Raw genomic sequence first — 53,651 nt, forward strand, 5'->3', positions numbered from 1 at the left:
GCCCTGCGCGTCGCCGAACGCCTCGAAAGCGGCATGATCGGCCTCAACACCGGCCTCGTCTCCAACCCCGCAGCCCCCTTCGGCGGCATCAAGCAATCCGGCCTCGGCCGCGAAGGCGGCACCGTCGGCATCGACGAGTTCCTCGAATACAAGTACATCGCCGTACCGGTGGCATAGCGACGCTGCTGAGCGCCTCCATATCGCTGTATTCATGGATCTATCTGAGGAACCCATTGATGTCTGCTTTCGTCCATGTCCCTGCCGTGAAGATCACCGGCGATCTCGAGCCGATCGGCCGGCGCCCTGGTGCGGACTCCGGCGACCCGCAGCTGGGCCGTCTCCGCTTCGACACCGATGAGACGGTCCGGGCGGGTGTCTGGGAGTCGCAGCCCGGCGGCTGGCCCGTCGAGGAGCGCGAGGACACCGAGACCTGCTACATCCTCAGCGGCCGCGCGGTCATCACCGACGCCGTGACGGGCGAGACCTTCGAGATCTCCGGCGGCGATGTCATCGTCCAGCCCAAGGGCTGGTCCGGCCGCTGGGACGTCAAGGAGACCATCCGCAAGGTGTACAGCATCGGCCTGTGACGGCCCGGCGGCATGAATGCCGGTCGGTCGAGGGCCCTCCCGGCCGGATCGACGATGTCACCGGGGCCCTCGGGGCGGTCCCGGTGCTCCGGCCCCGGACGACGTCTCGACGCCCGGTCCACCCGACACCCAGATCAGACGAGGCCCATGAGACTTCACAACGTCAACGCCGTGATCACCGGAGCGACGAGCGGGATCGGTCAGGCAGTCGCCTCCCATTTCCGCCGCGAGGGCGCCAAACTCCTGCTCACGGGACGGCGATCCCGGCTGCCCGAGGAACATCCCGACGAGGTCTACCTCCCCGGAGACCTCAACGACGAGACGTTCGTCTCGGAGCTCGCCGACCGCGCAGCCGACCATCTGGGAGAGGTGGGGGTCGTCGTCCTCTGCCACGGGCACCAGGCGTCCAGCCCCCTTCAGGAGATGAGCTGTGACGACGCGCGCGAGGTGCTGCACAGCAACCTCCTGAGCGCGTTCCTGGTCATGAAGCACCTGAAGCCGCTGGCACCGGAGTCAGGGGCGTCGATGGTGTGCGTCAGCTCGCGTCTCGGCATGGTCGGCATGCCGAACCAGACCCTGTACTCCGCCGCCAAGGGCGGACTCATCGCGCTGGCGCGGGGCGCCGCCGTCGAATGGGCGGACAGCGGCACCCGCGTCAACGTGGTGGCACCAGGTCTGACCGTGACGCCCGTCATCGAGGCATCGTTCCAGCGGCGGCCCGATCCCGCTGCCTACCGGCGTACCAGGGAGGACTCCATCCCGATCGGCCGGCTCGCCACACCCGAAGAGATCGCGGACGCGGTCCTGTTCCTCGCCTGCCCGGAGTCGTCGTACATCACCGGCGCGGTCCTGCCCGTGGACGGCGGCTACACGGCGTTCTGAGCCGAGCGACGGCTTGCCCCAAGCGGTCGGCCACGGCCTGCTGCCCATGCGCGTAATCCCTACCGCCAGGACAGCACCCAGGTCAGCCGTCGTGCAGCTCAGGCCCAGGATGTCACCGGCACGAACGAACTGTCCTGCCGGAACCGGTCCGTTCCGTCGGAGCGGTCCACCCGGAGCTCGTAGGCGTAGTGACGCAGGTAGCGGCCCGGGTAGTTGTACGACTCGAAGCGGACGGAGCCCGAGGCCGTTCCGGCGCGGAGGACGAACGTGGCGTCCTTGGCGAAGGTGCTCGTGCCGTCGTTCGGGTCGAAGCGGGCGCGGAAGTCCCAGTGGCGCAGGTAGGCACCGGTCGCGTCACGGAAGGAGTAGCCGTTGCCGTCGGCGAGGCCGGCGACGACCGTGAAGGTGGCGGACCGCTTCTCGGCGGTGGTGCTGGAGGTGCTGACCACGGGAAGGTTGAGCAGCGACGACTGCTGCTGCCAGTAGCGGCTCGGGTAGTTGACCGAGCGGAAGGAGCGTGTGCCGTTCCGGGCCAGGGCGGGGCCGCCCGCGGCCGTCTCCTTGACGACCGTGAAGTGCCGTGCCGTTCCGGAGATCGCGGGCAGTGCGGCCGGGGCCGACCAGGTGGCGAAGGTGTCGTAGCTGTCGCTGTAGTAGTAGTTCCCGTCGCCGTAGCCGTCGAAGAACATCCGCCAGCCGCCGTTGTCGAGCTGCACCAGGGCCGGGCCCTCGCGGTAGCTGCCCCAGCCCGCCCAGTCACCCGTCCGGCGGATGGTGTACGGGCCGGTGAGGTTAGAGGCGGTGGCGTACTCGATGTACTTGGTCGTCTCGTTCTTCGGGAAGGCGTGGTAGGTCGAGCCGATCCGCACGATGAACGTGTCGATGTGGTTGGCGCCGATGCCGGAGAGGGCGACGGGTGAACTCCAACTGGTGAGTGCCGAGTTGGTGGCCCGCAACAGGTACGGGGTGAAGATCCACTCGTTGTTGGCGGTGGAGCACGACACGATGATGCTCACACTGCCGTCGCCGTCGACGAACCACTCGGGGGCCCAGGCGCGGGAGAGGCCAGCGATCGGCACGGTGTAGTCGTAGAGGAAGGTCCAGTTGGCCCGGTCGGAGCTGCGGGCGAATCCGATGGTCGTGCTGGGGTCCTGCCAGGTGTGCGTGGTGTAGGTCAGGTAGTAGAAGCCGTCGGTGTGTCTGATGACGCTCGCGTCGCGGATCCGGTTCGCGGGCGGGGTGTAGGCGGAGGAGCGCAGCAGCCGGAAGTCTGTGGCGTCGTCCGACTGGTAGACGTCGACCGTACCGTCGTCGCTGTTGAGGAACGGCATGATGGTGTAGCGGGTGGCCGAGCCGTTCGGGGGTGCGGCGGCCAGGGCGCTGCCGAGCAGTCCGGGGGATTCGCCGAGCAGGACCGCCGAGGCGGGCAGGGCGGCCAGGGTGCGCAGCAGCGTACGGCGGGACGGGGCAGCGGGGTGTGGGGTCACGGGTGGCTCTCCCTTGAGCACCGAGGTTCGATATATCGAACTGAGTTCGGCAAATCGATCAGACGTGGGGGATCAGAAGGTAAGGGCGAGCCGCAGGGCGGTCAATGGTTTGAACCGGTGCCGACGCGCCCAGTGAGGAGAAAGCGGCCGGTGGGTGAACATCCACTCCCGTCGTCGGCATTACACCATCGGCCGCCGGACGTTACCGTTCGGTAGAGGAGCCGCTTCCGGAGGTGTCCGTATGACGCTCGACCGTTGCGAAGGCCTGGCGGAGACCGCCCGTGCGCTGGCCGAAGGTGAGGTGACGGCGCGGGCGCTGGTCGAGCGGACGCTGGCGCGCATCGAGGCGACGCAGGGGAGCCTGAACGCCTTCCGTGTCGTCCGGGCCGAGGCCGCGCTCGCGGAAGCCGACGCCGCGGACCGGGAACTGGCCTCGAAAGACCCCCGGAAACCGCTGCTGGGCGTGCCCGTCGCGGTGAAGGACGACATGGACGTGGCCGGTGAGCCGACCGCGTTCGGCTGCTGCGGCGAGTTCCCGCCGGTCGCCGAGGACGGCGAGGCGGTGCGGCGGCTGCGCGCCGCCGGAGCCGTGATCATCGGCAAGACCAACACGTGCGAGTTCGGGCAGTGGCCCTTCACCGAGGGGCCCGCCTTCGGCGCCACCCGCAACCCCTGGAGCACGGACCACACGCCCGGCGGTTCCTCGGGCGGGTCGGCCGCCGCGGTCGCCGCCGGTCTGGTACCCGCCGCGCTCGGCTCGGACGGCGCCGGCTCGGTGCGGATCCCGGCCGCCTGGACCCACCTGGTCGGCATCAAGCCGCAGCGCGGCCGCGTCTCGACCTGGCCGCGCGGCGAGTCCTTCCAGGGCATCACCGTCAACGGCACCCTGGCCCGCACGGTCGCCGACGCGGCCCTGCTGCTGGACGCGGCCAGCGGCAACCACCCACAGGACCCGCACCGGCCGCCGGCCCTCGACGTGTCCCGGGCCGTCGGCCGCGATCCGGGCCGGCTGCGCATCGCACTCTCCCTCAAGCCGCCGTTCACGGCGGTGCCCGCCCGGCTCCTGCCCGAGGTGCGGACCCGGGTGGTCGAGCTGGCCGAGCGGCTCGCCGCGTCGGGGCACGTCGTCGAGGAGGCGGACCCGCCGTACGGGCAGATCGGGCTGACCTTCGTGCCGCGTGCCACGGCCGGCATCGCCGAGCGCGTGGGCGAGGCGCCCTTCCCGGCGTTGCTGGACCGGCGCACCTTGGGCGCGGCCCGGTTGGGACGGCTGCTCGGCGGCGCCCCGCTGCGGGCGGCCCGGCGCGCGGAGAGCGTGCTGCACCGGCGTATCGGCGCCTTCTTCACCTCGTACGACGTCGTCCTCGCGCCGACGACCGCCGCTCCCCCGCCCCGCATCGGGGCCCTGCTCGAACTCAGCGGGTTCGCCACCGACCGGGCGATGATCGCCGCGTGTCCGTACGCCTGGCCGTGGAACGTGCTGGGCTGGCCGGGGGTCAACGTGCCCGCCGGTTTCACGCCGGACGGGCTGCCGGTCGGCGCGCAGTTGCTGGGACCGGCGAACAGCGAGCCGCTCCTCGTGCAGGTGGCCGCGCAGTTGGAGGCGGAGCTGCGCTGGTCGGAGAAGTGGCCGTCGCCGCCGGTCACGCCACGTTCCGCTGCCGCGTGAGCGACCGTAGGCTGTCCTCATGGCGGACGCGTCGATGGTCGGGCTCATGGGGCGGGTCACCGGAACGATCGGGCCCGGGCTGGTCGGTGAGGTGATCGTCCGGGTGCGCGGCGGCGCCGAGCACTTCCTCGCCCACCCGGCTTCCGCGGCGGACCGCATCGAGACGGGCACGGTCGTGATGGTGGTCGAGTACCTGCCCCCGAGGACCGTCTACGTCGCGGCTGCGTACGACAGTTGAGCCCGCCGCGACGCAGGTGAGAGCCGTGCGCGTCAAGCTTCGGCCAAGGATGCGCCGGTGTCTGTACCCGGGCTCCGCCGAGGAGCACACTCCCCTTCGTTCGGTGCCGAGAGGGCACCATGCAGAGGGGGCGAATGCCGATGATCGTCGGCGTCGTTGCGGGGGTGGCGGTTGCCGCCGTCCTCGTTCTGATCGGTCTGTTCAAGCTCATGTGGCGGGTCGCCGAACCCAATGAGGCACTCATCATCTCGGGGTCCAAGCACCGCACCGAAGGCATCGAGGAGGGCATGGGCTTCCGTATCGTCACCGGGCGCGGCACGCTGGTGCTGCCCGGTGTGCAGGCGGTGCGCAAGCTGTCGCTCGACCTGAACGAGACCGAGTTGCACGTGGACTGTGTGACGCACCAGGGAATTCCGCTGAAGGTGCGCGGCGTGGTCATCTTCAAGGTGGGTGACGACTTCGTGTCGATCGCGAACGCGGCCCGCCGGTTCCTGGACCAGCAGAAGCTGATGTCGGAGCGGGTGCACAACGTCTTCGCGGGTCATCTGCGGTCCATCGTGGGCGGTTTGACGGTCGAGGACATGATCCGGGACCGGGAGAAGCTCACCGGGCAGACACGGGCCGCGTGCGGTACCGAGATGGAGAAGCTGGGCCTGATCGTGGACTCGCTGCAGATCCACGAGATCGAGGACCCGACCGGTTACATCCAGAACCTCGCCATGCCGCACGCGGCGGCCGTGCAGCGCGACGCGCGCATCGCGCAGGCGGAGGCGAACCGCCTGGCCACCGAGGCCGAGCAGCAGTCGTTCGCCCGGATGGCGGAAGCGACCCGGGACAGCGAGATCCTGCAGGCCGGCTACCAGGCGGAGCGCGACAAGGCGGCCGCCAAGGCCCGGCAGGCGGGGCCGCTCGCCGAGGCCGGTGCCCGGCAGGAGGTCGTCGTCCAGGAGACGCGGGTGGCGGAGCTGGAGGCGCACCGGCGCGAGCAGCAACTCCAGGCGGACGTCCGCAAACCCGCCGACGCGGCGGCCTACGAGACGCGCACCCTGGCCGAGGCCGACCGTGACGCGCGCATCTCGTCGGCCCAGGCGCAGGCGAAGGAGACGGAACTGGCGGCGGCCGCCGAGGCGACCCGGGTGAAGACGGCCGCGGGCGCCGACGCGGAGGCGACCAAGGCGCGCGGCGAGGCGGCCGCGCAGGCGACCCGGGCCACCGGTGAGGCCGAGGCGGCGGCGGCCCGGGCCAGGGGGCTGGCCGAGGCCGAGGCGGCCCGGGCGAAGGGACTCGCGGAGGCGGAGGCCATCAAGGCCCGTGCCGCCGCCCTGGCGGAGAACCAGGAGGCCGTCGTCGCCCAGCAACTCGCCGAGAACTGGCCGGAGATCGTGAAGGCCGGCGCGTCCGCGTTCGGCAACGTCGACAACATGGTGCTGCTGAACGGCGCCGACGGCATGGCGGACCTGTTCGCCAAGGCGCTCACCATGGGCGGCACGGGCCTGGGCCTGGCCCGTCAGCTGCTCGCGTCGATGGACCGCACCGGGCAGGCGCCGCAGGACGCCTCCGCCCTCAACGGGCACGCCCAGAAGGTGCCGATGGACGACAAGTGAACCCGGGCGGCGTGCTCGCCAAGGCAGCCTCTAAGGTGCCCCCGTGAGCACGCCTACCGATGAGAACGTCCCCGGCCGTCACGGCCCCTCCGCCACCGTCCAGGCCGACCCGCGCGAGGTGGGCCGGGTACGGACGGAGTACTCCCCCGCGCACGACGGCGACCCCGACCCCGGGGAGATCGTCTGGACGTGGGTGCCCTACGAGGAGAACGACGGCCGCGGCAAGGACCGCCCGGTGCTGGTGGTCGCGCGCGAGGCCGCCGGTACCTTCCTGGCCGTGCAGTTGTCCAGCAAGGAGCACGACGGCGACCGGGAGTGGGTGGGAATCGGCAGCGGGCCGTGGGACCGGTCGGGCCGCTTCTCTTGGGTCTCCGTGGAGCGGGTGCTGCGCCTGCACGAGGACGGCATGCGCCGAGAGGCCTGCGCCCTTGACCGCATGCGGTTCAACCGGGTCAGGCGCCGGCTGCAGGAGCGCTACGGCTGGAGCTGAACGCCTCCTCGAAGGCGCCGAGGACCGCACGGTCCCGTGTGCGGTCCAGGATCCCGAACACCACGTGCTCGAAGGTCTGCGCGAACCGGCCGCCGGGCCCCAGCAGCGTCCGGAACGCCCGCGCCACCTGGGCGGGGTCGTTGCGGAACACCCCGCAGCCCCAGGCGCCAAGGACCAGCCGGGGGTAGCCGTGGGCGGCGGCCGTCTCCAGGACGCGTTCGGCCCGGACCGCGAGGACCCGCGGCAGCTCGTGGGCCCGTTCGGGCGCCGTGCGGAGCACCACACCCGCGTTGGGTGCGGGCGAGGTCAGGAAACCCGCGGTGTACGGCTCGGTCAGCAGGTTGCCCCGGTCGTCACGGAAGACGGGCACGGCCGGTGAGTGGATGACACGGTCCGTGTAGAACGGGTCGCGGTGGGTCCGGTGATGGTCGTAGAAGGCCCGGACGCCGACCAGGCAGGCGTACAGCGCGGAGGCCCGGCACAGGGCCTCCTCCTGGGCCTGGGCGCCGTTCAGGTAGCCGCCGCCGGGGTTCCGGGCGGAGGCGAAGTTCAGCACGGCCACGTGGCCGCCCAGCCGGTGGGCCGCCTCCAGGCTGCTCTCGCCCGTGACCCCGATGAGGGTCGTCCGCCCGGCCGTCACCCGATCGGCGGGTACCGGCACGGGTTGCGGCCCGTACAGGCGCGTCTCCTCGCGTGCCACCCGCAGCTCCGCCGCGATCGAGACCTCGCGCCCGTCCGGCGCGCGGTAGGCCCCGGCCGCGACGATCTGCTCGGTCTCCCGCGCGATACCGCGCAGACGCGCGCTCACGACGCGACCCCCGTACACGTCGTGACCGCGCACCGCGCGGTTCGTCTTGTCGTGCTCACGCAGGCATCGTGCGTGATGTCCGTTCCCCGGGGCAACAGGGTTTTCGCCGTGGGAGAACGCCGGGGAAAGTCCCTGGAAACTCCGGGTCGCGCCGCACGACCACCCGGGAACGCCCCGCTTCGCCCCCTTGTGCGGAGCGCCATGAACGTCTTGGGTGGGACGGTGATCCCGGCCCGGGCCGCCGAAGAGCCCGGACCGGTGGCATGGTGGAATCTCAGGAGGATCCCGACATGTCCGATTCGGTAGGTGGCTGTACCCGGCCACGCACCTCACTGTCCGAAGCCGAGGTCGAGGCTCTCGTCCGCGGCATCTGTTTCAAGACCGGCCCGCCACGCCGCCTCGGCGTCGAGGTGGAATGGCTCGTCCACGAGCTGCGCGCACCGCAGCTCCCCGTCGCACCCGAACGGCTCCGAGCGGCCTACGCCGCACTGCGTACCGTTCCTCTGAAGTCGGCGCTCACCGTGGAACCCGGCGGCCAGCTGGAGCTGAGCTCGCTCCCCGCCGCCTCGCTGACGGAAGTCATCGATACCGTCTCCGCCGACCTCGACGCCGTCCGCGCGGTGCTGCGCGACGACGGCCTCGCCCTCGTCGGCCTCGGCCACGATCCCTGGCACGAACCCCGCCGGTTCCTGCGCGAACCGCGCTACGACGCCATGGAGGCGTGCCTGGACCGCACAGGCCCCGCCGGCCGCTCCATGATGTGCGCCTCCGCCTCCGTGCAGGTGTGCCTGGACGCCGGCCACGAGGAGCCCGGGCCGCTCGGCCTGGTGCGCCGCTGGTGGCTGGCCCACCATCTGGGCGCGGTCCTGGTGGCCGCGTTCGCCAACTCCCCGCTCGCCGGCAACCGGCCGACCGGCTGGCTGTCGACCCGGCAGCTGATGTGGACCCGGATCGGCGCAGGCCGGGCGGGCGGGCCGCGGCTGGACACCGACCCGCGAGGCGCCTGGGCCCGGCACGTGCTGGACTCCCCCGTGATGTGCGTACGGCGGGATCGCGGCCCCTGGGACGTCCCCGAGGGGCTCACCTTCCGGGACTGGATCCGTACCGGCGCGCCCCGGCCGCCCACCCGGGAGGATCTCGACTACCACGTCACGACGCTCTTCCCACCGGTCAGGCCGCGCGGCCATCTCGAACTGCGCATGATCGACGCGCAGCCGGGAGACGACGGCTGGATCGTGCCGCTGGCCGTGACGGCGGCGCTGTTCGACGACCCGGAGGCCGCCGAGACCGCCTACCGGGCCGTGAAGCCGCTGACCGAGCGGACACTGGGGCTGCCCGCGCCGCACAATCCGCTGTGGCTGGACGCGGCCCGCGGCGGTCTGGCCGACGCGGAGCTGCGCGAGGTGGCCGTCACGTGCTTCACGACCGCACTGGACGCCCTGCCCCGGCTCGGCGCCGGCCCCGAGGTCATCGAGGCCGTCACGGCCTATCTGGACCGCTACGTCGTCCTGGGCCGCTGCCCCGCCGACGACCTGCTCGACCGACAGCGTGGCGCGGACGGCCGCGCCCACGGGAAGGATTTCCGCCCATGACCGACGCCGAATCCGCTGTCGACGCCGGGACCGTCGACCCCGAGGTGCTCCGTGAGCGGGCGGTCGCCTCACTGATCGTGGCCCGCGACCGCACCACCCTGCTGACGAGCTGCGTGGAGGATCCCGATCTGACCGCGCAGCACTCGCCGCTGATGTCGCCGCTGGTGTGGGACCTCGCGCACATCGGCAACCAGGAGGAGCAGTGGCTGCTGCGGGCCGTCGCGGGGCACGAGGCGATACGCCCCGAGATAGACGGCCTCTACGACGCCTTCGAGCACCCGCGCGCCGAGCGGCCGAAGCTGCCCCTGCTCTCCCCGGCCGAGGCCCGCGCCTACGCGGCCGACGTGCGGGGAAGGGCCCTGGACGTGCTGGAGCGGCACGCGTTCCACGGGACGCGGCTGACGGAGGCCGGCTTCGCCTTCGGGATGATCGCGCAGCACGAACAGCAGCACGACGAGACCATGCTGATCACCCATCAGCTCCGCACCGGCCCGCCGGCCCTGACGGCACCCAATCCGGAGCCGGCGCCGCTGTTCACCGGTCCGTCCGAAGTCCTCGTCCCCGGTGGCCCGTTCACCATGGGAACCTCCGGCGAGCCATGGGCTCTGGACAACGAACGTCCCGCACACCGGCGCGAGGTGGCGCCCTTCCGCATCGACACCACGCCGGTGACGAACGGCGCCTACCAGGCGTTCATCGAGGACGGCGGCTACGACAACCCCCGGTGGTGGACGGCCGACGGCTGGGCGCACATCCGCGAGTACGGGATCCACGCGCCGCTGTTCTGGCGGCGGGACGGAAAGCAGTTCCTCAGGCGCCGGTTCGGCGTCACCGAGGTCGTACCGGCGGACGAGCCCGTGGTGCACGTGTCCTGGTACGAGGCCGACGCCTACGCCCGCTGGGCGGGACGCCGGCTGCCCACGGAGGCCGAGTGGGAGAAGGCCGCCCGGCACGACCCGGCCGCCGACCGCTCGATGCGCTACCCGTGGGGCGACGCCGACCCGGGGCCCGAGCACGCCAACCTCGGCCAGCGGCACCTGCGTCCGGCGCCCGCCGGGAGCTACCCCGCGGGTGAGTCGCCGCTCGGCGTACGGCAGTTGATCGGCGACGTGTGGGAGTGGACGGCGAGCGACTTCCTGCCCTACCCGGGGTTCAGGGCGTTCCCGTACAAGGAGTACTCGGAGGTCTTCTTCGGGCCCGAGTACAAGGTGCTGCGCGGCGGTTCGTTCGCCGTGGACGCGGTGGCCTGCCGGGGCACCTTCCGCAACTGGGACTACCCGATCCGGCGGCAGATCTTCTCCGGGTTCCGCACGGCCCGGTCGGAGGACGTCTGATGTGCCGTCATGTGGCGTACGTGGGGCCGCCGGAGGTACTGGGCCGGCTCCTGGTGAAGCCCCCGCACGGGCTGTACCGGCAGTCCTGGGCGCCCCGGCACCAGAGGTACGGGACGGTCAACGCCGACGGTTTCGGCGTGGGCTGGTACGCCGAGGGCGATCCGGTGCCGGCCCGCTACCGCCGGGCCGGGCCGATCTGGGCGGACCTGTCGTTCGCCGATCTCGCCCGGGTCGTACGGTCCACAGCGCTGCTCGCCGCGGTGCGGGACGCGACCCTGTCCGGCGCGGACGCGGAGGCCGCCGCGGCCCCCTTTGCCGCGGGGGCCTGGCTGTTCAGCCACAACGGGGCGGTGAAGGGGTGGCCCGGCTCGCTGGCCGCGGTGTCCCGGACGCTGCCGCACGAGGAGCTGCTGTCCCTGGAGGCCCGCAACGACTCGGCGCTCGTGTGGGCGCTGGTGCTGGCCCGGTTGCGAGGCGGCGACGAGGAGGGCCAGGCGTTGGCCGACACGGTCCTGGAGGTCGCCGCCGCGGCCCCCGGCTCCCGGCTCAACCTCCTCCTCACCGACGGCGACACCATCACCGCGACCGCCTGGGGCGACGCCCTGTGGTACCTCGCCCGGCCCGGCGGCGGCACCGTCGTGGCCTCCGAGCCCTATGACGACGATCCGCACTGGCAGGAGGTCCCCGACCGCACCCTGCTCGTGGCGAGCCGCACCGACGTGCTGCTCACGCCGCTGAAGGACCCGGCCGACGCCTCCGTGCCCGCACTCGCGAAGGAGCCCCGTACGTGAGCCCGTTCCGTCTCACCCGCACCCTGCCCGAGGACGCCACGGACGCCGCGCTGCGCGCCGATGTCCTCCGGGGTCTGACCGGCCGCCCCAAGTCACTGCCGCCGAAGTGGTTCTACGACGCGCACGGCAGCGACCTGTTCGAGAAGATCACGGAACTGGAGGAGTACTACCCGACGCGCGCGGAGCGGGAGATCCTCCTCGCGCGTTCCGGCGACATCGCCGCGGCGACCCGGGCGCGCACCCTGGTCGAGCTCGGCTCCGGATCGTCGGAGAAGACCCGGCATCTGCTCGACGCCCTCACGGACCTGCACACCTACGTCCCCGTCGACGTCAGCGAGAGCGCCCTCGCCCAGGCCGGACAGGCGCTCGCCGCCGAGCGGCCGGGCCTGGACGTGCACGCGCTGATCGCCGACTTCACCGCGGAACTGACCCTGCCGGACACGCCGGGGCCCCGGCTGGTGGCGTTCCTCGGCGGCACGATCGGCAATCTGCTGCCCGCCGAACGCGCCGCGTTCCTGGCGTCCGTACGCGCCCTGTTCGCCCCGGGCGACGCCCTGCTGCTGGGCACGGACCTGGTCAAGGACGAGGAGGTGCTGGTGAGGGCGTACGACGACGGGGCCGGGGTGACGGCCGCGTTCAACAAGAACGTCCTGACCGTGATCAACCGTGAGCTGGGCGGCGACTTCGAGCCCGCCGCGTTCGACCATGTCGCGTTGTGGGACGCCGGGCACGAGTGGATCGAGATGCGGCTGCGCTCCCGCAGGGCGCAGACGGTGAAGGTGCCGGCGCTCGACCTCGCCGTCGATTTCGCGGCCGGTGAGGAGATGCGGACCGAGGTGTCGGCGAAGTTCCGGCAGGAGGGCGTGCGCGCCGAACTGTCGATGGCGGGCCTGGACCTGACGCACTGGTGGACGGACGGCCCGGGCCGGTTCGCCCTGTCGCTGAGCGTGGCGCGCTGAACCGGTGAGCCCGGGGCGGCGGCGACGGCCGGAGACGATGTCTCGCGCTTCGCCGCCGCCTGGGGCACGGTGGAATGACGCGTGACACTCCCGTCACTGGAACGTCATGGAAGAGGAGCAGCGGCATGTCGAACCACACCTACCGGGTCACGGAGATCGTCGGCACCTCACCGGACGGCGTCGACCAGGCCATCCGCAACGGCATCGACCGGGCCTCACAGACGCTGCGCAATCTGGACTGGTTCGAGGTGACGCAGGTCCGCGGCCAGCTCGAGGACGGGCAGATCGCGCACTGGCAGGTGGGCCTGAAGGTGGGCTTCCGACTGGACGAGTCCGAGTAGACGGGGGCGTGGGCTGCCCGGCGGGCAGTATCAGGTGCGCCCCTCGCGCTCCTGTGCCGCCTTCATCTCGGCGGACCGGGTCACCCAGTCGGCCCGTACGACGGTGAAGCCCGCGCGCCGGGCGTCCGCGCAGACCAGTTCGTCGTCGTCGACGAGGACACGGACCTCGCGGGTGCGGGCGAGCCGCCGCAGGATCTCCAGCTTGGTGAACCGGGCGGGCCGCCGGTCGGCGTCCCGCCGCATGTACACGCGCCCCTCGGGCAGCCCTTGGGCGGCGAGCCAGTCGAGCGTGTCGCGCCGGCAGCGTTCGGGCCGCCCGGTGAGGTAGAGGATCTCGCAGTCCCGCGCGTGTTCCTGGACCAGCGCGACACCCTCCGGGACGGGCGGATCCTGCGGCGCCGCCGAGAAGAAGCCGTCCCAGTCCTTCGGCCTGCGTTCCAGGAACCCCTGCCGGTGCGTGGTGTCGGCGAGGGTGTTGTCCAGGTCGAACACGGCCAGCGGGGCCTTGCTGCGGTCGTCACTCACGCGCCCAGCCTAAGTGGTCCTCGGGTGGCGGTGGCCGGCACCGGGACGCATATTGCTAATGGGATCCATTTTCATGTAGCGTCTCGGTGCCCGACCACCGAGGAGGAGTCCCATGGCCGTCCCCAAGCGGAAGATGTCCCGCAGCAACACCCGTCACCGCCGCGCCCAGTGGAAGGCGGCCACGCCGACGCTGGTCCCCGTCACCGTGGACGGCGTCCGTCACCTCGTACCGCAGAACCTCGTGAAGGCCTACGAACGCGGCCTGCTACGCCCCGACGGCTGAGCACGCCCTCTCCGCCCAGAAGTGCGCCCGGGCCCGGCGCAGCCAGGCCTCGACCGGCGCCTCGTCGGGCACGTCCGGCAGCACCGTGGGGCCCTCGTCGAAGGCGGCCTCGTAGTGCCGGAGCAGGGGCAGGGCGGCGGCGGGATCGGCGGCGACGCGTTCGCCGAAGGCGTGGTACTCGTCCGGATTCTCGACGCGGATCGTCAACCGCCCGGTGGTGTACAGCTCCAGGCCCTGCCCGCACAGCCGTTTGAGATGCCGGGCGTGCTTCGCCGTGCGCTTACGGGTGTCGGCGGAGAACGAACCGTCACCACGCGCCTCCAGCCGCCGGAACTGCTGCGTGGCGTAACCGAGATAGGCGTCCCGGACCCGCTTGGCGCTCAGGAACGCCGAACGGATGCCGATGAGTTCGTCGCCGAGCGGGGTGCGCACCTCGTACAGATCGTCCGGGAGCCACACCAGCTCCATCGCGGTCGGGTTGCCGCCGAGGGCCAGCCGGCACCACTTGGCGGCCTCGTGCAGCGTTCGGTCCGGGGCCGTGCTGACGTGGGACTCCTTCGGCCGGCGCAGACCGTGCAGTTCTTCGGTCGGCGCGGCGAACAGGCCGAGGCGGTCGATGTCCGAGCCCGGGCGGGCCAGGCCGTAGGCGGTCGATCCGACAATGCCGGAGAGCAGGATGTTGGGGACGGTCACGGTCGGCCGCCTTTCGCTACGAGGTACCGGAACATTGTCTCGACGTGCCCGGACACGGTCACCCGGTTTTCCGGTGGCGGTCCACGCGGGACGGCGGAATACCGGCGGGGCCGCCCGGCGTAGAACCTGGTATGGATCCTGTGCGCCTGTCCGTCCTCGACCGCTCCCGCACCCGCGAGGGGCACACCCACCCGGAGGCGCTGCGCGACACCGTGCGGCTGGCGCAGGAGCTGGAGCGGCTCGGCTACCACCGCGTCTGGGTCTCCGAGCACCACGGCGTGCCCGGGGTGGCCGGCTCCGCGCCGACCGTGCTGGCCGCGGCCGTCGCGGGCGCGACCCGGACGATCCGGGTCGGCACCGGCGGGGTGATGCTGCCCAACCACCGGCCGCTGGTCGTGGCCGAGCAGTTCGGCGTGCTGGAGTCGCTGTTCCCCGGGCGGATCGACATGGGCCTCGGCCGGTCCGTCGGCTTCACGGACGGAGTGCGCAGGGCCCTGGGCCGTGACAAGGGCGACGCCGACGACTTCGAGGCCCAGCTCGCGGAGCTGCTCGGCTGGTTCCGGGGCACCTCCCCCACCGGGGTCCACGCCCGGCCCGCGGAGGGCCTGAGCGTGCCGCCGTTCGTCCTGGCCATGGGCGAGGGCGCCGGCATCGCAGCGCGCGCGGGTCTGCCCATGGTCATCGGCGACCTGCGGAACCGGGACAAGATGCGGCGCGGCATCGACGACTACCGCGACCACTTCCGCCCCTCCGTCTGGGCGGCGGAGCCCTACGTCGTCGTCTCGGGCACGATCGCCGTGGCCGGCACGCCCGAGGAGGCCCGTCGGCTGCTCGTCCCCGAGGCCTGGTCCATGGCGCACTCCCGCACCCACGGCACCTTCCCGCCGCTGCCGCCCGCCGAGCGCGTGGAAGCGCTCACGATGGCCGCCAAGGAGCGCGGCTTCTACGAGTCCGGCCTGACCGGCCAGATCGCCGGCACCGAGGAACAGGTGGCGCACGAGCTGGAAACGGTGCTGAAGGAGACGGGCGCCCAGGAGGTACTCGTCACGACCAGCACGTACGACCGTGAGGCCCTGCTGGACTCCTACCGGCGGCTGGCCGCGATCACCTCCGGTTAGATCCGGTTAGAGTCGTCTCCCATGCACGACCGCGACCCCCATGACCCGTACGTCCGTGTCCGCGGAGCCCGCGAGCACAACCTCCGGGGCGTCGACGTCGACATCCCCCGGGACGTGCTGGCCGTGTTCACCGGCGTGTCCGGCTCGGGCAAGTCGTCGCTGGCGTTCGGCACCGTCTACGCGGAGGCGCAGCGGCGCTACTTCGAGTCGGTGGCGCCCTACGCGCGGCGGCTGATCCACCAGGTCGGCGCGCCGAAGGTCGGGGAGATCACGGGTCTGCCCCCGGCGGTCTCGCTCCAGCAGCGCCGGGCGGCGCCCACCTCGCGCTCCTCCGTCGGCACCGTCACCAACCTCTCCAACTCCCTGCGCATGCTGTTCTCCCGGGCCGGCACCTACCCGCCCGGCGCCGAGCGGCTCGACTCCGACGCCTTCTCCCCCAACACGGCGGTGGGGGCCTGCCCGGAGTGCCACGGGCTGGGGCAGGTGCACCGTACGAGCGAGGAGCTCATGGTCCCCGACCCGTCGCTGTCGATCCGCGACGGGGCGATCGCGGCGTGGCCGGGTGCCTGGCAGGGCAAGAACCTGCGGGACATCCTCGACGCGCTCGGCCACGACGTGGACCGGCCGTGGCGGGAGCTGCCGGCGGACGAGCGGGAGTGGATCCTGTTCACGGACGAGCAGCCGGTCGTCACGGTGCACCCCGTGCGGGACGCCGACCGCATCCAGCGGCCGTACCAGGGCACGTACATGAGCGCCCACCGGTACGTGATGAAGACGTTCTCGGACTCCAAGAGCCCGACCCTGCGGGCCAAGGCCGAGCGGTTCCTCACCAGTGCGCCCTGCCCGGCGTGCCGCGGCAGCCGGCTGCGCCCCGAGGCCCTGGCGGTGACGTTCGGCGGCCGGACCATCGCCGAGGTGGCGGCGCTGCCGCTGGTGGAGCTGGCCGCCGGTCTCGACGCGAGCTCGGAGGCCGCCCGGGTGCTCACCGACGACCTGAGGTCCCGTATCGCGCCGGTCGTCGAGCTGGGTCTCGGTTACCTCAGCCTCGACCGGCCGACTCCCACCCTCTCCGCGGGCGAACTCCAGCGCCTGCGCCTCGCCACCCAGCTGCGCTCCGGCCTCTTCGGCGTCGTCTACGTCCTCGACGAGCCGTCGGCCGGACTGTACCCGGCGGACACCGAGGCGCTGCTCACGGTGCTGGCCCGGCTGAAGGCGTCCGGGAACTCGGTGTTCGTGGTGGAGCACCACCTGGACGTCGTGCGCGCCGCCGACTGGCTGGTCGACGTGGGTCCGGACGCGGGTGAGCACGGCGGGCGGGTGCTGCACAGCGGCCCGGTGGCCGGACTGGCGGGTGTGGAGGAGTCGGCGACGGCCCGTTACCTGTTCGGCGGCTCCCCCGCCCCGGCCCGGGAGGGGCGCGCGGCGACCGGATGGCTGAAGACCGGCCCGATCACCCGGCACAACCTGCGCGGCGTGACGGCGGAGTTCCCGCTCGGCGTGTTCACGGCGGTCACCGGGGTGTCGGGATCCGGCAAGTCCACGCTCATCGGCGAGATCACCGAGGACTCGGCGGGTGTCGGCCGGCTGGTCTCGGTCGACCAGAAGCCGATCGGCCGCACCCCGCGTTCCAACCTCGCCACGTACACCGGCCTCTTCGACGTCGTACGCAAGGTGTTCGCGGCCACCGAGGGCGCGCGCGAACGCGGTTTCGGTGTCGGGCGGTTCTCCTTCAACGTGGCGGGCGGGCGCTGCGAGACGTGCCAGGGCGAGGGGTTCGTCAGCGTCGAGCTGCTGTTCCTGCCGAGTACGTACGCGCCCTGCCCGGACTGCGGCGGGGCCCGTTACAACCCTGAGACGCTGGAGGTGACGTACCGGGGGCGGACCATCGCGCAGGTGCTGGATCTGACGGTGGAGAGCGCGGCGGAGTTCTTCGCGGACACCCCGGCCGTGGCCCGCAGCCTCGGCACCCTGCTCGACGTCGGTCTGGGCTATCTCCGCCTCGGCCAGCCCGCGACCGAACTCTCCGGCGGCGAGGCCCAGCGCATCAAGCTGGCGAGCGAACTGCAGCGCGGCCGGCGCGGCCACACGCTGTACCTCCTCGACGAGCCCACGACCGGGCTGCACCCGGCGGACGTGGACGTCCTGATGCGTCAGTTGCACGGCCTCGTCGACGCCGGGCACACGGTGGTCGTCGTCGAACACGACATGTCCGTCGTCGCGGGCGCGGACTGGGTGATCGACCTCGGCCCGGGCGGCGGCGACGAGGGGGGCCGCATCGTGGCGGCAGGGCCGCCCGCGGACGTCGCCCGCTCGGCGGACAGCCGGACGGCACCGTATCTGGCGCGCGCGCTGTCCGGAGGCCGCTGAGGTCCGGCAGCGCGCACCCGCGCCGGGCCCCGCTGACATCTGACGCCGCGCACCCACCCCAGGGCCCCGGCATCCGGCGCCGCGCACCCACCCCGGGCCCCGCTGACATCCCGAAGCCCCTACGCCACCAGCACCGTGTGCGTCCAGGCCGGCGCGGATGTCTCCTGCGACTGTGCCGAGCGGGCGAGAGTGCGGCGGTCGGGGCTGCTGCCCGGCGGGAGGGCGTCGCGCACCTCGACCTCCGCGATCAGGCCGCGGGACGTCGTCACCCGCCACAGGGAGGCCAGCAGCGTGTCCTCGCCGACGTACGCGGGCGCCGTGGAGGCCCTGCCGTCACCGAGCCGGTAGCCGAGACGGACCGGCTGGACCGGCACCCCGGCGTCCAGGGCGGCCTGGAAGACGGCGCGGCGGAACGTGCCCTGGGCGCGGCCGCACCAGGTGCTGCCCTCGGGGAAGGCCGCGACCGCGGTGCCCTCGCGCAGGGCCGCGGCGATCCGGGCGACGGTGTCCGGCAGGGCCCGCAGCCGGTCCCGGTCGATGAACAGGGTTCCGCCGCGCGCGGCCAGCGCACCGGCGACGGGCCAGCGCCGCACCTCCGTCTTGGCCAGCATCCGGGCCGGGCGTACGGCGGCGAGCAGCGGGATGTCCAGCCAGGAGATGTGGTTGGCGACCAGCAGCAGACCCCCGGTGGGGGCGGCCGCGCCGGTGAACCGGACCCGGACGCCGGCGGCCCGTACGATCCACCGGCACCAGCGCCGGACCAGCGACGCCGGTATCCGGGCGCCGACGGGTGTCAGCGCGATCCCGGCGAGGAGGAGCACCACGACCGCGCCGAGCCGCAGCACGGCACGCGGAACATCCCGCGCCCGCACGGCCGCCGGTGCCTGGACACAGGCCTCGGGCGTGCAGGGCGCGGAGGGCAGCCAGGTGCTCATCACGCCGGAACGAGGGAGAGGAAGTGGCGCAGGTAGCGCCCGTTGACGCGGCTCATCGGCAGCAGTACGTACAGGTCGGCGACGCCGAAGTCCGGGTCGTGGGCCGGTTCCCCGCACACCCAGGCACCGAGGCGCAGGTATCCGCGCAGCAGGGCGGGCAGTTCGACGCGCGTCGCGGGCGCGGGGCCCGGTGTCCACGGCAGCAGCGGCCGGACCCGGAACTCCTCCGGGGATAGGTGCCGGCCGCTCACCCGGTCCCAGGTGGCGGACGCGAGGGTGCCGCCGTCGGCGAGCGGGACGGAGCAGCAGCCGGCCAGCCACTCGTGGCCGCGGTCGACCATGTAGCGGGCGATGCCGGCCCAGATGAGGCTGATGACCGCGCCGTCGCGGTGGTCGGGGTGCACGCAGGAGCGGCCGACCTCGACGAGCTGCGGCCGGATCCCGTCGAGGGCGGTCAGGTCGAACTCGCCCTCGGAGTACAGCCGCCCGGCGACCGCCGCGCGCTCCGGCGGCAACAGCCGGTAGGTGCCGACGACCTGGCCGGTCGTCTCCTCCCGGACGAGCAGGTGGTCGCAGTAGGCGTCGAAGGAGTCGGCGTCGAGGCCCGGCTGGGGGCCGGCCAGCAGGGCGCCCAGCTCCCCGGCGAAGACGTCGTGCCGCAGCCGCTGGGCGGCCCGCACGTCCTCCTCGTTCCGGGCGAGGGCGACGGTGTAGCGAGTGGGGGCCGCGGGCTGCGCGGGGCGGTCGACGGTCAGTACGCCGGTCATGGCTCTCTCCTGGTCACGGGCCGGTTCGGTGAGGCGGGGCGGGGCGCTGAGCGGTGTCGTGCGGGCCTTCGTCTCTGTTCTCCCGACGCCGCCTGACCGTCGCGTGTCATGTGCACAGAGAACGGGTGTGAGGTTGTTGAACGGCTCGCGCCCCCGGGTGCGGCCCGGATGGCCCAGCCGGACACGCGCCCTCCGGCGGCTGCGGTCAGAGTGAGCTGCATGACAGAACACGGAGGCGACGAGCGACGAGGCGGCTCGGCCTCGTCCACCAAGCGGCGACGCCCCGTGCGAGGTGCCGGGGAGGCGGCCCGGCGCGCCGCCGAGGCGCTGACGGAGCTGATCCGCCACCGCCTCGAAGGGGTCTCCGCGGTGTGCCGGGGCGAGGACGACGGCTGGGTCGTCGACGTCGACGTGCTCGAACTGGCCCGCATCCCGGACACCACGAGTCTGCTCGCGACGTACCGGGTGGAACTGGACGCGGCGGGCGAGCTGGTGCAGTACCGCCGGGTCGCGCGCTTCCGGCGCGGCGCCCAGGACCAGTGACCGGACCGCCGCGACCGCCCGACCGGAAGGACCGCCGCATGACCGTCCACAGCGACGAGATCGTCTGTGCGCCCCGCGCCGGAACCCTCTACGACGTGCTGGAGCTGATCCTCGACCGCGGCATGGTGATCGACGTCTTCGTGCGCGTCTCGCTGGTCGGGATCGAGATCCTCAAGGTCGACGCGCGCATCGTGGTCGCCAGCGTCGACACGTATCTGCGGTTCGCGGAGGCGTGCAACCGCCTGGACCTCGAACACGACGCGCGCTCCAAGACCGTGCCCGAGCTGTTCGGCGGGCCGGTTGCCAAGACCATCGGCAGGGCGGGTGCCAAGCGCACCGCCCGCTCCCTGACCGACAAGGTCCGCGACGTCCTCAGCCCGCAGGACGAGCCGGAGGCCGACGCGGTCGACGACGATGCCGACGTCCGTGCCGAGCGGGCCCCGCGGCCGGCGCGCAAGCGCCGCAGTGACGACGACCGCCCGCGGCCCCGGCGCCGCAAGGCCGAGGAGGAATGACCGTGACGGCCACCGCCGCCCTCACCACCGCCGGCACGCTCGGCACCCTGTACGTCTACGGCATCGCCCCCGCGGGCATCCGGCCCCCGCGGGCACCCGGGGTGGACGGCGCGGCGGTGCGGCTGCTGACCGAGGCCGGGCTGTGTGCCGCGGTCTCGGACGCCCCGGCCTCGGTCCGGGCACGGCGACGCGACCTGATGGCCCACCAGTCGGTGCTCGGGGACCTCGCCGCGCAGGGCCCCGTCCTGCCCATGCGGTTCGCCGTCCTCACCCCCGACTCGGCGGCGTTGTGCGCCCAACTGCGCTCCGATCGCGCCCGCTTGACGGCACAGCTCGACGGGGTGAGGGGCTGCGTCGAGCTGAACGTGAAGGGCGCCGTCGTGCCCGGGTACTTCGCCGAACTCGTACGCCGGGACGACACCCTGCGCGCGCTCGCCCGCCGAACCCGCCGGCGTCCCGGTTACGAGGCGAACGTACGGCTCGGCGAGGCGCTCGCCAAGGGCGTCGCGCGCGAGGCCCGGGAAGCGGCCCGGACGGTGCTGGCCCGCCTGGCCCCCCTCGCCGTGCGCACGGCGCAGGGACCGGTCGACGACGAGCAGGTGCTGAGCACGTCGTTCCTGGTGCGTTCCGCCGACGAGCAGCGCTTCCGGCAGGCCGTGACCGCGCAGGCACGAGACGTCGGGGACAGGCTGACGCTCAGTGTGACCGGGCCGCTCCCGTGCTACAGCTTCGTCGACGCGCAGTCCGCCCCGGCCGGCCGGTGACGCGGTGGGACTCGTGAGCGGACTCCTGCTGCTGCCGCTGGCCCCGGTGCGCGGCACGCTCTGGGTCGCCGATCATCTGCTCCAGGAGGCCGAACGGCAGCTGGCCGACCCGCGTGCGGTGCAGGCACGCCTCGCGGCACTCAACCGGGCCCTGGAGGAGGGCGCCATCGACGAGGCGGCCTTCGAGGAAGAGGAGGAGCGGTTGCTCGCACGCCTCGACAGCCCCGTCCGGTACACCGGCCACCACCACCGCGGGAGTGCTTCGTGACCGACCTCGGCACCTGGCCCGCGTCTCCGGGAGCGCAGCCTGCCGGGCCGCCCAGCGGGAGCCTCGCGGACCTGCTCGAACGCGTTCTGGACAAGGGCATCGTCATCGCGGGCGACATCAAGATCGACCTGCTCGACATCGAACTGCTCACCATCCGTCTGCGCCTGTTCATCGCCTCGGTCGAGACCGCCAAGAAGGCGGGCATCGACTGGTGGGAGACGGACCCGGCGCTGTCCTCGCGCGCCGCGCGGGACGCGCTCAACGAGGAGAACGCCCGGCTGCGGGCTCGTCTCGAGGCCCTGGAGGAATCCGGTCCCGACACCACGGAGGTGCCCCGATGAGCGGGGTCCGGGCCGACCGTGCGGCCGCGACGCGAGCGGACGCGTCGCGCCCCGCCGTCACCTGCGTGTTCGCCGTGACGGACACCCCTCCGCAGGACGAGGTCCTCTCGGTGACGCCGGGCCATGACGGCGGCGGCCCGCTGCGGATCCTGGCCGCGGGCCCGCTGCGCCTGGTCGTGCAGGACGTTCCGGCGGCGGACTTCGGTGAGGCGGCGCTCGCGGAGCGGCTCGGCCGGCCCGAGGAGCTGGAGCGCTGTGCCCGCGCCCACCACCGGGGCGTGGAGACGGCCGCGAGCGCGGGCCCCGTCGTGCCCTTTCCCATGGCGACGCTGTATCTGGACGACGGCAACGCGGTCCGGGCCGTGGCCGCCCGGGAGACGTCCCTGCGCGCCCTGCTGGACCGGCTGCGCGACCGCACCGAGTGGGGGGTGAAGGTGCACGGCCCCCGCACCGCCGCCGTGTCGGCTGCCGCTGCCGCCGGGGCGGAACCGGGCGACGGGCGGTCGTACCTGCGGCGGGCGAGCGACAGGCGACGCACCGAACGCGAGTCGCGCGAGCGGGCCCTGGCGCAGGCGCACGCCGTCGACCGGGAGCTGCGACGGTACGCGGTCGCCGCGACGCGGCACCGGCCGCAGAGTGAGCAGCTGACCGGCCGGAGCGTCCCGCAACTCCTCAACGTCGCCTATCTGGTAGACGACGGACGGCGCGACGAATTCGTCCGCGCCGTCGGCGAACTGGCGCGCGACGCCCGCTCTTCGGCCGTGGAGGTCACCATGTCAGGCCCCTGGATCCCGTACTCCTTCGCCCGGCCGGACGAGGTGGAGTGCGCCGCACACCAGGAGGCCGGCGCATGACCGTACCGGTCGCCGCCGGCGCCGGCCGCACGGCGGTGCCCTGGGACGGGGAGGAGCCGTACGCGCCCGTCGGGGTGCCGCTCGTCGACCTGCTCGACCGGGTCCTGGCGACCGGCGTCGTGGTCAGCGGTGACCTGGTGCTGGCCATCGCCGACGTGCCGTTGGTGCGGATCTCCCTGCACGCCCTGCTGGCATCGGTCAGCGACCGGGTTCCCGCGCCCTGGTCGGACAGCGGGCCGCTGTGACCGCGCCGCGCACCCACGCGCTGGACCTCGATCCCGAGCGGGTCACGAACGACCTGGCGGCCCTGGTCCTGACCGTGGTGGAACTCCTCCGGCAGCTCATGGAACGCCAGGCGGTACGCCGTTTCGACGAGGGGACGCTCAGCGCCGAGCAGGAGGACCGGCTCGGCACCGCGCTGATGCTGCTGGACGAGCGCATGGACGAACTCTGCGCGCAACACGGCCTGCGACGCAGCGACCTCAACCTGGACCTCGGTCCCCTGGGCCCCTTGCTGGCCGACCCCGGCCCGTGACAGGCACATCGCGAGACGGGGCCGGGGATGAGCACCACTCCCGGCCCCGCCCGTCCGCACCTACCGGCGAACGTTCACTGCGCCCCCCGGGGGCGCGGGGAACTGCGCGATCAACCCCGACGCACCCGCAGCCGCCGAAGCACCGAAGCCCCTGCGGCGCTACCGCTTCACCTTCCGCGCAGCCCGCAACCACTCCTTGTTCATGCTGGTGATGGACATGAGCGGAATCCCCTTCGGGCAGGCGGTGGCGCACTCCCCGGCGAGGGTGCAGCCTCCGAACCCCTCCTCGTCCATCTGTTCCACCATGTCCAGCACCCGCGTCTCCCGCTCGGGCGAGCCCTGCGGCAGCACGTTGAGATGGTTGATCTTGGCGGACGTGAACAGCATCGCCGCCCCGTTCGGGCAGGCCGCAACGCACGCCCCGCACCCGATGCACTCGGCGTGCTCGAAGGCGAGGTCGGCGTCCGGCTTCGGCACCGGCGTGGCGTGTGCCTCGGGGGCCGCCCCGGTCGGCGCGGTGATGTACCCGCCGGCCTGGATGATCCGGTCGAACGCCGACCGGTCCACGACCAAATCCTTGATCACCGGGAACGCGGACGCCCGCCACGGCTCGACGTCGATCGTGTCGCCGTCCTCGAACGACCGCATGTGCAGCTGGCAGGTGGTGGTCCGTTCGGGCCCGTGCGCGTCGCCGTTGATGACGAGCGAACACGCGCCGCAGATGCCCTCACGGCAGTCGTGGTCGAAGGCGACGGGGTCCTCGCCCTTGACGATGAGCTCCTCGTTGAGCGTGTCGAGCATCTCCAGGAACGACATGTCGGGTGAGATGCCGTCCACCTCGTACGTGGACATCGTGCCGTCGGCGTCGGCGTTGCGCTGCCGCCAGACGCGCAGGGTGAGCTTCATGCGTAGCTCCGCTGGGTGGGGTGGACGTACTCGAAGACCAGGTCTTCCTTGTGCAGGACGGGAGCCTCACCGGTGCCGGTGAACTCCCAGGCGGCCGCGTACCCGAACTCCTCGTCCCTGCGGGCGGCCTCGCCGTCGGGCGTCTGGGACTCCTCGCGGAAGTGGCCGCCGCAGGACTCCTCGCGGTGCAGCGCGTCGAGGCACATCAGCTCGGCGAGCTCCAGGTAGTCGACGACACGGTTGGCCTTTTCCAGCGACTGGTTGAACTCCTCGCCGGTGCCGGGGACCTTGATGCGCCGCCAGAACTCCTCGCGGATCTGCGGAATGCGCTCCAGCGCCTTGCGCAGTCCCGAGTCGGTGCGGGCCATGCCGCAGAACTCCCACATGAGTTCGCCGACCTCGCGGTGGAAGGAGTCGGGGGTGCGGTCGCCGTCGACGGACAGCAGCAGGTTGAGCCGGTCCTGGGTCTCGGCCAGCACCTCCTGGACGACGGGGTGTTCGTCGGTCACGGCGTCGTGGTGCGGGTTGCGGGCCAGGTAGTCGTTGATGGTCGAGGGGAGGACGAAGTAGCCGTCCGCGAGTCCCTGCATCAGCGCGGAGGCGCCGAGCCGGTTGGCGCCGTGGTCGGAGAAGTTGGCCTCGCCGATCGCGAACAGCCCGGGGACGGTGGTCTGGAGGTCGTAGTCGACCCACAGGCCGCCCATCGTGTAGTGCACGGCGGGGTAGATGCGCATCGGCACCTCGTACGGATCCTCGTCGGTGATCCGCTGGTACATGTCGAAGAGGTTGCCGTACTTGGCCTCGACGGCCCCCCGTCCCATGCGGGCGATGGCGTCGGCGAAGTCGAGGTAGACGCCCTGCCCGCCGGGGCCCACTCCCCTGCCCTCGTCGCAGACGTTCTTGGCGGCGCGGGAGGCGATGTCACGCGGGACGAGGTTGCCGAACGACGGGTAGATGCGCTCCAGGTAGTAGTCGCGCTCGTCCTCGGGGATCTCGTTCGGGGGCCGCCGGTCGCCCTTCGCCTTCGGCACCCAGATGCGGCCGTCGTTGCGCAGCGACTCGCTCATCAGCGTCAGCTTGGACTGGTGGTCGCCGGTGCGCGGGATGCAGGTGGGGTGGATCTGGGTGAAGCAGGGGTTGGCGAACAGGGCGCCGCGCCGGTGGGCCCGCCAGATGGCGGTGGCGTTGGAGTTCATGGCGTTCGTCGACAGGTAGAAGACGTTGCCGTAACCCCCGGAGGCGAGGACGACGGCGTCCGCGAAGTACGTGTCGACGCGCCCGGTGACGAGGTCCCGCGCCACGATGCCGCGTGCCCGTCCGTCGACGACGATCAGGTCGAGCATCTCGGTGCGCGGGTGCATCTCGACGTTCCCGGCGGCGATCTGCCGGCTGAGGGCCTGGTAGGCGCCGAGGAGAAGCTGCTGGCCCGTCTGGCCGCGGGCGTAGAACGTGCGCGACACCTGCACGCCGCCGAAGGACCGGGTGTCGAGCAGGCCGCCGTACTCACGGGCGAAGGGCACGCCCTGCGCGACGCACTGGTCGATGATCTCGACGGAGATCTGCGCGAGCCGGTGGACGTTGGACTCGCGGGCCCGGAAGTCGCCGCCCTTGACGGTGTCGTAGAACAGGCGGTGGACGGAGTCGCCGTCGTTGCGGTAGTTCTTCGCGGCGTTGATGCCGCCCTGCGCGGCGATGGAGTGGGCGCGGCGGGGCGAGTCCTGGTAGCAGAACTGGACGACGTGGTAGCCCTGTTCGGCGAGAGTGGCCCCGGCGGAGCCGCCGGCGAGGCCGGTGCCGACGACGATCACCGTGTGCTTGCGCCGGTTGGCGGGATTGACCAGCTTGGCCTCGAAGCGGCGCTTGTCCCAGCGCTCGTTGACCGGCCCGGCGGGGGCCTTGGTGTCGACGACCGGTTCGCCGGTCGTGTAGTCGGCGTAGGAAGTCATGTTCAGCTCACCACTCCGGTCATGACGCCCACGGGGACGGCGATGAAGCCGGCCGTGAGCAGCAGCGCGAGGATGTCGGCGACGGCCTTCAGGACGCGGTCGCGGGTGCGGCCGCCCACTCCCAGGGTCTGGGCCGCGCTCCAGAAGCCGTGCCGGACGTGCAGGCCGAGCGCGAGCATCGCGACGATGTAGACGACGTTGCCGTACCAGGTGGAGAAGGTGTCCACGACGTTCTGGTACGGGTAGCCCTCCTGGAAGCCGCCGGAGTGCACGGTGCCGGTCGTCAGGTCGAGGATGTGCCAGACGATGAACAGGCCGAGGATGATGCCGCCCCAGCGCATGGTGCGCGTGGCGTAGGAGGCCCGTGCCTTCTTGTGCACGTACTTGCTCGGCCGTGCCCTGATGTCGCGGCGACTGAGCTGGTACGCCGAGGTGGCGTGCGCGACGAGGGCGACGACCAGCACGATCCGGACGAGCCAGAGCGTCCACTCGTAGTGCATGAACGGCTCGCCGACGGTGCGCAGCCAATGGGCGTAGTGGTTGAACTCGTCCGCCCCGAAGAAGATCTTCAGGTTTCCGATCATGTGGACGACCAGGTACAGCAGCATGATCAGACCGCTGACCGCCATCACGGTCTTCTTGCCGACGGTGGAGTCCCACACGGTGCGTGCGAAGGACGGCCGCCGGTCCGTCCGCGTTGCCAGAGCCATGGAACAGCACGCTACGGATCCACGTCCGATCGGTCCAAGACATGGTCCGGCTTGACTCCATAGGCTGTGGCTATGGTAGGAGCATGCAGTTCCAGCAGCTCCAGTACTTCGTGGCCGTCGCCGAGACCCGGCACTTCACCCGGGCCGCCGATCTGGTCCATGTCGCCCAGCCGTCGCTGTCGCAGCAGATCAAGGCGCTGGAGCGGGAGTTGGGCGCGGACCTGTTCCTGCGTGCCCGGGGCAACATCACGCTCACGGACGCCGGGGAGGCGCTCCTCCCGCTGGCCCGCCGCATCCTGGCCGACGCGGACACGGCCCGGCACGAGGTGCAGGAACTGGTGCAGCTGCGCAGCGGCCGGGTACGGCTGGGCGCCACGCCGAGTGTGTGCACGGGCCTGCTGCCGGACGTGCTGCGGGCCTTCCACGACCGCTACCCCGGGGTGCGGCTGCTGATCGAGGAGGGCGGCTCTCACGATCTGGTACGGGAGCTGGCCCGCGGGGCGCTGGATCTGGCGCTGGTGGTGCTGCCGCTGCCGACTCCGTCACCGGCGCTGACCACGGTGGAGCTGCTGCGGGAGGATCTTGTCGTGGTCTCCTCGCCGGATGCCCCGCGTCCGGGCCGGGGGCGCCGCACCGTGCGGGTCTCCGACCTGGAGGGTGAGCGGCTGGTGATGTTCCGGCACGGGTACGACCTGCGGGAGCTGACCGTGGCCGCGTGTCGTGCGGAGGGGTTCGAACCCGACTTCGCCGTGGAGGGCGGGGAGATGGACGCGGTGCTGGGGTTCGTGCGAGCCGGGCTGGGGGTCGCCGTGGTGCCGCGGATGGTGGCGGCGAGGTCCGGGCGCGGGCTGCGGGTGACTCCGCTGGCCCGGCCCGGACTGCATCGCGTGATCGCGCTGGCGCATCGTAGTGATGTGGCTCCGCCTCGGGCCGCTCGGGAGTTGCAGCGGATGCTGCTCGAGCGGTGAGGCGGTTTCAGAAGCGCCGTTGGGTGTGAGCGCCGTTCGAGGGTGCCGGTCGACCGTGGCTGGTCGCGCCCACGCGGCGGAGCCGCATACCGAATACAGCCCCGCCCCTTGAAGGCGTTACCCCCCTAGCCCGTTGCGTCGACCAGAGCCAGCTCGTGCAGGCGCTCCGGTGGGCCCGGCCTCGCGTAGTACCAGCCCTGGGCCGTGTCGCAGCCGAGTATGCGCAGCTGGTCGGCCTGGGCTCCCGTCTCCACACCTTCCACCGTCACCGCCAGGTCCAGGCTGTGGGCCAGGGAGACGATGCCCTCGACGATCTTCAGGTCGACGGGGTCCGCCGGGAACTGCTGCATGCTCTGGGTGAAGGACCGGTCCAGCTTCAGGATGCTGACCGGCAGCCGGCGCAGGTTGGCGAGGTTGGAGTAGCCCGTCCCGAAGTCGTCCAGGGCGATGTCGACACCCATCTCCGCCAGCCGCCGCAGCGGCTTGAGCAGATCGTCGTCCGCCCCGATCAGCGCCGACTCCGTGACCTCCAGGCACAGCGCGTCCGGCTCGACGCCCGTGCGCTCCAGGATGTCGACCGTGTCCTGCACCAGCCCGGGATGCGTCAACTGGCACGGCGACAGGTTCACGTTGATCCGCAGCGGCCCCACGGCCTCGGCGCCGCCCTGCAGTTCCCGCCACTCGCGCGCCTGGAGCACCGACTGCTCCAGCACCCACCGGCCCAGCGGCACGATCAGGCCGGTGTGCTCCGCGAGCGGGATGAACCGGTCCGGGCCGAGCACCCCGTGCTGCGGGTGCAGCCAGCGCACCAGGGCCTCGGCGCCCCGGACACTGCCGTCGCCGAGATGCACCAGCGGCTGGTACTCGATGAAGAACTCGCCCCGCTCCAGAGCGGTCGGCAGCGCCGTGGTCAGCCCGTGGCGCGTGATGGCCCGGGCGTCCGCCTCCGGATCGGCGAGTTCGAAGCGGTTGCCGCCCGCCGACTTGGCCCGGTACATGGTGATGTCCGCGCTGCGCAGCACCTCCGCCGGGCTGCGCTCCCCGGCGGGGCCCTCGACGATGCCGATGCTGCCGCGCACGGTGAGTTCCCGGCCGTCCACACTGATCGGCGCCAGCAGGGCGTTCATGATGCGCCCGGCGAGCTCGTCGACGCCACGCTGGGTGTCGGGCCCGGTGGTCAGCGCCACGAACTCGTCACCGCCGAGCCGGGCGACCATCTCGCCCGGTGCCGTGGCGCAGGACTGCAGCCGGTCGGCGACCTCCACCAGCAGCCGGTCGCCGGCCGCGTGGCCGAGGCTGTCGTTGATGGTCTTGAAACCGTCGAGGTCCAGGTAGCACAGCCCGAACCGCTGGCCTTCCCCGGCGCCCAGGGCCTTCTCCAGGCGCTCGAAGAAGAACGTGCGGTTCGGCAGCCCGGTGAGCGCGTCGTGCGTGGCCTCGTAGCGCAGCCGCAGGTTGAGCAGCCGCCGCTCGGTGGTGTCCTCCATGAGGGCGAGCTGGTACTGCGGATCGCCGTCGGCGTCGCGCAGCAGGGAGACGGTCAGGTTGGTCCACAGGACGGTTCCGTCGGGGCGGTAGAACGCCTTCTCCAGGTGGTAGTGCTCCCGTTCGCCCCGCACGAGTTCGTCGTAGAGCCGCCAGGTCTGCGGAGCGTCGTCGGGATGGGTCCACTCCCGGACGTTGCGGCTGCGCAGAGTCTGCTCGGAGACCCCGAACATGCGCAGCAGCGCGCCGTTGACCTGCAGTATGTTGCCTTCGAGGTCGGCCATGCCGATTCCTATGGCCGCGCCCTCGAAGACGGCGCGGAAACGCGCCTCGCTCGCGTGCAGGGCCTGCGCCACCACGCCCTGCGCCTGGAGGGCGGCCTGCGCGATGGCCTCCTGCTCGGCCAGGGTCCGCTCGCGCAGGGCCCGGGCGAAACCGGCCGCCATCGCGTGCTGGAGCCGCGCGCACCGGGCCCGCAGGTCCTCCTGGTCGCCGCCGTCCCCGCAGTACAGGACCAGGTACGCGTCGACGCAGTCCAGGGTGCGGCTGAGCGCCTCCGGATCGGTGCAGTGCACGTTGACCAGGGCGGCTCCGACCGCCCTGCCCGCCTCGGAGTCGAAGGTCCGGGCCAGCAGTGCCTCGCTCAGCCGCCGCGCCTGGGGCAGCAGTTGCGCCTCGAACTCGGTCCGGGTCGACGACGTCGAGGTCACCGGGAAGACCGCCCGGCTCCAGATCGTCGCGAACCGGCGCAGTCTGTCCTCCGGCCCGTCCGGTTCCGCGGTCACGCCGTACGCCCCACGCCCGCGAACCCGGAGAACGCGTACGGATCCTCGTCCTCCGGTGAGGTGTCGGGCCGCCAGCGCGGCATCGCCACCAGTCCGGGTTCCACCATGTCGTACCCCTCGAAGAACCGCGCGATCTCGTCGCGCGAGCGCATGATCAGCGGGTTGCGGATGTCCTTGTACACGTCCACCGCGCCCCCGGCCCGCTCCGGCGGCAGCGGGACCCCCTCGTAGGAAGCGTGGGTGAGCACGAGGAGGCTGCCCGGGGCGAGCGCCTCGCCCAGTTCGGCCACGGCCCCGTACGGGTCGTCCTCGTCTTCCACGAAGTGCAGTATGGCAACGAGGAGCAGCGCCACTGGCTGATTCAGGTCGATCAGCCGCTCCACCTCGGGGCTGCGCAGGATCTCCTGGGGCTTGCGCAGGTCCGCGGCGACGACTCCCGTGTCCTCGTTGCCCTCCAGGACCGCCTGGCTGTGCGCCACGGCCACCGGGTCGTGGTCGACGTACACCACGCGGGCGCCGGGACGGGCGGCCTGCGCCTCCTCGTGCACATTGCCGAAGGTGGGGATGCCGGAGCCGATGTCGAGGAACTGGGAGATGCCCTGGTCGGCCGCGTAGCGCACGGCGCGGCGCATGAACGCGCGGTTCGCCTGCATGATCTTGGGAAGTCCCGGCATGAACTCCATGGCCCTGCGGGCCGCTTCCCGGTCGACTTCGAAGTTGTGCGATCCGCCCAGGTAGTAGTCGTACATCCGGGAAACGCTGGGCACCGAGATGTCGATGCTCCGTGGGGCCCAGGCGGGACGCTCCATCTATCTCTCCAAGGCGTAGGCGATCCGGTGTTCGAGCAGAGGCTACTGATCGCCCGCCAATGGAGCGACCCGAAACGGAAATTGACCATCCGTTCCCGGTCACTGCCTGCGGCACGTGCCGAATTGATACCCCTGCGCATGCCCTTCGAACACATGACGAACAGTGCCCGGGGCATTCCGGAGAGTTCCGGTCCGAGGAGGAAGAGGGTCAGGAAGTCGATGAGTTCAGGTGAGGCACGGCAAAGCGGTCCACCCCTCCGTGTGGCACGGAGGGGTGGACCGGGTCTGCGCTTCGGGTGGACGAGAGGATCGACCCTGGGGAGGTTTCCCTACTTCTCCGAGGCGCCGACCAGCTTTCCGTCGGGCCGGACGGCGTACCAGGTGCCGCCCACGCCCTGGCCGTTGGTGTCGCCGGGAGCCTTGTCGCCGGCGAACGTGTAGATGGGCGAGCAGTTGATCGTCTGCTGCTGACCCTCGCCGTCGGTACGGTCGAAGATCATGTAGCCCTTCTTCTGGATGCCCTTGGTGTCGGCGAAGTCGACGGGCTCCACGAGTGGCCACTTGGCCAGGCACTCACCGGTGCAGTTGGAGACCGGCTTGGGCCAGGCCTCGTCCTTCTTGAACCGGTAGACGGTCATGCCGTTCTTGTCGACGACGATCTCGCCGAGCTTGGGGTCCTTGCGCGTGGACAGCCCCGCCTGGACCGCTTCGCCGCCGCCCTCCGCACCGGCCCCGGCACCCCCCTGCGCCTTCTTGCCGTCGGGGGCGAGCGCGTACCACTTGCCACCCACACCCTGGCCCTTGACGTCACCGGCGTTGACGTCCTTGGCGTAGCGGTAGGCGGGCCAGCCGCCGACCGTGAGCTGCTTGGTGCCGTCGGCCCGGGTGACCGAGCCGAGCAGCGCCTTGTCGATGCCCTCGCCGGCCTCGGCGTCGTCCGCGGGCACCGGCGGCCAGGTCTTGGCGCAGTCGCCGTCGCAGTTCGACTTGGGCGGCTGCTCGGTGTCCTGGTCGAACCGGTACAGGGTGAGGCCGAGACTGTCGGTGACCACCTTGCCGACCTTCTCGGCGGTGGAGACGGACAGCTTGCCGGCGGGGTTGGACGGGCTGGAGGCGCTGGGCGCGGCCGGCTGACCGGTCGCGGCGCCGCCCGCAGCGCCCGCGGTGCCCGAGCCGATGCTTCCGTAGTCCCCGGGCGCGGCCGTGGCGCCCACGTTCTGGCTGGCCGCCGGTGGGCTGTCCTGACCGCACGCCGTCGTCAGCGCCAGGACCGCCGCGGCGCTCGCCACGAGTGAGGCGCTCCGCCAGGAGGTCTTCATCGTCAACTCCCCATAATCGCAAGGGTGTTGCAGCGCCCTGCTGCGCCGCCGCACGGTCATGAGTACGCATGGGGGCGGCCATTGTGTTCAACCGTCGGCCAAATTTCTTTCCGGAACCTGTGACGACTGCCGCGATTCGTCGCACACGAGTGCATCTCGAGCTCCCTGCGGGCGACCCCAGATCAAACCGATGATGCCCGGATTTCCCTCTTTCGGGGCAATCCCCTTGCACTCGGACCCGTCCGGGCGGCACAGGGCTCATGATCTTCGTCGTGCATGGACCCCTTTCGACTCAACCCGCCCGTGCGGCACGGGCCTTGGCGGCGGCGACGCTGACCTGGGCGCTCGTGGGCGCACCGGCCGGGGTCGCGGTGGCCGACGCCTGCGCGTACGCCTCGACGGGGCCGGACGGCACCGAGGCGGTGGCGTACGCGGGCAGCAAGAAGACGTGGCCGTGCCCGACGCCCACGCCGACCCCCTCCCCGACGCCGACGCCGACGCCGACTCCACCGCCGCCTGAGCCGACGCCACCGCCGAAGCCGACGCCGGACCCGCCGCCCCCACCGAAGCCCCCACCCCCGAAGCCGACCCCCACGGCCAGGCCCGAGCCGCCGCCGGCCCCGGCACCGCCTACGCCACGCCCGGCACCACCCCCGCCGCGGCCGGCCCCGAGGCCCGTGCCACCGGCGCCCCCTCCCCCCGCACCGGAACCCGCTCCCACGCCGTCGGCGCCGTCGGCCACCCCGGCGCCCGCCCCGTCCGCGACGCCCGTGCACTACCCGCGCTACCGCGCCGCACCGCCGCGGCCACGGCGGGCGAACGGCGCGCTGTCGCCGCTGACCTTCGTCCTGCTCGTCACGGTGCCCGCGGTGGTGGCCGTCGCCGCGCTGCGCGCGCGCTGATCCCTGAAGCCCTGGAGGTACCTCTTGCCGGAATGGCTTGTTCTCACCCTCGCGATGCTGGCCGCCTGTGCCGTGGTGGTCGTCATCACCGTCGTACGCCACCGCGCGGCCCCCGAGGACGAGGACCCCAGTGAGACCCCGGACGTCATCGAGTACATGACGATGTGGATCGGTGTGGTCTACGCCATCGTCCTGGGCCTGGCGATCGCCGGTGTCTGGGAGGGGCGCAGCGCCGCACAGGACCACGTCCAGGCCGAGGCGACCGCGCTGCACGAGATCTCGGAGCGGGTGCGGGTCTATCCGGCCGAGGAACGCGACCGCATCCGGGACGACATCCGGACGTACGTGAGCCATGTCGTGACCACCGAGTGGGACACCATGGCCGACAAGGGCGAGGTCACCGGGCGCGGTACCGAGCTCTTCGAGCGGATCCGCCAGGACGTCACCGACTACCAGCCGGCGACGGACTTCGAGGCCCAGGCCTACCAGCCGCTGCTGGACCAGGTGACCGCGGCCGACCAGGCCCGCATCGCCCGGGCCGAGTCGACCGGGGAGACGATGCCGGGCGTGGTGTGGTTCGGGCTGATCGCCGGGGCCGTCATCACCATCGGGATGATCTTCGCGCTGCAGATCCGCAGAACGACACGCGAACTGGTCCTCGCCGGGCTGTTCTCGGCGCTGATCGCCTTCCTGCTGTTCCTGATCTGGGACTTCGACTCGCCCTACAGCAGGGGCGTGACCGCCTCGGCCGATCCGTTCCTGAACCTCTTCCCGGGCGTCGGCGACTGACGGCACCCGCAGCACGGGTCCCGGCCGGGGGGCGCGCGACACGCCGTCGTCGTCCCCCGGCCGCCCGGGCGGTGTTCCCCCGGGCGGCGCACAGCCGTGCCCCATTCGCGCTACTGCGATCGCGGTATCGCGCGCGTCTTCTTAGCGTTTCGGGCATCGAGGTGCATGTGTGACGTGAGCGGAACAGGTCCGCGGCTGCTCCTCGGGGACCCGGAGGATTCACCATGCGCGCGATATGCCTCGCCTCTGCCGTACTGCTGGGTGCCGGCGCCCTCACCTCCTGCGTGCCCGCCGCCGACGCGGCGAACCGGACCGACTTCGGCTTCAACGTCCTGCCCTCCACCGTGAGGGCGGGGGGTGAGATCACCCTGCACGTCACGCGCAACCGGGCATGCCGGGGGGAGGCGGCGGTCGACTCACCGGCCTTCGACCCGGTCACCATCCCACCGGACGAGTCCTGGACGACGGTGGTCGTCGACTGGGACGCCAAGCCCGGCGCCGTCTACGAGGTCGAGTTCGAGTGTGACGGGTCGAGCGGCATCGCGCGTCTGACGATCGCGGGCGGCCGGCCGACGCACCACCCCGCCCGTCACCCGACGCGCCACCCGAACAAGGGTGTGCACGCCGGTGAGGGCGGCACCCTCGCCGGCTTCGACCTCAAGGAGATCGGTCTGGGCGCCGCACTGATCGCCGGGTCGCTCGGCGTCGCCTACCACTTCTCGCGCCGCCGCACCGACGGGGACGCCGGCTGACCCCGCAGCCGCACCGACGGGACGCCGGCGCCCCTTCCCGCGGTAGGCCTTCGCCCCGGCTCCCTTGAGAGGGAGCCGGGGCGAAACGCGTCCACGTGCGAGGCGGCGACTCGTCGAGGAAGCGGCACGACCACGACGAGGCGCCCGTGTCAGATGCGCCGCTCGGTCCTGCGGCGCATCCAGAACACACCGCCGCCGACCACCGCCGCGGCCACGAGACCGCCGCCGATGGCCATGTCCGTCGGGGTCGCCCCGGTGGTGCTGCTGCCGCCGATGCCGCCGCGGACACCGCCGATGACGGTGAAGGCGTGCGGCTTGGTCATCCGCCTGCCGTTGCAGTCGACCGTGATGTCGTACGAGCCGGGGCGGGCGTTGTTGTTGATGATGGCGGTGCCCCGCGCGGTCCCGCTGCCGGCGCCGCCCCGGTCGCCCTCGTTGCCCTTGCCGCCGCCGCCGACCGGCGAGAGCCGCGTCGGTGAGAACGCGTTGGACGTCGCCGTGCCGCCGCCCCGGCAGCCGTCGACCGTGATGGTCAGCTGGCCGCCGGGGGCGATCACACTGGGCAGGGCGGTGATGTTGCTCGGCGTGTCCCACGCGACGGCCGCGGGGGCGGAGAGGCCGAGGGCGGCGACCGCTGCGCCGGCGACCGCCAGGGCACGAGTGTTACGCATGTGAACCTCCGCGGAAGACGCCCCGGGACCCGTCCCCGGTCGATCGGCGAGAAAGCGCCTCCCAGAAAGACAGTCAGTTGCCCTGCCGCAAGCCGCATTTCGGGACTGGTCCGTACCGGTGAGAGAAGGCGGTGCGGGTGCAGCGTCCATTCGGATATCGCCGCAGGTCACGGTCCGTCAGAAATTTCCTCGCGACGGCAACTCGGATGGCTCACCTCATCTCCTGCGAGCCGCTCCCGCCCTGGTGCTCGCCCTGCGCGCCGGGCTTCCGGGAGCCCCGGAATTCGGCCCGTGCCCGGCGCCGCGCCAAAGCTCGCAGCCCCGTCCGTGCCCGGCGCCGCTCCAGCCCTCGCAGCCCCGGCCGTGCCCGGCGCCGTACCTGCCCTCGCGGCCCCGGCCACCCGTTCGCCGTCGCCCCGTCGCCGGTTTCCCGCACGCCACTTAGCGTGTCGCTATGCGCGATGGACACGGCGACGGCCGCGTCGAGAGGGGATGGCGAATGTCTGCGTCCGAGCTGGCTCAGGCGGAAGAGGAGGCGCGGCCCAGGAAACGCGCCCCGTGGGGCGTGATAGCGCTGGTTCTGCTGACCGGCCTCGCTCTCATCCGGAACGGTTCGGGAGAGTTCGACGAGGGCCCGCCACAGCCGGCCAGTGCGGCCGCGGCGGACAGCAGGGTGCCCGGAGGAACCTTCGCGGGAAGTGTCCGGCCCTTGCCCTACGCCCTCCCCGACCGGGTCAGGATCCCGGCGATCCAGGTCGACGCGCCGATCATCCCGGTGGGCCTGGACGCGGACGGCTGGGTCGGCGCGCCCCCGCCGGAGGATCCCAACCTGGCCGGCTGGTTCACCGGTGCCGTCACCCCCGGCGAGAAGGGCACCGCGGTCGTGGTCGGCCATGTCGACAACCAGCAGGGTCCCGCCGTGTTCTACGGCCTCGGGGCACTGCGGAAGGGACATCGCGTCGAGGTCGCCCGGCAGGACGGAAAGACCGCCGAGTTCGAGATCTACGGCGTCGAGGTGTTCGAGAAGAACAACTTCCCCGGCGACCGTGTCTACGCTTCCAAGGGGGCGCCGGAGCTGCGGGTCATCACCTGCGGCGGTGGTTTCTCCGCGCAGGAAGGCTATGCGGGGAATGTCGTCGCCTTCGCCCGCCTGGTCGCGGTGCGCTGAGCGCTCGCGGCACGGCGGGCGAAGGCCCGGAGGCGTCGGCGTCCTTCACGCGTAGTGCCGCGGGGGCACGGTGACGTGGTAGCCGGAGTCCAGCAGTTCGGGCAGATAGCGCCGCAGGGCCCGCACGCTCTGCGACCGGTCGCCGCCGGCGTCGTGCGAGAGCACCACGACGCCGGGTGCGGCGCCGCGCTCGACCCGGTCGGCGATGGACCGGACTCCGGGGGTGGTCCAGTCGAGGGTGTCGACCGTCCAGCCGAGGGGTTCCATGCCGAGTTCGGCGCCGAGCCGGAAGGCGGTGCGGTTCCAGGCGCCGTAGGGTGCCCGGAACCACTCGGGGCGCTCCCCGCAGGCGTCCTCGATGGCGTCGCTGGTGCGTTCCATCTCGGAGCGGATCTGCCGTCGGGTGAGGCGGGTGAGCAGGGGGTGGGACCAGGTGTGGTTCCCCACGACATGGCCCTCGTCGGCCATCCGGGCCAGCAGGTTCCTGCCGCCGGCGACCATCCCGCCGCACACGAAGAACATCGCCCGCACGTCGTACTCGGCCAGGGTGTCCAGGATGTGCGGGGTGTAGCGGGGATCGGGGCCGTCGTCGAAGGTGAGCACCATGATGCGGCCACGGCCGGAGACGCGCAGCGGCGCCTCGCGGTGAACCAGGGTCCGGCGGGGTGCGGCGCGCGGCGGGCCGTAGCCGGTCAGGGGCTGCAGCCGGTACGCGGAGGACTTGACGAGGCGGCGGGCCTGGGGGCCCGAGGCGGGGGTGGAGGTGCCGGGTCCGTCCCCGGTGACGGCCGTGACCACTCCGGCCGTCGCGGCCGCTCCCACGGCGCCGGCGCCCGCGATCAACGCGTGGCGCCTGGTGAACAGCCGGGTGGGCAACTGATCCTTCTTCATGACTCATGAGTCGCCCGGCGGAAGGCCGACGCACACGAGCAACACCGGTGCGGCGGCACACATTCACCCGTTCGGCCGACACGGGTGGGTCAGCGGTGACGCACCAGCGGGAAGGGCAGGGTCTCGCGGATGGTGAGTCCGGTGAGGAACATGACCAGCCGGTCGACGCCGACGCCGAGGCCGCCGGTGGGGGGCATGGCGTATTCGAGGGCGTCGAGGAAGTCCTCGTCGAGTTCCATCGCCTCGGGGTCGCCTCCGGCGGCGAGCAGGGACTGGGCGGTGAGGCGGCGGCGCTGCTCGACGGGGTCGGTGAGTTCCGAGTAGGCGGTGCCGAGCTCGGTCCCGAAGGCGACGAGGTCCCAGCGTTCGGCGAGTCGCGGGTCGGTGCGGTGCTGCCGGGTGAGCGGGGAGACGTCGGTCGGGAAGTCCTTGTAGAAGGTGGGCAACCCGGTCCGCTCCTCCACCAGCCGCTCGTACATCTCCAGGACGATGTCGCCGTGACCGTCGTCGGCGACGTACGGCACGCCGGCACCGTCGCACAGCCGCTTGAGGGTTTCGATGCCGGTGCCGGGGTGGATCTCCTCGCCGAGGGCCTCGCTGATCGCGCCGTAGACGGTCTTGACGGGCCACTGCCCGGAGATGTCGTACTCCTTGCCGTCCTTGTGGGCGACGGGCTTGCCGAAGGCGGCGGTGGCGGCGCCCTGGATCAGTTCGCGGACGAGGTCGAGCATCACGTCGTAGTCGGCGTACGCCTGGTAGGCCTCCAGGATCGTGAACTCGGGGTTGTGCTTGTAGTCCGTGCCCTCGTTGCGGAAGGTGCGGCCCATTTCGAAGACCTTCTCCACGCCGCCCACGCACAGCCGCTTGAGGTACAGCTCGGGGGCGATGCGCAGATAGAGGTCGAGGTCGTAGGCGTTGATGTGGGTGGTGAAGGGCCGGGCGTTGGCGCCGCCGTGGATCTGCTGGAGCACCGGCGTCTCGACCTCCAGGTAGCCACGTGCGAGCAGGCCCTGGCGCACGGCCTGGACGGCGGTGGAGCGGGCGCGGACCACGTCACGGGCGGCGGGGCTGGCGGCCAGGTCGAGGTAGCGCATGCGGACCTTCGCCTCGGGGTCGGCCAGGCCGCGGCGCTTGTCGGGCAGCGGACGCAGGCACTTGCCGGTGAGCTGCCAGGACGTGACGAAGACGGTCGGTTCGCCCTTGTCGCTGACGCCGGCGTGTCCGGTGGCGGTGATGTGGTCGCCGATGTCGGTGTCGGCGGTGAAGCGGTCCAGGGCGGGGCCGGAGCGGTCGCGGGTCAGGGCGAGTTGGTGGTCGCCGGACCAGTCGCGCAGGACGACGAAGACGATGCCGCCGAAGTCGCGGACCAGCATGATCCGGCCGGCGACGGTGACCTCCTCGCCGCGCCGGACCTCGGCGAGGGTGTGGGTGCGGGCCGGGATGCCCACCGGGTAGGGGTCGGTGCCGTCGGCGCGCAGCCGGTCGAGCTTGCGGTGCCGGACGCGGACCTGGTCGGACAGGCCGGAGAGGGGGTCGGCGGGCTCGGTCCCGTCCCCTCCGGCGAGGCCGAGCGCCGCCAACGACGGCAGCCCCTCCGTGGTGGCGGGCCGCTGCCAGCCCTTCGGGTGCCCTTTTCCCTTGCCCCACAACGTGCGCATCGACGGTACGGAGACGAAGCCCTCGGCGATGCCGGAGGCGAGGCCGACCCGGGCGAGGGAGGCGGCCTCCGCGTAGCAGAGGAAACGGGGGTACCACTCGGGGTGGTACTTGGCGTTGGAGCGGTACAGGGCCTCCAGTTGCCACCACTTGGAGAAGAACAGCAGCAGGCGGCGCCAGAGGCGGAGCACCGGCCCGGCACCGATGCGGGCGCCCTCCTCGAACACGGAGCGGAACACGGCGAAGTTCAGCGAGACCTTGCGTACGCCCAGCTTCGGTGCGACGGCGCACAGTTCGGCGACCATGAACTCCATGACGCCGTTGGGGGCGGTGCGGTCACGGCGCATCAGGTCCAGGGAGACGCCGTCCTTGCCCCAGGGCACGAAGGACTGGATGGCGAGGAGCCGGCCGTCCTGGGAGAGAGCCTCGGCGAGGAGGCAGTCGCCGTCGGCCGGGTCGCCGAGGCGGTCCAGGGCCATGGAGAAGCCGCGCTCGGTCTCGGTGTCGCGCCAGGCGTCGGCGCGTTCGACGAGCTGCCGCATCTCCTCCTCGGAGAGGGTGGAGTGGCGGCGGACCCGGCAGGTGACTCCGCTGCGGCGGATCCGGTTGACGGCCTGGCGGGTGACGCGCATGTCGCGGCCGTCGAGGTCGAAGTCGAGGACGTGCAGGATCGCCTCGTCGCCGAGCTGGAGCGCGCCGAGGCCCGCGCGGACGAAGGCCCGGGCGCCCTCCTCGGAGGCGCCCATCACGGCCGGAACCCAGGCGTAGCGGCGGGCCACGTCCTGCCAGGCGGCGATCGCGTGCGGCCAGGCCTCCCGGTCGCCCACCGGGTCGCCGCTGGCCAGGCACACCCCGGCCTCGACGCGGTAGGTGACGGCGGCCTTGCCGCTGGGTGAGAAGACGGCGGCCTTGTCGCGGCGGGTGGCGAAGTAGCCGAGGGAGTCCTGGTCTCCGTAGCGGCCGAGGAGAGCGCGGATGCGGGTCTCCTCGTCGTCGTGCAGGGCGGCTTTCAGGCGCTGTGAGCGGAACAGGGTTGCGGCGGCGTTCAGCAGGGCGAGCGCGCCGAACAGGCCGAGCAGGAAGTACAGGGCGTGCGGCGGGCGGCCGTCGAAGGAGCCGGAGGGCACCAGGCCGCCGCAGACCCGGTTCGCGGCCCAGGCGAGCCGCTCGCTGCTGGGCAGGCTGCCCGGGAACGCCTCGACCAAGGCCCAGCCGACCATGATCGCCACGACGAGACCGGCCACCAGGACGGCCAGGGCCCGGCGTACGGCGGCGCGGCGGGAGGCGGCGTAGAACTCCTTGCGGGCGTAGATCAGCAGGATCAGGGCGAGGCCGCACACCACGAAGGAGGGGACGGACTCGACGAACTCGCCGACGGCCATGCCGAGGACGTCGGTCAGGACCAGCAGGCCCAGGTAGACGACGACCAGCCACCAGGCGATCTTCTTGCGGGCGCCGGTCGCGGCGGCGAGCAGGAACAGGAAGACCGCATAGGCGAGGTTGGCGCTGACCGGGACGAGCAGCAGGTCCAGGAAGTGGACCAGGGGGCGCAGCCCGGTACGCAGCGGAGGGATCAGGGCCAGCAGGGCGCAGAGCAGACCGAGGGCGCCGAAGAAGACCGCGAAGCCCTGGGGCACCCGGCTCAGGAAACCGTGCGCCCGGTGGGGCGGCCGTATCGCTTCGGAGGTGTCCTCGGCCGTCCCGGTGTCCGCGATGACGCTCATGCTTTCGACTCTAGGAACACCCGCGCCTTGTCGCCCCTCGAGCGCTCCCGCCCCGTGCGGCACAGCAAGCCCGGGCGTCACCCGCCGGTCCCCGTCCCGCCCGGCAGCCGGACCTGGGGGTTCCGATAGCCTCGCGGCGTGACGGAACAGCACTCCCATCAGTTCGAGCGGGGCACGGACGGGCCGAAGGTGATCGTGGCCGGGGTGGACGGCTCCGACTCCTCCTTGCGGGCCGCGGCCTACGCGGCCGGTCTGGCCCGCCGGCAGCACGCGCTGCTCGCCGTGGTGTACGTGCAGCCGGTGCTGGCGGCGGGTGCGGCGCTGGGAGCGCCGGTGGCCGGGACGACGGACGAGATCGCCGAGGACCTGGTGGCGCAGATCCGCGACGCGGCCGAGCGGCTCAAGGGGATGTGCGAGGTCCGCTGGGAGTTCCACACGTTCCGCGGCGACCCGTACAACGGCCTCGTGACGGCCGCCGACGAACTCAAGGCGGACGCGGTGGTCGTGGGCGCCTCGGAGCAGACGGGCCACCGCATCGTCGGCTCGGTGGCGGTACGCCTGGTGAAGGCGGGCCGGTGGCCGGTGACGGTGGTGCCGTAGGGCGCCACCGTCACCGGTGACGTCGGGGCGCTACTCCCCCATCACCAGTCCGTCCTCGGCCGCGCCGCGGCTGAGGACGACGTCGCGGATGCGGTCGCGGACGGCTCGGACGTCGGCGCCCTGGGCGAGCGCCCGGTTGAGGTTCACAACCCGGCCGGCGTCGACGTCGAAGAGCTGGGGGACGAACTCCGCCTTCGTCACCTTCCAGCGCTCTCCCGCCCGTGCGGGCGGGGCGAAGGTGAAGCGGCCGAGGGTGGACTGGTTGCCGCGCGGATCCTTGGCGCCCTGGTGATTGGTCATCTCGCCGGCGATCTGGTCTCCCATGCCGTAGATCACCCAGGTGCCGTTGACCTTCTCGTAGGCCTGCGGGACGTGCGCGTGGGTGCCGAGGATCAGGTCGATGTCGGGGCGGCCGCCGGTGCGCGTGGCGGTGAGGCTCCTGGCCAGGGTCAGCTGCCGGTCGTCGGGGGCGTCCTGCCATTCGGTGCCCCAGTGCAGGGAGACCACGACCACGTCGGCGCCGGCCCGGCGCGCGGCCCGGGCGTCCTCGACGATCCTCGCCTCGTCGGTGAGGTTGACGGCCCAGGGCTGCCCGGCCGGGAGCGGCATGCCGTTGGTGTCGTAGGTGTAGGCGAGGTGGGCGACCTCGGCCGGGCCGGCCTCGAGGACCGTCACCGTGCGGGCCTCCTCCTCGGTGCGTGCCGAGCCTGCGTGCCGGACGCCCGCGCGGTCGAGGGTGTCGAGCGTGCGGCGGATACCGGCGGCGCCGTCGTCGAGGGTGTGGTTGGAGGCGGTGGAGCAGCCGTCGTAGCCGGTTTCGGCCAGGGCCCGGGCCACCTCGGGCGGGGACTTGAACGTCGGGTAGCCGGTGTAGACGCCGTTCGCGCCGTAGACGGTCTCCATGTGACACAGGGAAACGTCGGCGCGGGAGACGACGGAGCGGATGCCCGCGAGCATCGGCCGGAAGTCGTAGCCGGTGCCGCCGGCGTCGAAGCGGGCCCGGTCGATGATCGTGCTGTGCGGGAGGACGTCACCGGAGGCGACCAGTGTGAATCCGCGCTGCCCGGCGGCGACCGGTGCCGGGCGTCCGCGGCCGGACTCGTCGTGGCCGCGGGCCTGGCATGCGGCGCCTGCGGCGAGGACGACGGTCAGGGCCAGGGCGATCTGTCGACTGCGTGTGAGCATGCATTCACCCCACTGTGGGCGTTGTGGTCATATTTACGCACCATCAGGAAAGAAGGCTCCTGGTGTCCCACGCGTCTCCGACACGCTCATCAGCCCGTCCGGCACCCGCATGGCCGGGTGCCACGACCGTTCGTCGAACCGTTCGTCGACGCGATCGACCGTCCGTCGCACAGCCGGGTACGTGCCCTGTGCCCGGGCCACGCCCTGCGGTGGCATACGGCCATGACGGCCGGATCCACTCTCACGAACGGAACGACCGCCGAGCACGAGCTCGCCGCACTGCAGCGGGAGCACGGCCGGCCCCTCTTCGCGCTGCTGCTGCGGCTCTGCGACGGCGACCGGCAGCGCGCCGAGGACCTGGTCCAGGAGACGCTGGTGCGTGCCTGGCAGCACCCCGAGGCCCTGCGCGCCGACGACTTCGACTCGGTGAGGCCCTGGCTGATGACCGTCGCGCGGCGGCTCGCGATCGACGCCCGGCGGGCCCGCCAGGCCCGTCCGCCCGAGGTCGGGGACGCGGTGCTGGAGAACGCGCGGGTCATCTCCGACCACGCCGAGCGGGCGGCGGCGATGCTGGATGTCCGCGAGGCTGTGAAGACACTCACTCCGCAGCACCGTGAAGTCCTGGTGCTCGTGTATTTCCAGGGGGCGAGTGTGGCGGAAGCCGCGACGGCCCTCGGGATTCCGCCCGGTACCGTGAAGTCCCGCGCGTACTACGCGCTGCGTGCCCTGCGCAGTGTGCTACCGGGATACGCCGCCGACCTGCGATGAAACCAATGAGTGGGTCAAGCCTCCGTAAAGCGCCTTGCCGATGACCCCGGTTGAGTAATCGGCTGTTCCCATCCGTGTTCCGGAGGGGGCCGTCAGCGCCCTCGGGGCCCGGTGTCGGGCGACGCGCACGTACCGGAGGAAGGCAGGAAGGGATGCTGGACGAAGAGCAGGGGAGCACGGGCGGTGCCGACGGCGAACTGACCGTCCCCATGGCGTGGTTGTACGCCGAGTACATCGCCGACGAGCTGCTGCGGACCGGCGATCTGATGCCGCCGACATCCTTCGAGTTCCGTGCCGGGCGGGATGCCCTGGCGCTGACCATCTTCCTGTCCGACACCGACGGGGAGCTGTCCGGCATCCGGGTCGTCACGCAGCTGGAGACGTGGCTGTCGCTGACCGCGTACGACCAGCCGTGGCAGGAGTGGGTGCGCGAGCGGCTGGCCGAGCTCGCCGCGGGCGCCGCGCGCTCGGGCGGCCCCGCACCGGACCTGGACCTCGCGGAGGAGGCCTGGCGCTGGCTGCAGGAGACGGAACTGCTCGCGCCCGATCTGAACGCGGTACCGGGCGGCGCTCCGGTGGTCGGGGAGGACGAGGGGCCGAAGGTCTGGACGCCCGCCTGGCAGCTCGGACTGCCGCTGGGACACCTCGCGATCCATCTTTTTTAGATTTCTGCGGCCCCGGACCAATCCGGGAGCCGGAGGGCTCCGAATCCTTTGGTTGCGATTGTGTCACCGGCTTGAGTGATTCAGCTGCCTGGTCCGTACCGGTGGGAGCAAGGAGTAACCCCACCCGCACCCAACGGCACGAGGATTCGGCATGAGGTCCCTGGAGAGGCATCGCGACGTCGCGGCCTACGCGCTCGGCGTGCTGGACGAGGCGGAGGCCTTCCGCTTCGAGGACCACCTCATGGAGTGCCCTCGGTGCGCTGCAGAGGTGACGGAATTCGGCCCGACCACACGGCAGTTGATGCTGTACCGGCGGTCGACGCCACGGTTCGTGCACCCGCTGGCGCAGCCCGGGCCGCGCATGCTGGACGGGCTGCTGGCCGAGGTGGCGACCCGGCGCCGGGCCGGACGCAGACGTCTGCTGTTCGCACTGGCCGCCTCGGTCGTCTTCGCGGCGTCGGTCCCCGGCATCGCGATGATGGCCGAGGGCGACACCGAGGAGCAGCCCCGGACCGTCGCGGCGACCGACACCCGGACGGGGGTGTGGGCACAGGTCACGACGGAGGAAGAGGCCTCGGGCAGCCAGGTCGAGCTGAAGGTCAAGGACGGCTCGGGTACGCGCGCCTGCCACCTGGTGATCATCGGACGCGACGGCACCGAGGAGACCGCCACCAGCTGGCACGGGCCCGGCCACGACGACCGCCCCAACACGATGATGGCCAGTTCCTCCCTGCATCCGCAGGACATCGCCCGCTACGAGATCCGCTCGGCGGCCGGCGAGGTCCTGTGGAGGATCCAGCCGAGCTGACGGTCCGCCCGCCCCGGTCGCCGGGCGCCGGGCGCGCCCCGGTGTGAGACTGCTGGACGACGCACCCGGAGGATCGCCGGGTGCCGGCGGTCCCGGCGAGGGGAGGCGAGGTGACGGGAGAGACCGGGGACGGCCGCTTGGAGGACTTCCTCGCCGACCCGGAGAACGCGACCCTGGACCTGCCCACCGCGGCGGCCCGCTGCACCGAGGCCCTCGGTCTCCAGGGCTCCGTGGTCTACCTCTCCGACATCCAGCAGCGCCGGCTGGTACCCCTCACCGACGCGGCCTCCCCCCTGCTCGTCGACGGCTCACTCGCGGGCTGGACCTACCGCACCCAGTCCCTGCGCGTGGCGGTGTCCGAGGAGGGCGGCATGAGGGCCTGGATCCCGCTCGTGGACGGCGCCGAACGCCTGGGCGTCATCGCGGTCGACTCCCCCGCGCTCACACCGGACGTGCTGCGCCGCGCCCGCGCCCTCGCCAAGCTGCTCGCCATGATGATCACGTCCGCGCGGGCGTACCAGGACTCCTTCGTACGGCGTCTGCGCACCCGGCCGATGCGTCTGCCCGCCGAGATGCTGCGGGCCTTCCTCCCGCCCCGGACGATCGGCACCTCACATGTCGTGTCGACGGCCGTGCTGGAGCCCGCCTACGAGCTCGGCGGCGACGCCTTCGACCACTCCCTGACGGAGACGACGCTGCACGTCGCGGTCCTCGACGCCATGGGGCACAACCTGGCGTCCGGGCTGACCACGGCCGTGTCACTCGCCGCGTGCCGCAACGCCCGGCGGACCGGGGCTGATCTGCCCGAGCTGGTGGAGAGCGTCGACGACGCCCTGTCGCAGTGGCTCCCGGACCAGTTCTGCACGGGCGTCCTGGCCCAGCTGGACCTGGCTTCGGGGATGCTGCGGTGGGTCAACTGCGGGCACCCCACCCCGCTGCTCATCCGTGACCGGCGGCCGCTCGTCGACGCCATGCGGCGCGAGGCGGAGCCACCGATGGGGATGCCGTCCCTGCTGACCGGGGGGAGGCGGGAGACGCACGAGATCGCGCTGAAACCCGGCGACCGGGTGCTGATGTACACCGACGGGGTCACGGAGGCCAGGGCCGTCGACGGCGCGCTGTTCGGGCTCGACCAGTTCGCCGACTACATCATCGGGGCGACGGCCGCGGGCGAGCTGCCGTCCGAGACGCTGCGACGGCTCATCCACTCCATCCTGGACTCGCCGACGAGCCGGCTGCGGGACGATGCGACCATCCTGATGTTCGAGTGGTCACCGCCCTCCCGGTGACCACGGGCCCCGGCCCGGGTCACTTCAGCAGCCGGGACATCCTGCGGTCCGCCAGCGGCTTGCCGCCCGTCTGGCAGGTCGGGCAGTACTGCAGCGAGGAGTCGGCGAAGGACACCTCACGGATGGTGTCGCCGCACGCCGGGCAGGCCTCCCCGGTGCGGCCGTGGACGCGCAGCCCGCTCTTCTTCTCGGCCTTGAGCCGCCCGGCCGCCACGCCCCGGGAGCGCTCCACCGCCCCCGTGAGCGTGTCGCGCAGGGCCGCGTACAGCCGCCCGGTCTCCTCCTCGCTCAGGGACGCCGCCAGTTTGAAGGGCGACATCTTCGCCACGTGCAGGATCTCGTCGCTGTAGGCGTTGCCCACGCCCGCGATCAGACTCTGGTCGCGCAACGCGCCCTTGAGCTGCCGCCGTTCACCGGCCAGGAGTTCCGCGAGGCGCCGCTCGTCGAAGTCGTCGGCGAGCGGGTCCGGGCCCAGCCGGGCCACGCCCGGGACCTCCTGCGGGTCGCCCACGACGTACACCGCGAGCCGCTTCTGGGTGCCGGCCTCGGTCAGGTCGAACCCGGCGCCGGTCTCCAGGGCCACGCGCAGCGCGAGGGGGCCCTTGCCCGGGCGGGGCGGACCGTCGGGGAGGCGGTCCTTCCAGTGCAGCCAGCCCGCCCGGGCCAGGTGCGTCACGAGGTGCGGGCCGTCAGCGGTCGCGAGGTCGAGGAACTTGCCGTACCGGCGTACGGCGGCGACCTCCTGGCCCTCCAGCGCGGACAGGGGAGGGTCGTACGTCTTCAGGACGCTGATCGCGACGGGCAGCACCCGTACGATCTCGTGGCCGACGAGGTGCTCGGTCAGGAAGTCCTTGAGCGCCTCGACCTCGGGGAGTTCCGGCATAGGTCCAGAGTGCCACGCGGGGTCAGTCCCGGCCGGGCACCACGAACTCGCACCACACGGCCTTGCCGCCGCCCCGGGCCTCCACGCCCCACACGTCCGTCAGCAGCTCGACCAGGAGCAGGCCCCGCCCGGAGACGCCCGACTCGCCCGCCTCGCGTCGGCGCGGCAGGGCGCTGGAGGAGTCCTCGACCTCGACGCGCAGTCGGCGCTCGGAGCCGGTGAAGGCCCGCAGGGTGACGACCGCGGAGCCCTCGGTGTGCATCAGGGCGTTGGTGATCAGCTCGTCGGCGACCAGTTCGATCTCGTCGGCGCGATCGCCCGCTCCCCAGGCGGCGACCGCGGTGCGGATCATGTGCCGGGTCTCGGCGAGGGCCCCGGGGTCGCCGGGTGCCACGCGCCGCTGGAGCCGGCGGCCGGACTGCGGGCCCTCGGGTCCGCGCCGGCGCAGCAGGAGCAAGGCCACGTCGTCGTCGCCGCCGCGCTCGGCGGCCACGTCGATGAGCCGCTCGGCGAGGTCCCGCACGTCGTCGGGGCCGGTGGCGACGAGCGCGCCCAGGGTGCGCATGCCGTCGTCGAGGTCGGCGCCGGGCTGCTCCACCAGACCGTCGGTGCACAGCAGCAGGGTGTCGCCGGGGTCCAGCTCCATGGTGGTCACGGGGTACTCCAGGCGGCCGAACTCGGCGGAGAGGCCGAGCGGCAGCCCGCCGGGCACGGGGACGCGGCGGCAGGAGCCGTCGGGGTGGCGCACCAGCGGATCGATGTGGCCGGCCCGGACCATCTGGAGCACGCCGGTGGACAGGTCGGCCTCCGCGTAGAGGCAGGTCGCGGAGCGGTCGGTGTCGAGTTCGTGCAGGAAGACGGAGGCCCGGGCCATCACGGTGGCCGGGGGGTGTCCCTCGGCGGCGTAGGCGCGCAGCACGATGCGCAACTGGCCCATGACGGCGGCCGCGTGCGTGTCGTGGCCCTGGACGTCGCCGATGACGGCGCCGACCCGGCCGCCGGGCAGCGGGATCAGGTCGTACCAGTCGCCGCCGATGTCCCGGCCCACGGAGCCGCCGATGGTGGCGGCGCGGTAGCGCACGGCCACGTCGGCGCCGGGCACGCTCGGGATGCTCCGGGGCAGCATCGCCTGCTGGAGGCCCTGCGCGAGGTCCATCTCCTGTTCGTAGAACATGGCTCGCTGCAGGCTCTGCGCGATGCTGCTGCCGAGGGCGACGAGGATGTTGCGCTCCTCGGACGTGAAGCCGTGACGGTCGCTGTAGAGCAGGCCCATGGCACCGATCGGCCGGGCCTGGACGATGAGCGGCAGATAGGCGGCCGAGGTGATGTCGAGGCCGGTGATGTGCGGCCACAGGACCGGATAGCGCTCGGCGAACTCCTCCGGCGACTCGATGAAGCACGGGCCGAGGGTGCGGACGGCCTCGCTCATCGGATAGGGCTCGTCGATCCGGGTGACGCGGGTGCCGGGCACGAAGCTGCCCGAGGGGCCCTCGGCGACCAGGCGGATGCGGCCGGCCTCGACCAGGCCCATGACGAGACTGGTGGCGCCCAGGTGGACCAGGCCGTGGGTGTCCTTGAGGACGTCGATGACGTCCTGGACGGTGCGGGCGTGGGCGAGGGCGGCCGTGGTGAGTTCGACGACGCTGGTCTGCTGCCTGCGGGCCTCGTCCTGGGCGGCCTGGTCGCGGCGGGCGTCGATCTCGCCGAGTTCCTGGGTGGCGTCCCGGATGATGCCGATGATGCGGCGGGGGCGCCCGGTGTCGTCGCGCCGGATGTAGCCCTGGGTGTGGGTCCAGCGCAGGCTGCCGTCGCGGCGGCGGATGCGGAAGTAGGCGCCGTAGTTCTCGCTGCCGTCCTTCAGCGCCTGCGAGACCGCGGTGTCCAGGCGGCGGGACTCGTCGGGCGGGACGCGCTTGGCGAGGGTCTCGGGATGATCGTCGTACTCGTCGGAGCGCACGTCGAAGACCTCGTGGGCCTGGGCGTCCATCTGCATCAGGCCGGTGTCCAGATCCCAGTCGAAGCTGCCCATCCGGTTGAGCGCGAGAATCGGGTCCGGGTGGGCGGGCCAGTCGTCCGGGAGGGACAGGGCTCTCGCTCCCCGATCAACCATGGGCCCACCTTGCCAGGATTCGTCCGATTCTTCGACCGGATGTGCCGAGTGTACGAGCCGCTGCGCCGGAACGGCCCTCAGTTACTGAAGACGCCCGAGGGGCCGCCGGGGATGCGGTCGGCGGCCGGGGCGTCGGAAAATCAGTCCGGCTCCGTCGCGCGGATCGGGCTGTCCGGTACGACGCCGGACCCGGCACTGTGGTTCGCTTCACTCACTTCGGTCACTCGACCGCGGCGACGGGACACCGAGCGTGACGACCGGACGACCGGGCCGGGCGCCGCACGGGAAGGAGGGCCCCAGGGCCGTGGAATGGTTCGCCGCATCCGATTACTGGCTGACCCGGCTGGTCTTTCAGCGGGCACTGGCGGCCATGTACCTGGTGGCGTTCCTGACGGCGGCGCTCCAGTTCCGCGCGCTGATCGGCCGGCGCGGCATGCTGCCGGTGCCGCGGTTCGTCGAGCGGGTGCCGTTCAAGCGGGCGCCGAGCCTGTTCCAGTGGCACTACTCGGACCGGTTCTTCGCACTATGCGCCTGGGCGGGCTGCGCGGTGTCCGCGGCGCTGCTGGCCGGGCTGGACTCACTGCTGCCGCTGTGGGGCGGCATGCTGCTGTGGCTGGTGCCGTGGGTGCTGTACCTGTCGATCGTCAACGTCGGGCAGACCTGGTACGCGTTCGGCTGGGAGTCGCTGCTGCTGGAGGTCGGGTTCCTGGCGGTGTTCCTCGGCAACGACGAGGTGGCGCCGCCGGTCGTCGTGCTGTTCCTGCTGCGGTGGGTCCTGTTCCGTGTGGAGTTCGGCGCGGGCCTGATCAAGATGCGCGGCGACGCGTGCTGGCGCAAGCTCACCTGCCTGGACCACCATCACGAGACCCAGCCGATGCCGGGCCCGCTGAGCTGGTTCTTCCACCACCTGCCCAGGCCCCTGCACCGCGTCGAGGTGGCCGCCAATCACGTCACCCAGCTCGTGGTGCCGTTCCTGCTGTTCACCCCGCAGCCCGTCGCGACGGCCGCCGCGACGGGCATGATCGTCACCCAGCTGTGGCTGGTGCTGTCGGGCAACTTCTCCTGGCTGAACTGGATCACCGTGGTGCTGGCGCTGTCGGCGGTGCGGTTCCCGGCCGATCCGCCGCAGGTGCCCGACGCCCCGCTGTGGTACGTCGTCGTGGTGCTCGCGGTGTCGGCGCTGCTGCTCGCCCTCGGCTACCGGCCGGTGCGCAACATGCTCTCCCGCCGCCAGGTCATGAACCGCTCCTTCGACCCGCTCCACCTGGTCAACACCTACGGGGCGTTCGGCAGTGTGAGCCGGGTGCGGTACGAGGTGGTCGTGGAGGGCACCACGGACGATGTGCCGCACCCGGACTCGGGGTGGCGGGAGTACGAGTTCAAGGGCAAGCCGGGTGATCCGCGGCGCTGGCCGCGCCAGTTCGCGCCCTACCATCTGCGGCTCGACTGGCTGATGTGGTTCGCGGCCCTCTCCCCCGCCTACGCGGACTCCTGGTTCGGGACGCTGGTGGAACGGCTGCTGGAGAACGACCGGGACACCCTGAAGCTGCTGCGCCGCTCCCCGTTCCCGCCGGACGAGCCCCCTCGGTACGTGCGCGCCCGCCTGTTCCGCTACCGCTACACGACGTGGCGCGAGCTGCGGGAGACGGGCGCGTGCTGGGAGCGGACGTACGTACGGGAGTACCTGCCGCCGACCCGGCTGGCGGGGCCCGGGCAGAGGCAGTAGCCGCGACCCCGCCCCGGCGCTCCGGGGTTACGCGAACTGGCCGGGTTCGTAGTCGCCCGCCGGCTGCTCGAGCATGACGTTCAGCCGGTTCGCGGTGTTCATGGAGGCGATCAGGGTCACCAGCGCCATGAGCTGTTCCTCGTCGTAGTGCTCGGCGGCTCGCCGCCACACGGCGTCCGGCACGCCACCGGCTCCGTCCGCGATGCGGGTTCCCTGCTCGGCCAGCTCCAGCGCGGCTCGCTCGGCCTCGGTGAAGACCGTGGCCTCGCGCCACGCCGCGACGAGATGGAGACGTACGGAGCTCTCGCCCGCGGCGGTGGCCTCCTTGGTGTGCATGTCGACGCAGACCGCGCATCCGTTGATCTGGCTCGTGCGGAGCGAGACCAGTTCCCGGGTGGCGGCAGGCAGCGGCGACTGCACCACCAGCCGCCCCAGGGAGTAGAACTGCTTGACGACCTTGCTCGCGCTCGGGATGGCGAAGACGTCCAGTCGTGCGCTCATGGTGAGCTCCTCTGCCGTTGTCGGTGCGTACACCCCTATGAGGCAGCGGCTCATCACGATGTGACATGCACGTATGTGACCTGCGCCACAGGGACCGGTGCGGGGCTTCACCCTCCCTCGCGGGTCGGCCCTGTCCTGTGGTGCTCCACGGGGTCACACTGAGAGAGCCCCCGCACCAGCCCCTCCCCCACCCCCGCCGATCCCGTCTCCGTCCAGGCCCTGATGCAGCGCGAGCACACCGGCTCGGGCCTGCGCCTCGGCGCGGTGCTCGACCGTACGTCCGCCTACACCCGCTACGCCGTCACCTACGAGGCGAACGGCCTGACGATCTCGGGGATCATGAACATTCCCGAGGGCGGGGGGTCCCTTCCCGGCGCTGGTGCCGGCACACGGTTACATCGACCCGGACAACGACGTGAACCTGCGCACAACACGCTGGTCGTGACGCCAGGGCTGTTCGACGCTGCGGTGGCGTACGCCCCGGTCAGCGCGCGACCGGAGGAGAACATCGAGCATTTCCAGCGGCCCGACGGCGATCCCCTCGTCGCCGAGATCGAGGAGGAGCACGGCACGCCCGAGGAGAACCCCGGGTTCTGGCGGGGCGTCTCCCCCCGCTCACCCACGCCGACCGCGCGACCGAACCCCTGCTGATTCAGCACGGCACCGCGGACGGCACCTGCCCCCCGGCCTGGTCACGCGAGGCCGCCACCGCGTTCCGGAAGGCGGGCACGGATGTCGAACTGCGCACCGTCCCCGGCGAGGGGCACACGTTCGGTGCGAAGCGGGCCGCTTCGCTGCACGTCACCGAGGCCTTCTTCGCACGCCACCTGCGCTGAGCCGGCCGCCACCACGGCACCGGTTCGGCCCCGACACGTCGGCGACCTCGACGCACGGTCCTCGCGGGGTGCACAGTTCTCCCTACGTACTCGTCAGTAAGTCCGCCCTCTCCCCTCCGAGGAGCCGCTGTGACCACGTGGGCCGGCCGCACCGCCGCCGAGATATCCGCCGCCGTACGCGAGAAGCGGGTCACGCCCCGCGAGGTCGTCGCCGAGCACCTCGCCAGGATCGAGCGGCTCGACGGCAGGGTCGGCGCCTTCCGCGCGGTGCGCGCCGAGGCGGCCCTGGCCGAGGCCGACGAGGTGGCGGCCCGTGGCGACTTCGCCGAACTGCCCCTGGCCGGGGTGCCCGTCGCCGTCAAGGACAACCTGGCCGTGCGCGGTGAGTCCCGGCGGATCGGCTCGGCCGCCACGCCGGACACGCCGGCCGCGCGGGACCATGTGACGGTGGCCCGGCTGCGGGCGGCGGGCGCGGTGGTCGTGGGGGTGACGAACGTCCCCGAACTGTGTGTCTTCGGCACGACGGACGGCGTGCTGGGCATCGCCCGCAACCCCTGGGACCCCACGCGCTCGGCGGGCGGTTCGTCGGGCGGCAGCGCGGCGGCCGTGTCCGCCGGGATGGTGCCGATCGCCCTCGGCAACGACGGCATGGGCTCCCTGCGCATACCGGCCGCCAACTGCGGCCTCGTCACCATCAAGCCGGGGCAGGGGGTGGTGCCGGCCGGTGAAGGGGACAGCACCTGGTTCGGCATGGCGGAGAACGGGCCGCTCGCCACGACCGTCGAGGACGCCCGTCTGATGTTCTCGGTCCTCGCCGGTATCCAGCCCGGACCCGTGCCCGCGCCCGGCGACCTCAGGATCGCCGTGTCGCTGCGCAGCCCGCTGGCGGGCGTCACCATCAGCCGTCCGTACGCGGCGGCCGCCCGGGACGCGGCGGGGCTGCTGATGAGGGCGGGTCATCAGGTCCGGCGCGCCGACCCGCCCTACCCGATGTCACTCGCCACGACCTCCCTGACCCACTGGACGGCGGGCACCGCCGCGGACGCCCGGCCGCTCGACCCGCGGCTGCTGACGCGGCGCACCCGCGTCCACGCCCGGCTCGGCCGGTTCTTCCTGCGCACCGTGAGCTCCGGGGCGAGCCGTGAGCGGCTGCGCCGGCGGCTGGAGCCGTTCTTCGCCGAGCACGACGTGCTGCTCACGCCCGCGCTCGCCCGCCGCTCCCCGAAGGCCGGACCCTGGCACGAGCGGGGCTGGCTGAGCAACGTGCTGGCGAACACGAACTACTCGCCGCTGACGCCCGCGTGGAACCTGACCGGCTGGCCCGCCATGTCCGTCCCCTGCGGCACCCTTCCCTCGGGCGCCCCGTGCGCCGTGCAGCTCGTGGGCCGCCCCGGCACGGAATCCCAACTCCTGTCTCTGGCCGGGCAGCTGGAGGAGCGAAACCCGTGGCAGCGGACGGCGCCGATCGACTAGGGTCGGCCGGGTGACTGCCGGGTCGGCCGTAGGCCA

57 protein-coding genes are annotated in these 53,651 nt (G+C 72.2%); 37 read left to right on the top strand and 20 right to left on the bottom strand.

The window, feature by feature from the left end:
* The 3 genes from ACFY5B_RS37070 to ACFY5B_RS37080 form a co-directional block, all read left to right on the top strand.
* The coding region (locus ACFY5B_RS37070; RefSeq protein WP_389979023.1) for an aldehyde dehydrogenase family protein at positions 1-177 on the top strand (177 nt) is incomplete at its 5' end.
* Between the two features lie 59 nt (positions 178-236).
* Positions 237-587: a cupin domain-containing protein gene (locus ACFY5B_RS37075; RefSeq protein WP_389978830.1), complete on the top strand. Its 351-nt coding sequence runs from the start codon at positions 237-239 to the stop codon at positions 585-587.
* A 147-nt stretch (positions 588-734) separates the two neighbouring features.
* Entirely contained in the window at positions 735-1,469 is a 735-nt protein-coding gene (locus tag ACFY5B_RS37080) for an SDR family NAD(P)-dependent oxidoreductase (RefSeq protein ID WP_389978833.1), read from the top strand.
* Positions 1,470-1,567: 98 nt separating this feature from the next.
* Here the strand turns inward: ACFY5B_RS37080 and ACFY5B_RS37085 are convergent, their stop codons facing one another.
* Positions 1,568-2,956, bottom strand: coding sequence for a glycoside hydrolase family 43 protein (locus tag ACFY5B_RS37085; protein WP_389978836.1), 1,389 nt, complete (start codon positions 2,954-2,956; stop codon positions 1,568-1,570).
* Positions 2,957-3,197: 241 nt separating this feature from the next.
* On the opposite strand from ACFY5B_RS37085, the gene ACFY5B_RS37090 reads away from it, so the two are divergent.
* The 4 genes from ACFY5B_RS37090 to ACFY5B_RS37105 all read left to right on the top strand — a co-directional run bounded on the left by ACFY5B_RS37090 (position 3,198) and on the right by ACFY5B_RS37105 (position 6,957).
* Positions 3,198-4,625 carry an amidase gene (locus tag ACFY5B_RS37090; RefSeq protein ID WP_389978838.1) on the top strand — a complete coding sequence of 476 codons (1,428 nt, stop codon included), beginning with the start codon at positions 3,198-3,200 and terminating at the stop codon, positions 4,623-4,625.
* 19 nt (positions 4,626-4,644) lie between these two features.
* Positions 4,645-4,863 carry a hypothetical protein gene (locus ACFY5B_RS37095; RefSeq protein ID WP_389978841.1) on the top strand — a complete coding sequence of 73 codons (219 nt, stop codon included), beginning with the start codon at positions 4,645-4,647 and terminating at the stop codon, positions 4,861-4,863.
* Between the two features lie 134 nt (positions 4,864-4,997).
* Positions 4,998-6,467 carry an SPFH domain-containing protein gene (locus ACFY5B_RS37100; RefSeq protein ID WP_389978844.1) on the top strand — a complete coding sequence of 490 codons (1,470 nt, stop codon included), beginning with the start codon at positions 4,998-5,000 and terminating at the stop codon, positions 6,465-6,467.
* Between the two features lie 43 nt (positions 6,468-6,510).
* The gene (locus ACFY5B_RS37105; RefSeq protein ID WP_389978847.1) at positions 6,511-6,957 is read left to right on the top strand and encodes a type II toxin-antitoxin system PemK/MazF family toxin; all 447 of its coding nucleotides are present in this window, start codon (positions 6,511-6,513) and stop codon (positions 6,955-6,957) included.
* Here ACFY5B_RS37105 and ACFY5B_RS37110 read toward each other — a convergent pair.
* Positions 6,920-7,765, bottom strand: a complete 846-nt coding sequence (locus tag ACFY5B_RS37110; RefSeq protein WP_389978849.1) for a TIGR02452 family protein — start codon at positions 7,763-7,765, stop codon at positions 6,920-6,922. The two genes, ACFY5B_RS37105 and ACFY5B_RS37110, sit on opposite strands and share 38 nt — an antisense overlap.
* A gap of 290 nt (positions 7,766-8,055) precedes the next feature.
* Here ACFY5B_RS37110 and egtA point away from each other — a divergent pair, with 290 nt between their 5' ends.
* The 5 genes from egtA to ACFY5B_RS37135 all read left to right on the top strand — a co-directional run bounded on the left by egtA (position 8,056) and on the right by ACFY5B_RS37135 (position 12,782).
* A complete protein-coding gene (gene egtA, locus ACFY5B_RS37115) occupies positions 8,056-9,357 on the top strand; it encodes an ergothioneine biosynthesis glutamate--cysteine ligase EgtA (RefSeq protein WP_389978852.1) in 1,302 nt (433 codons plus the stop codon).
* Positions 9,354-10,691, top strand: coding sequence for an ergothioneine biosynthesis protein EgtB (gene egtB, locus ACFY5B_RS37120; protein WP_389978855.1), 1,338 nt, complete (start codon positions 9,354-9,356; stop codon positions 10,689-10,691). The genes egtA and egtB overlap by 4 nt, the downstream gene beginning before the upstream one ends.
* On the top strand, positions 10,691-11,482 hold the full coding sequence (egtC, locus tag ACFY5B_RS37125) for an ergothioneine biosynthesis protein EgtC (RefSeq protein WP_389978858.1): 792 nt from the start codon (positions 10,691-10,693) through the stop codon (positions 11,480-11,482). The genes egtB and egtC overlap by 1 nt, the downstream gene beginning before the upstream one ends.
* Entirely contained in the window at positions 11,479-12,441 is a 963-nt protein-coding gene (egtD, locus tag ACFY5B_RS37130) for an L-histidine N(alpha)-methyltransferase (RefSeq protein ID WP_389978861.1), read from the top strand. Before egtC ends, egtD begins: the two co-directional genes overlap by 4 nt.
* 125 nt (positions 12,442-12,566) lie before the next feature.
* Positions 12,567-12,782: a dodecin gene (locus ACFY5B_RS37135; protein WP_033307910.1), complete on the top strand. Its 216-nt coding sequence runs from the start codon at positions 12,567-12,569 to the stop codon at positions 12,780-12,782.
* A 30-nt stretch (positions 12,783-12,812) separates the two neighbouring features.
* On the opposite strand, the gene ACFY5B_RS37140 is transcribed toward ACFY5B_RS37135, so the two are convergent.
* On the bottom strand, positions 12,813-13,307 hold the full coding sequence (locus ACFY5B_RS37140; protein WP_344465035.1) for an HAD family acid phosphatase: 495 nt from the start codon (positions 13,305-13,307) through the stop codon (positions 12,813-12,815).
* 112 nt (positions 13,308-13,419) lie between these two features.
* Between ACFY5B_RS37140 and rpmF the strand changes: the two genes are divergently transcribed.
* Positions 13,420-13,590, top strand: a complete 171-nt coding sequence (gene rpmF, locus ACFY5B_RS37145; protein ID WP_053673734.1) for a 50S ribosomal protein L32 — start codon at positions 13,420-13,422, stop codon at positions 13,588-13,590.
* Here the strand turns inward: rpmF and ACFY5B_RS37150 are convergent.
* Positions 13,573-14,283: a DNA polymerase beta superfamily protein gene (locus ACFY5B_RS37150; RefSeq protein ID WP_389978865.1), complete on the bottom strand. Its 711-nt coding sequence runs from the start codon at positions 14,281-14,283 to the stop codon at positions 13,573-13,575. The two genes, rpmF and ACFY5B_RS37150, sit on opposite strands and share 18 nt — an antisense overlap.
* Positions 14,284-14,414: 131 nt before the next feature.
* Here ACFY5B_RS37150 and ACFY5B_RS37155 point away from each other — a divergent pair, with 131 nt between their 5' ends.
* The gene (locus ACFY5B_RS37155) at positions 14,415-15,401 is read left to right on the top strand and encodes an LLM class flavin-dependent oxidoreductase (RefSeq protein ID WP_389978868.1); all 987 of its coding nucleotides are present in this window, start codon (positions 14,415-14,417) and stop codon (positions 15,399-15,401) included.
* A gap of 21 nt (positions 15,402-15,422) precedes the next feature.
* Positions 15,423-17,768: an ATP-binding cassette domain-containing protein gene (locus ACFY5B_RS37160; RefSeq protein ID WP_389978871.1), complete on the top strand. Its 2,346-nt coding sequence runs from the start codon at positions 15,423-15,425 to the stop codon at positions 17,766-17,768.
* A 119-nt stretch (positions 17,769-17,887) separates the two neighbouring features.
* On the opposite strand, the gene ACFY5B_RS37165 is transcribed toward ACFY5B_RS37160, so the two are convergent.
* Positions 17,888-18,703: a lysophospholipid acyltransferase family protein gene (locus tag ACFY5B_RS37165; RefSeq protein ID WP_389979026.1), complete on the bottom strand. Its 816-nt coding sequence runs from the start codon at positions 18,701-18,703 to the stop codon at positions 17,888-17,890.
* Entirely contained in the window at positions 18,703-19,470 is a 768-nt protein-coding gene (locus tag ACFY5B_RS37170; protein WP_389978874.1) for a GNAT family N-acetyltransferase, read from the bottom strand. Before ACFY5B_RS37170 ends, ACFY5B_RS37165 begins: the two co-directional genes overlap by 1 nt.
* Before the next feature lie 219 nt (positions 19,471-19,689).
* On the opposite strand from ACFY5B_RS37170, the gene gvpO reads away from it, so the two are divergent.
* Genes gvpO through ACFY5B_RS37210 form a run of 8 tightly spaced genes read left to right on the top strand, consistent with a single transcriptional unit; the run spans position 19,690 to position 23,290 of the window.
* The gene (gene gvpO, locus ACFY5B_RS37175; protein WP_389978876.1) at positions 19,690-20,013 is read left to right on the top strand and encodes a gas vesicle protein GvpO; all 324 of its coding nucleotides are present in this window, start codon (positions 19,690-19,692) and stop codon (positions 20,011-20,013) included.
* Positions 20,014-20,051: 38 nt separating this feature from the next.
* A complete protein-coding gene (locus ACFY5B_RS37180; protein ID WP_389978879.1) occupies positions 20,052-20,528 on the top strand; it encodes a gas vesicle structural protein GvpA in 477 nt (158 codons plus the stop codon).
* Entirely contained in the window at positions 20,525-21,292 is a 768-nt protein-coding gene (locus ACFY5B_RS37185) for a GvpL/GvpF family gas vesicle protein (protein WP_389978882.1), read from the top strand. Before ACFY5B_RS37180 ends, ACFY5B_RS37185 begins: the two co-directional genes overlap by 4 nt.
* A 4-nt stretch (positions 21,293-21,296) precedes the next feature.
* Positions 21,297-21,560, top strand: coding sequence for a gas vesicle protein GvpG (locus ACFY5B_RS37190; RefSeq protein ID WP_389978885.1), 264 nt, complete (start codon positions 21,297-21,299; stop codon positions 21,558-21,560).
* Complete coding sequence (locus tag ACFY5B_RS37195) at positions 21,557-21,901, top strand: gas vesicle protein (RefSeq protein WP_389978888.1); 345 nt, start codon at positions 21,557-21,559, stop codon at positions 21,899-21,901. Before ACFY5B_RS37190 ends, ACFY5B_RS37195 begins: the two co-directional genes overlap by 4 nt.
* The gene (locus ACFY5B_RS37200; RefSeq protein WP_389978891.1) at positions 21,898-22,755 is read left to right on the top strand and encodes a GvpL/GvpF family gas vesicle protein; all 858 of its coding nucleotides are present in this window, start codon (positions 21,898-21,900) and stop codon (positions 22,753-22,755) included. The genes ACFY5B_RS37195 and ACFY5B_RS37200 overlap by 4 nt, the downstream gene beginning before the upstream one ends.
* Positions 22,752-23,000, top strand: a complete 249-nt coding sequence (locus tag ACFY5B_RS37205; protein WP_389978894.1) for a gas vesicle protein — start codon at positions 22,752-22,754, stop codon at positions 22,998-23,000. Before ACFY5B_RS37200 ends, ACFY5B_RS37205 begins: the two co-directional genes overlap by 4 nt.
* The gene (locus ACFY5B_RS37210; protein ID WP_030851265.1) at positions 22,997-23,290 is read left to right on the top strand and encodes a gas vesicle protein K; all 294 of its coding nucleotides are present in this window, start codon (positions 22,997-22,999) and stop codon (positions 23,288-23,290) included. The genes ACFY5B_RS37205 and ACFY5B_RS37210 overlap by 4 nt, the downstream gene beginning before the upstream one ends.
* Before the next feature lie 159 nt (positions 23,291-23,449).
* On the opposite strand, the gene ACFY5B_RS37215 is transcribed toward ACFY5B_RS37210, so the two are convergent.
* The 3 genes from ACFY5B_RS37215 to ACFY5B_RS37225 are packed head-to-tail and all read right to left on the bottom strand — an operon-like array spanning position 23,450 to position 26,852.
* Positions 23,450-24,196: a succinate dehydrogenase/fumarate reductase iron-sulfur subunit gene (locus tag ACFY5B_RS37215; RefSeq protein WP_389978897.1), complete on the bottom strand. Its 747-nt coding sequence runs from the start codon at positions 24,194-24,196 to the stop codon at positions 23,450-23,452.
* A complete protein-coding gene (locus ACFY5B_RS37220) occupies positions 24,193-26,142 on the bottom strand; it encodes a fumarate reductase/succinate dehydrogenase flavoprotein subunit (RefSeq protein ID WP_389978900.1) in 1,950 nt (649 codons plus the stop codon). Before ACFY5B_RS37220 ends, ACFY5B_RS37215 begins: the two co-directional genes overlap by 4 nt.
* Positions 26,143-26,144: 2 nt before the next feature.
* The gene (locus ACFY5B_RS37225; RefSeq protein ID WP_389978902.1) at positions 26,145-26,852 is read right to left on the bottom strand and encodes a succinate dehydrogenase; all 708 of its coding nucleotides are present in this window, start codon (positions 26,850-26,852) and stop codon (positions 26,145-26,147) included.
* A gap of 83 nt (positions 26,853-26,935) precedes the next feature.
* On the opposite strand from ACFY5B_RS37225, the gene ACFY5B_RS37230 reads away from it, so the two are divergent.
* Positions 26,936-27,820: a LysR family transcriptional regulator gene (locus tag ACFY5B_RS37230; protein ID WP_389978905.1), complete on the top strand. Its 885-nt coding sequence runs from the start codon at positions 26,936-26,938 to the stop codon at positions 27,818-27,820.
* Between the two features lie 125 nt (positions 27,821-27,945).
* Here the strand turns inward: ACFY5B_RS37230 and ACFY5B_RS37235 are convergent, their stop codons facing one another.
* The 4 genes from ACFY5B_RS37235 to ACFY5B_RS37250 form a co-directional block, all read right to left on the bottom strand.
* A complete protein-coding gene (locus ACFY5B_RS37235) occupies positions 27,946-30,090 on the bottom strand; it encodes a putative bifunctional diguanylate cyclase/phosphodiesterase (RefSeq protein ID WP_389978907.1) in 2,145 nt (714 codons plus the stop codon).
* On the bottom strand, positions 30,087-30,899 hold the full coding sequence (locus tag ACFY5B_RS37240; RefSeq protein ID WP_389978910.1) for an SAM-dependent methyltransferase: 813 nt from the start codon (positions 30,897-30,899) through the stop codon (positions 30,087-30,089). The genes ACFY5B_RS37235 and ACFY5B_RS37240 overlap by 4 nt, the downstream gene beginning before the upstream one ends.
* 329 nt (positions 30,900-31,228) lie before the next feature.
* On the bottom strand, positions 31,229-32,218 hold the full coding sequence (locus ACFY5B_RS37245) for an SCO0930 family lipoprotein (RefSeq protein WP_389978913.1): 990 nt from the start codon (positions 32,216-32,218) through the stop codon (positions 31,229-31,231).
* A 292-nt stretch (positions 32,219-32,510) separates the two neighbouring features.
* The gene (locus ACFY5B_RS37250) at positions 32,511-32,960 is read right to left on the bottom strand and encodes a hypothetical protein (protein WP_389978916.1); all 450 of its coding nucleotides are present in this window, start codon (positions 32,958-32,960) and stop codon (positions 32,511-32,513) included.
* Positions 32,961-32,988: 28 nt separating this feature from the next.
* Between ACFY5B_RS37250 and ACFY5B_RS37255 the strand changes: the two genes are divergently transcribed.
* From ACFY5B_RS37255 to ACFY5B_RS37265, 3 genes are all read left to right on the top strand, one after another.
* Positions 32,989-33,120, top strand: a complete 132-nt coding sequence (locus ACFY5B_RS37255; RefSeq protein WP_389978919.1) for a hypothetical protein — start codon at positions 32,989-32,991, stop codon at positions 33,118-33,120.
* Positions 33,121-33,174: 54 nt separating this feature from the next.
* Positions 33,175-33,909, top strand: a complete 735-nt coding sequence (locus tag ACFY5B_RS37260; RefSeq protein WP_389979029.1) for a DUF4239 domain-containing protein — start codon at positions 33,175-33,177, stop codon at positions 33,907-33,909.
* Between the two features lie 224 nt (positions 33,910-34,133).
* On the top strand, positions 34,134-34,661 hold the full coding sequence (locus ACFY5B_RS37265) for a hypothetical protein (RefSeq protein ID WP_389978922.1): 528 nt from the start codon (positions 34,134-34,136) through the stop codon (positions 34,659-34,661).
* Between the two features lie 149 nt (positions 34,662-34,810).
* Here ACFY5B_RS37265 and ACFY5B_RS37270 read toward each other — a convergent pair whose 3' ends face one another.
* Positions 34,811-35,332, bottom strand: a complete 522-nt coding sequence (locus tag ACFY5B_RS37270) for a hypothetical protein (RefSeq protein WP_389978925.1) — start codon at positions 35,330-35,332, stop codon at positions 34,811-34,813.
* Positions 35,333-35,831: 499 nt separating this feature from the next.
* Between ACFY5B_RS37270 and ACFY5B_RS37275 the strand changes: the two genes are divergently transcribed.
* Complete coding sequence (locus ACFY5B_RS37275) at positions 35,832-36,500, top strand: class F sortase (protein ID WP_389978928.1); 669 nt, start codon at positions 35,832-35,834, stop codon at positions 36,498-36,500.
* Between the two features lie 45 nt (positions 36,501-36,545).
* Here the strand turns inward: ACFY5B_RS37275 and ACFY5B_RS37280 are convergent, their stop codons facing one another.
* A complete protein-coding gene (locus tag ACFY5B_RS37280; protein WP_389978931.1) occupies positions 36,546-37,391 on the bottom strand; it encodes a polysaccharide deacetylase family protein in 846 nt (281 codons plus the stop codon).
* Positions 37,392-37,480: 89 nt separating this feature from the next.
* Positions 37,481-40,771, bottom strand: coding sequence for a bifunctional lysylphosphatidylglycerol synthetase/lysine--tRNA ligase LysX (lysX, locus tag ACFY5B_RS37285; RefSeq protein WP_389978934.1), 3,291 nt, complete (start codon positions 40,769-40,771; stop codon positions 37,481-37,483).
* Positions 40,772-40,909: 138 nt separating this feature from the next.
* Here lysX and ACFY5B_RS37290 point away from each other — a divergent pair, with 138 nt between their 5' ends.
* Positions 40,910-41,371 carry a universal stress protein gene (locus ACFY5B_RS37290; protein ID WP_389978937.1) on the top strand — a complete coding sequence of 154 codons (462 nt, stop codon included), beginning with the start codon at positions 40,910-40,912 and terminating at the stop codon, positions 41,369-41,371.
* A gap of 30 nt (positions 41,372-41,401) precedes the next feature.
* On the opposite strand, the gene ACFY5B_RS37295 is transcribed toward ACFY5B_RS37290, so the two are convergent.
* Positions 41,402-42,556 (bottom strand): CapA family protein, encoded by a 1,155-nt coding sequence (locus ACFY5B_RS37295; protein WP_389978940.1) that lies wholly within the window; start codon positions 42,554-42,556, stop codon positions 41,402-41,404.
* Positions 42,557-42,778: 222 nt separating this feature from the next.
* Here ACFY5B_RS37295 and ACFY5B_RS37300 point away from each other — a divergent pair, with 222 nt between their 5' ends.
* The 4 genes from ACFY5B_RS37300 to ACFY5B_RS37315 all read left to right on the top strand — a co-directional run bounded on the left by ACFY5B_RS37300 (position 42,779) and on the right by ACFY5B_RS37315 (position 46,086).
* Positions 42,779-43,324, top strand: coding sequence for a sigma-70 family RNA polymerase sigma factor (locus tag ACFY5B_RS37300; RefSeq protein ID WP_389978943.1), 546 nt, complete (start codon positions 42,779-42,781; stop codon positions 43,322-43,324).
* 152 nt (positions 43,325-43,476) lie between these two features.
* Positions 43,477-43,989, top strand: a complete 513-nt coding sequence (locus tag ACFY5B_RS37305) for a hypothetical protein (protein WP_389978946.1) — start codon at positions 43,477-43,479, stop codon at positions 43,987-43,989.
* Between the two features lie 151 nt (positions 43,990-44,140).
* On the top strand, positions 44,141-44,797 hold the full coding sequence (locus ACFY5B_RS37310; RefSeq protein WP_389978949.1) for a zf-HC2 domain-containing protein: 657 nt from the start codon (positions 44,141-44,143) through the stop codon (positions 44,795-44,797).
* A 110-nt stretch (positions 44,798-44,907) separates the two neighbouring features.
* Positions 44,908-46,086 (top strand): PP2C family protein-serine/threonine phosphatase, encoded by a 1,179-nt coding sequence (locus ACFY5B_RS37315; protein WP_389978952.1) that lies wholly within the window; start codon positions 44,908-44,910, stop codon positions 46,084-46,086.
* A 19-nt stretch (positions 46,087-46,105) separates the two neighbouring features.
* Here ACFY5B_RS37315 and ACFY5B_RS37320 read toward each other — a convergent pair whose 3' ends face one another.
* Positions 46,106-46,969: an Fpg/Nei family DNA glycosylase gene (locus ACFY5B_RS37320; RefSeq protein ID WP_389978955.1), complete on the bottom strand. Its 864-nt coding sequence runs from the start codon at positions 46,967-46,969 to the stop codon at positions 46,106-46,108.
* 22 nt (positions 46,970-46,991) lie between these two features.
* Positions 46,992-49,079, bottom strand: a complete 2,088-nt coding sequence (locus tag ACFY5B_RS37325; protein ID WP_389978958.1) for a SpoIIE family protein phosphatase — start codon at positions 49,077-49,079, stop codon at positions 46,992-46,994.
* A gap of 304 nt (positions 49,080-49,383) precedes the next feature.
* Between ACFY5B_RS37325 and ACFY5B_RS37330 the strand changes: the two genes are divergently transcribed.
* Complete coding sequence (locus ACFY5B_RS37330; protein ID WP_389978961.1) at positions 49,384-50,805, top strand: lipase maturation factor family protein; 1,422 nt, start codon at positions 49,384-49,386, stop codon at positions 50,803-50,805.
* A gap of 27 nt (positions 50,806-50,832) precedes the next feature.
* On the opposite strand, the gene ACFY5B_RS37335 is transcribed toward ACFY5B_RS37330, so the two are convergent.
* Positions 50,833-51,306, bottom strand: a complete 474-nt coding sequence (locus ACFY5B_RS37335; RefSeq protein ID WP_389978963.1) for a carboxymuconolactone decarboxylase family protein — start codon at positions 51,304-51,306, stop codon at positions 50,833-50,835.
* A 222-nt stretch (positions 51,307-51,528) separates the two neighbouring features.
* On the opposite strand from ACFY5B_RS37335, the gene ACFY5B_RS37340 reads away from it, so the two are divergent.
* From ACFY5B_RS37340 to ACFY5B_RS37350, 3 genes are all read left to right on the top strand, one after another.
* Entirely contained in the window at positions 51,529-51,957 is a 429-nt protein-coding gene (locus ACFY5B_RS37340) for a hypothetical protein (protein WP_389978966.1), read from the top strand.
* Complete coding sequence (locus ACFY5B_RS37345; protein WP_389979032.1) at positions 51,957-52,142, top strand: alpha/beta hydrolase family protein; 186 nt, start codon at positions 51,957-51,959, stop codon at positions 52,140-52,142. Before ACFY5B_RS37340 ends, ACFY5B_RS37345 begins: the two co-directional genes overlap by 1 nt.
* 129 nt (positions 52,143-52,271) lie before the next feature.
* Positions 52,272-53,615, top strand: a complete 1,344-nt coding sequence (locus ACFY5B_RS37350; protein WP_389978969.1) for an amidase — start codon at positions 52,272-52,274, stop codon at positions 53,613-53,615.
* Positions 53,616-53,651 lie beyond the last annotated feature (36 nt).

This window comes from Streptomyces sp. NPDC013187 (assembly GCF_042899705.1).
In the GTDB taxonomy this organism is placed as follows: Bacteria; Actinomycetota; Actinomycetes; order Streptomycetales; family Streptomycetaceae; genus Streptomyces; species Streptomyces hawaiiensis_A.

What these genes read in the sequence shown, in the direction of transcription:
- ACFY5B_RS37075 (WP_389978830.1), top strand. Translation starts at nt 237, where the DNA reads ATGTCTGCTTTCGTCCATGTCCCTGCCGTGAAGATCACCGGCGATCTC.
- ACFY5B_RS37080 (WP_389978833.1), top strand. Translation starts at nt 735, where the DNA reads ATGAGACTTCACAACGTCAACGCCGTGATCACCGGAGCGACGAGCGGG.
- ACFY5B_RS37090 (WP_389978838.1), top strand. Translation starts at nt 3,198, where the DNA reads ATGACGCTCGACCGTTGCGAAGGCCTGGCGGAGACCGCCCGTGCGCTG.
- ACFY5B_RS37095 (WP_389978841.1), top strand. Translation starts at nt 4,645, where the DNA reads ATGGCGGACGCGTCGATGGTCGGGCTCATGGGGCGGGTCACCGGAACG.
- ACFY5B_RS37100 (WP_389978844.1), top strand. Translation starts at nt 4,998, where the DNA reads ATGCCGATGATCGTCGGCGTCGTTGCGGGGGTGGCGGTTGCCGCCGTC.
- egtA (WP_389978852.1), top strand. Translation starts at nt 8,056, where the DNA reads ATGTCCGATTCGGTAGGTGGCTGTACCCGGCCACGCACCTCACTGTCC.
- egtB (WP_389978855.1), top strand. Translation starts at nt 9,354, where the DNA reads ATGACCGACGCCGAATCCGCTGTCGACGCCGGGACCGTCGACCCCGAG.
- egtC (WP_389978858.1), top strand. Translation starts at nt 10,691, where the DNA reads ATGTGCCGTCATGTGGCGTACGTGGGGCCGCCGGAGGTACTGGGCCGG.
- ACFY5B_RS37135 (WP_033307910.1), top strand. Translation starts at nt 12,567, where the DNA reads ATGTCGAACCACACCTACCGGGTCACGGAGATCGTCGGCACCTCACCG.
- rpmF (WP_053673734.1), top strand. Translation starts at nt 13,420, where the DNA reads ATGGCCGTCCCCAAGCGGAAGATGTCCCGCAGCAACACCCGTCACCGC.
- ACFY5B_RS37155 (WP_389978868.1), top strand. Translation starts at nt 14,415, where the DNA reads ATGGATCCTGTGCGCCTGTCCGTCCTCGACCGCTCCCGCACCCGCGAG.
- ACFY5B_RS37160 (WP_389978871.1), top strand. Translation starts at nt 15,423, where the DNA reads ATGCACGACCGCGACCCCCATGACCCGTACGTCCGTGTCCGCGGAGCC.
- ACFY5B_RS37165 (WP_389979026.1), bottom strand. Translation starts at nt 18,703, where the DNA reads ATGAGCACCTGGCTGCCCTCCGCGCCCTGCACGCCCGAGGCCTGTGTC.
- ACFY5B_RS37170 (WP_389978874.1), bottom strand. Translation starts at nt 19,470, where the DNA reads ATGACCGGCGTACTGACCGTCGACCGCCCCGCGCAGCCCGCGGCCCCC.
- gvpO (WP_389978876.1), top strand. Translation starts at nt 19,690, where the DNA reads ATGACAGAACACGGAGGCGACGAGCGACGAGGCGGCTCGGCCTCGTCC.
- ACFY5B_RS37180 (WP_389978879.1), top strand. Translation starts at nt 20,052, where the DNA reads ATGACCGTCCACAGCGACGAGATCGTCTGTGCGCCCCGCGCCGGAACC.
- ACFY5B_RS37185 (WP_389978882.1), top strand. Translation starts at nt 20,525, where the DNA reads ATGACCGTGACGGCCACCGCCGCCCTCACCACCGCCGGCACGCTCGGC.
- ACFY5B_RS37200 (WP_389978891.1), top strand. Translation starts at nt 21,898, where the DNA reads ATGAGCGGGGTCCGGGCCGACCGTGCGGCCGCGACGCGAGCGGACGCG.
- ACFY5B_RS37205 (WP_389978894.1), top strand. Translation starts at nt 22,752, where the DNA reads ATGACCGTACCGGTCGCCGCCGGCGCCGGCCGCACGGCGGTGCCCTGG.
- ACFY5B_RS37215 (WP_389978897.1), bottom strand. Translation starts at nt 24,196, where the DNA reads ATGAAGCTCACCCTGCGCGTCTGGCGGCAGCGCAACGCCGACGCCGAC.
- ACFY5B_RS37220 (WP_389978900.1), bottom strand. Translation starts at nt 26,142, where the DNA reads ATGACTTCCTACGCCGACTACACGACCGGCGAACCGGTCGTCGACACC.
- ACFY5B_RS37225 (WP_389978902.1), bottom strand. Translation starts at nt 26,852, where the DNA reads ATGGCTCTGGCAACGCGGACGGACCGGCGGCCGTCCTTCGCACGCACC.
- ACFY5B_RS37230 (WP_389978905.1), top strand. Translation starts at nt 26,936, where the DNA reads ATGCAGTTCCAGCAGCTCCAGTACTTCGTGGCCGTCGCCGAGACCCGG.
- ACFY5B_RS37240 (WP_389978910.1), bottom strand. Translation starts at nt 30,899, where the DNA reads ATGGAGCGTCCCGCCTGGGCCCCACGGAGCATCGACATCTCGGTGCCC.
- ACFY5B_RS37245 (WP_389978913.1), bottom strand. Translation starts at nt 32,218, where the DNA reads ATGAAGACCTCCTGGCGGAGCGCCTCACTCGTGGCGAGCGCCGCGGCG.
- ACFY5B_RS37260 (WP_389979029.1), top strand. Translation starts at nt 33,175, where the DNA reads ATGCTGGCCGCCTGTGCCGTGGTGGTCGTCATCACCGTCGTACGCCAC.
- ACFY5B_RS37265 (WP_389978922.1), top strand. Translation starts at nt 34,134, where the DNA reads ATGCGCGCGATATGCCTCGCCTCTGCCGTACTGCTGGGTGCCGGCGCC.
- ACFY5B_RS37270 (WP_389978925.1), bottom strand. Translation starts at nt 35,332, where the DNA reads ATGCGTAACACTCGTGCCCTGGCGGTCGCCGGCGCAGCGGTCGCCGCC.
- ACFY5B_RS37275 (WP_389978928.1), top strand. Translation starts at nt 35,832, where the DNA reads ATGTCTGCGTCCGAGCTGGCTCAGGCGGAAGAGGAGGCGCGGCCCAGG.
- ACFY5B_RS37280 (WP_389978931.1), bottom strand. Translation starts at nt 37,391, where the DNA reads ATGAAGAAGGATCAGTTGCCCACCCGGCTGTTCACCAGGCGCCACGCG.
- lysX (WP_389978934.1), bottom strand. Translation starts at nt 40,771, where the DNA reads ATGAGCGTCATCGCGGACACCGGGACGGCCGAGGACACCTCCGAAGCG.
- ACFY5B_RS37295 (WP_389978940.1), bottom strand. Translation starts at nt 42,556, where the DNA reads ATGCTCACACGCAGTCGACAGATCGCCCTGGCCCTGACCGTCGTCCTC.
- ACFY5B_RS37300 (WP_389978943.1), top strand. Translation starts at nt 42,779, where the DNA reads ATGACGGCCGGATCCACTCTCACGAACGGAACGACCGCCGAGCACGAG.
- ACFY5B_RS37305 (WP_389978946.1), top strand. Translation starts at nt 43,477, where the DNA reads ATGCTGGACGAAGAGCAGGGGAGCACGGGCGGTGCCGACGGCGAACTG.
- ACFY5B_RS37310 (WP_389978949.1), top strand. Translation starts at nt 44,141, where the DNA reads ATGAGGTCCCTGGAGAGGCATCGCGACGTCGCGGCCTACGCGCTCGGC.
- ACFY5B_RS37320 (WP_389978955.1), bottom strand. Translation starts at nt 46,969, where the DNA reads ATGCCGGAACTCCCCGAGGTCGAGGCGCTCAAGGACTTCCTGACCGAG.
- ACFY5B_RS37325 (WP_389978958.1), bottom strand. Translation starts at nt 49,079, where the DNA reads ATGGTTGATCGGGGAGCGAGAGCCCTGTCCCTCCCGGACGACTGGCCC.
- ACFY5B_RS37335 (WP_389978963.1), bottom strand. Translation starts at nt 51,306, where the DNA reads ATGAGCGCACGACTGGACGTCTTCGCCATCCCGAGCGCGAGCAAGGTC.
- ACFY5B_RS37340 (WP_389978966.1), top strand. Translation starts at nt 51,529, where the DNA reads ATGCAGCGCGAGCACACCGGCTCGGGCCTGCGCCTCGGCGCGGTGCTC.